The sequence below is a fragment of the Segatella oulorum F0390 genome (assembly GCF_000224615.1).
Lineage (GTDB): Bacteria > Bacteroidota > Bacteroidia > Bacteroidales > Bacteroidaceae > Prevotella > Prevotella oulorum.
Genome location: NZ_JH114217.1, coordinates 57,672 through 115,342, shown reverse-complemented (window position 1 = coordinate 115,342; position 57,671 = coordinate 57,672). Strand labels below are relative to the sequence as shown.

Below are 57,671 nucleotides of genomic sequence, written 5' to 3'. Positions count from 1 at the left end.
AAACCTTGACACGTGATTACTTTTTTGTTATCTTTGCATAGTCATTAAGACAAAGAGTTCATTTACATCATGAAACATTCTGAACTAATTCGAGCCTTGAAAAAGGCGGGGTGTCTATTGAAACGGCATGGTGCGTCGCATGACATTTGGATCAATCCCAAGACGGGAGCAAGAGCAAGTGTGTCGAGACACGGAAGTAAAGAAATCAAAGAAAAGACTGCAAAGTCAATTCTTGATGACCTTTTGAATGAGTAAAAGGGTGTCATCGCCGTTCATCGGTGGAGGCATCTCTCCAATGAATGAGAACGGATGGAATAGAGCTTTTAATGTATAAAACGATAAACGATATGGAAAAGGTAATTGCAAAAGTCGAGCGAGAGGTTGGCGAAAGAAACTTTTCGTGCTACATGAGCGTAAAAAGTGTCCGTGCAGGCGTATTGGGACAAGGTAATTCTGCAAGGGAAGCCATGGCCGATATGCTTCAAGGGTGGGAAGATACGAAAGACGATTTGAGAGCGTGTGGCATCGAAGTCCCACCCATTGACATTAAATATAAATTCGATATCGGAGCTTTGTTCAATTATTACGATTTCATCAATGTTGCAGGCGTATCCAGAGAAATAGGCATCAGCTCTGCAGTCATGCGCCAATATGCCACAGGAGCAAGAAAGCCAAGCCAAGAACGAAAGGAACAAATCGTAAAAGGAATTAAGGCGCTTGCCAAGAAAATAGAGTCGGTGAGCGTCAGTTAATGGGCGATTGAAGGCCCCTATACTTCAATGTTTGAAAAGAACTCTTTAAACCGTCTGCATGCGAATGTAGGCGGTTTTTCCGCCCTACCGAGCAAAAAGCAACCTTATTGCCCCGCAAAATAGCAGCAATCACTGGCAAAAGCAGTCCACATTACCGATAAAATGTGCCGCCTTTGCCTTCGCAATGCGATGATAGCAATATCCGAGCTGTCCTGAACAGGGACAGCACACCGTCTTCCGCACACAAAAAAAGAACAACTTAAAAAGGCCAAACCATTATCTTTTGTTGATTTTAAGCTTCATTTATTTGCACAATACGCAAAAGAGTATTACTTTTGCAATACCCATCCATAGAAGCTATGCAATACACCGAAAAAGAAGATGAGCTGATACAAGCGCTCAGGAACTACCGAAAAGCCTATCCAAATGGTGAGCGAAATCTTGAAATCTACATCATGGAGCTGGTTTATGAGCTCATGGAACACGCGTAAATAACCGTTCTCCTTGCGAGGGCACAACAAAAGAACAAGATGGAAATCATTGCAAAACAGCAGAAAACGACAACCCGCCAGGTGCTGGCCGATGTCTATGAGGAAATTAATTGGGCCTATTTGGCCAAGAACTATTTCGGCAAATCGCGTTCATGGCTCTATCACAAATTCAGCGGAACAAACAATGGTGCGGCCGATGACTTTAGCGATGTTGACCGCGAACAGCTGAAAAGTTCGCTCCAAGACATTGCAGAACGCATCAGGCAAGCAGCAGATCGGATTTGATGTGCCGTCTGATGGTTGCGCATGGAGCGCCGCTGTACACACTTTGTGCTGGGGCGTTCCTGCTGCTACACCGTTGAAAACAGCGTCTAAAACAGAAAAACAAACGTTGTGATGGCCATCCACCTTCAGGGAAACAGCAATGCTAAGCCGCGAACCCCATGCGGATAAGCCCCATACAGCAGTATGCCATTCACGCAGATAGGCCGTCCTCGGTTCGCCATCTCCCCATGGAGTGTGCCTCCTCGCCTACTCCTTTTATTTTCAAAGCAAAAGCCTTTGTTTCTCGTTTATTTTTTATACATTTGCACATGCAGAACGGAAATGCTACGAACCAAACTGTAGGCAAATAGACATTGACGATGCATGATGCTCACTTTTGACGCGTAAAAAACAAACCGCAGCGCACGTTTCAATCAGAAAGTGCACCCCGTCGACCTGCGCATCGTGCCCTGTCAGTGGAACAGCATTTGCTTCAAAGCGGTGGGGTTGCGCATGGATTACAGGCCGCTTCCAATGTTTACACACGTCGGAAGGAGGCAGAAGTATGTCCACTTACGGCGCAACAAACGCATTTCCACCATCTTAACATCAAGCAATGAAAGATTTTAAAGACCTGAAAATCGCTGTCGCCGGCACCGGATATGTGGGCCTCAGCATGGCCACCCTGCTGGCACAGCACCACGAAGTGATGGCCGTTGACGTCGTTCCCGAAAAGATTGACCTCATCAACCATCGCCAGTCGCCCATTCAAGACGATTACATCGAGCAGTATCTGCGCGAGAAACCCCTGCGACTGACGGCTACATTGGATGCCGACATGGCCTACAAAGATGCCGACTTCGTGGTGATTGCCACACCAACGAACTACGATCCGGCAAAAAACTATTTCGACACCACCCACGTAGAAGAGGTCATCGACAAGGTGCTCAGTGTCAATCCGTCGGCCACGATGGTGGTCAAATCCACCATTCCCGTGGGCTATACGCGCCAGTTGTATGTGAAATATGCACAGCAAGGCGCGGTGCAATTCAACCTGTTGTTTGCACCCGAGTTCCTCAGAGAGAGCAAAGCCCTCTACGATAACCTCTATCCTACACGCATCATCGTGGGCTATCCCAAGCTCATCCCCGGCGAAACAACGGAGAACGAGGCCATCAAAAAGGTAACAAATCCCGACAACATGCGCCGACAGGCCGAGGTTTTTGCCCGTCTGTTGCAGGAAGGTGCCCTCAAAACCGACACCCCCACCCTCTTCATGGGCATGAAAGAGGCCGAGGCTGTGAAGCTCTTTGCCAACACCTATTTGGCACTTCGCGTGTCTTATTTCAACGAATTAGACACCTATGCCGAAGTGAAAGGCCTTGACACTCAAGCCATTATCAACGGCGTTTGCTTAGACCCTCGCATCGGAAATCACTACAACAATCCCTCGTTTGGCTACGGAGGCTACTGTCTTCCCAAAGACACGAAGCAGCTGTTGGCCAACTATCAGGACGTGCCCGAGAACTTAATTCAGGCCATTGTCGAAAGCAACCGCACCCGAAAGGACTTCATTGCCGATCAAGTGCTCAAGCGCGCGGGCTACTATAACTACAGCGAAGAGACCAATTATGCGCCCCACGACGAGCGAGAAGTCATCATTGGCGTCTACCGTCTGACGATGAAAAGCCACTCAGACAACTTCCGTCAAAGTTCCATCCAGGGCATCATGAAGCGCATCAAAGCCAAAGGTGCCCGCGTAATCATCTACGAACCCACCCTCGACGATGGCACAACCTTCTTCGGAAGCCGCGTCGTCAACGACCTCTCGCAATTCAAATCCCAAGCCAACGCCATCATTGCCAACCGCTACGACAGCACGTTAGACGACGTAAAAACAAAGGTTTACACCCGCGATTTGTTCAGAAGAGATTAGAAAGAGAGGCAGAACGCCCTTCTTCACATCCCGCTTTGCCCTTTGATAACGAATGCAAATCTTTCCTTTCCAATCGCTTGTGATGCTCAAAATAAAGGATTATATTTGCACCTTATAATAATGGAGGATAGCAATATGGAAAAAACAGAACGCAAAAAAGAAGAGGCCATGGCTCGTTTCATGGCTGCTAAACATAAAAAACAGGCCTACCTTCAGGCTTTAGAAGCACGGATGAAGGCCGAATACGAGCAACGTACGGGGCAAAAAGACTGTCATTTCGAAGTGTTATGAATAGCTTGTTGATTGAAAATATCAACAAAACAGCCCCCTATACGGTCGTTCCTATGACTGATGGAATGGCTTTTGAGTTTTTCACCAAGCATGATATACACTATTCTGTTAGCTTCCTTTATGATGATGCGCTCATAGAAGATGGTGCATAACGTTATCATTCCAACCGCTACGACAGCGCGTTAGACGACGTAAGAACAAAGGTTTACACCCGCGATTTGTTCAGAAGAGATTAGAAGAAACAATAAAGACTCAAACATTTAGTTTTGATTAAAAATATCATTATTTCACATTCCATTCACCATCACGTGAATAATAAGGTCTTTTCAGCATGTCTTTAGCCATCTGCGTCATCTGTTATAATCGCATAGCACCCTTAAAACGCGTGCTGAAATCGTTGGAAGCGGCACATTATGATGCCCCCATTCCACTCATCATCAGCATTGACAAGAGCGAAACGACGGCCATTGAAGACTTCGTTGAGGCCTACCATTGGCCACATGGAACACTCAAAGCCATCAAGCATCCACACAATTTAGGGCTCCGAGCACACGTCATGGAGGTGGGAAAACTGCTGAATGATTATGACACACTCATTGTTTTAGAAGACGACATCACCGTTTCGCCCTATTATTATCAATATGCTTGCCAAACCATTGCCCAGTATCAGGATGATGAAAGAATAGCGGGTATCAGCCTATACAGCTTCCCTGTGGACTATCAGAACGGTCTTCCGTTCACCCCTTTGCAGGCAGATGCCGATGTTTATTTCATGAATTGTGCACAATCGTGGGGACAAATTTGGCTGAAAAAGCAATGGCAAACCTTCATGATCTGGTATGAAACGCATCACGATGAATTTCAACTCGATTACCTTCCACAGGCACTTAACGACTGGCCCAAGAGCTCTTGGCTGAAATACCACACGCGCTATTGCATCGAAGAAAATAAATATTTCGTCTATCCCTATCAAGCATTGTCCTCCAATAACAATGATGCAGGCACACATGTTGAACAAGAAGATGCCAATATTTTCGCCAGTTCGCTGCAGGTTTTGCCCCAAAAGGCCTACCGATTGCCTGCGTTTGATGAGGGCATAGTGAAATATGATGGTTTCTTTTCGCCCACTTTTTTAGCCCACTATCTCCAGCTTTCAGAAGACGATTTGACGGTAGATTTCTGGGGGAAGCGCAAACTTCAGCATGTCAAGCACTACCTTTTAACCATCCGGTCGCTTCCTTTTAAGGTCGTCAACAGTTTTGGTTTGCGCTATCACCCGATGGAAACAAACATCATGCTGCAAGAGAAAGGGCAAGAAATCTATCTTTACGACACGCACACCAAAGGCAAAAAACCGAAAGCGATAAAGCCCATTACGTTGCTGCAATATAGTTATCGGTTCAAGATACTATCTTTATTGAAGGCCATTGGCATCGCCAATCTCGTCATGATGGTGTGCAAACGATGGTGTAAGAAACTCATAAAATGATGCATTGCTGGATGAAACAGTTGCTCAAACGGTGGGTTCTCCGTCTGAAATGGCGCGGGAAACTTCAGTTTGAGCAGGGTTGCGACATTGCTTTACAGGCTCAATTCGAAGGCATGAACAAGATTTATAGCCACAGTTCCTTTGGCGGAATCCTCGGTTACGGCTCGTATATTGGCCATCATTCGAGCCTAACGGCCAAAATAGGCCGCTTTTGTTCCATCTCCAACCATGTGATTTGCAACGCCGGCATCCACCCTTTCCAAGTACCTTTCGCCACCACTTCGCCCTGTTTTTTCTCTCTTCGTAAGCAAAACGGAGCCACTTTCGCTACCCAACAAATGTTTACTGAATGCAAAACAATAAACAACAAAGGTCTGTTTGATTGCGAGATAGGGAATGATGTATGGATTTGCGAGGGAGTATTCATCAATGGTGGCATTCACATTGCCGACGGAGCGGTGGTGCTTGCCCACGCCGTTGTCACGAAAGATGTTCCACCCTATGCCATCGTTGGCGGTGTTCCTGCTAAAATCATCGGCTACCGCTATGACGAAGCAACGATAAAATGGCTGCTCAACGTGCAATGGTGGAACAATCCTATTGCCTGGTTTAGAGCGCATTGGTCACTGCTTTGCGACATCGATAAGCTCAAAGCCTATTACGATAAAGCATAAAAGATTACACGATTCACCGCATAACGATCATTCTTGCACACACATTCGATTTTAACTTAGTCACTTTAACTTAGTCACTCGAGTGACTAAGTTATTCGAAAGTACTGGAAGCAAAGCAGTTAGCAAAATTAACTTAGTCACTTTTCTTAGTCACTGATAGAGAAAAAGTGACAAAGATAAAGCATAAAGCCAAAAGAAATATGATAAAAGAAGCTGAATTAATAGAACTATTACATAGCACAGAGACCTATAGAATAGAGCGAACAACTTCGATAAGCGACATGGATAAGTTCCAAGAGGCCATTTGTGCATTCTCAAATGATTTGCCTGACTCACGGAAAAAGGGTTATCTTATTCTCGGTGTACACGATGATGGCCGACTATCTGGATTGAAAGTAGGCGACGAACTGATGAAGAAAATGTCTTCCATACGCTCAAACGGAAATATACTTCCTTTGCCTATCATGTCGGTTGAACGATTTAAATTCGACCAAGGTGACGTCTTGGTCGTGGAAGTTCTACCAGCTTTGATTCCCCCCGTACGCTATCGTGGACGCACTTTCATACGCATTGGTCCAAGAAGAGATATTGCTTCCGAGGCTGAAGAACGAATCTTGCAAGAAAAACGAATAGCCTATATGGCCACTTTTGATGCAATGCCCTGCTTTGGTTCTTCATTAAATGACATTGATACGCGATTTATTACAGAAGACTATTTACCGCAAATCATCGACAAAATGGAGTTACGGACTGATAAGCGCACACTGGAAGAACAACTTTCTTCTATTCATCTATACGACACATCGCATAATTGCCTCACCAATGCAGCTATTATTCTATTTGGAAAGAATCCATCATTCTTCATGCATGGATGCTATGTTCAATACGTTCAATTCGCTGGAGAGGACACAGGCACAGCTATTCTGAATGAACGACTAATAAAAGGTGGGCTCTATACAATGCTCCCCAAGTTGGAAAGCTTCGTAAAAGACGCTATCATAACAGCGCGCCCGCTTCCTGTAAGCATGTTGCGTGAGCAAATTGTTTATAACTACCCCGAACTGGCTCTACGCGAATTATTGATGAATGCCTGCATGCATCGTGACTATCAGTCAAACATGCCCATACGCATTTATCAATTCTCTGACCGCATAGAGATCCTAAATGCAGGAGGGCTATATGGTGAAGCCCGTCCAGAAAACTTTCCTCTGGTAAATGATTATCGTAATCCTATTATTGCCGAAGCAATGAAAGGATTAAAATATGTGAATATGTTTAATCGAGGAATTCAGCGCGTAAAGGTCCTTTTACAAGAGAATGGAAATCCTGAAGCCGATTTCAATGTTAATAAATTAACAGCCTTTGAGGTCGTCATCCGCCCATCTTTGTTACTTAACTTAGTCACTGACGGAGAAAAAGTGACAAAGTTAGCCGTTCGCTCTACGGCAAAAATGAGCGAAATAATAGACTTCTGTAAGCAGCCAAGAACACTCACAGAGGTCATGGAACAATTAGGATTAAAGCACCGTAACTATATAAAAACAAGATATATAAACCCACTTATTGAGAGCGGTTTCTTAGAAATGACAAGCCCAGATAAGCCCAATAGCCGCAATCAAAAGTACAAAAGCATTTTAACTTAGTCACTTTAACTTAGTCACTCAAGTGACTAAGTTATTCAAAAATACTGAAAGCAAAGCAGTTAGCAAAATTAACTTAGTCACTTTTCTTAGTCACTAACGGAGAAAAAGTGACAAAGTTGTGGGTCCAAGCAGAACATCATGCCGCAAAGGCCGCACCACAGGGTGAGATAATTCACGCATAATCATCACGCTTTATCCTATAAATTGCCTGCAAATAGAATAGCTTTTATGTATCAATTCACACGCTTTTTCCAACTGAGACGCAAGATGATGCAAATAGTGATGTTGCACATCAATCCCATCAAGTTCGCCCTTTATGGCATCAAATTGGGTAAGCAGCCACGCATCTGCAACCATGTCTATCTGCATGTGCACCCCAAAAGCAGCGTGACGATAGGCGATTCGTTCACGATGACGAGTGGGGAAAACTTCAATCCGCTATGCCGAAACATCCAAGGCACCATCTATGCGGAACGCGAAGACACGGTGATTAAGATTGGAAATCACGTGGGAATGTCGTCAACTTGCCTGTGGGCAAAGCGCGAAATCATCATCGATGACCACGTGAACATCGGTGGCGACTGCATCATTATGGATAGTGATGCCCACAATCTCGACTGGCACGTGCGCGATTCGGGCGAAATGTTCGATGCAACCACCACGATGGATGTGCACACAGCCGCTTGTAAACCCATCCACATCGGTAGCCATGTGCTCATCGGTGCACGCTGCATCATCCTCAAAGGCGTTACCATTGGACGCGGAAGTGTGATTGCCGCTGGCAGTGTAGTGACCAAAAGCATTCCCGAAAACGTCATTGCGGGCGGCAATCCATGCCGGGTGATTAAGCCGTTGGACGTATAATCTACAAAAGACACGCACAAAAAGCAGCGAAACCAACGATGTTATTACGTAAAATCAAAGCCAACTGGCTCTATATTGTGGTGTTTAGCACCTTCTGCTATAGCACTATAGAACTTGGTGTTTTGTTGCTGACGCTGCTTTATCTCATTCGCCATTCGCTGGTGAAAGCGCCCCATGTGCTGGTTTATCTGACGCTGTTCTTTGCCTATTCTGTCGTGGTGGCAACCACCATCTTGGGCTATCCCATGAGCAAGGGCTTGCAGCAATATGTGCTACTCACCCTCTACATCCTGATTTACTATAGTCTCTTGTCACAGCAAAAGGCCAACATCGAGGGGCTATTCATCGTCTATTTGAAGGTAGCCAAGGTGGTTGGGCTGCTCGGTTTCATCGAACTTTGTGCCTATGCTGCCACACATATCGACCTTTTCTCGTTCACCTTGTGGGCAAAAACCAATACCGAGGTGGCATCACACATCATTCGTGTGCATAGCACCTTAGCCGAAGGCGGTTATTATGGCACCATTCTAAGCCCATTTATCGCCTATATCATCCTCTATAAAGATAAATTCCATCTTTTCAAACGGTGGCAATTGGTGCTCATCTTCACGAGTTTAGCATGCTCTTTATCGACCATTGCATTCATTACAGCCGCCATTTGCCTGTTCAAATGGTTCTACCAACGGGTGAACAAAGGCATTTTGTTCAAGATGATTGGTGCTTGTGCTATAGGAATCGTCATCTTCTTTCTTTCAACAACAAAGCAAAGCGATTCTGAAAAAGGATTTAGTGGCATCATGCTTAGGCTTCAACAAACGGCCACAGCCTTGTCGAGTTTGAACAACATTTATGTCATAGAGAGTTTGAATAACTCGTCGTATGCCCTCTTAGCCAATACCTATGTGGCCACACATGCACCGCTGCGATGGACGGGAACAGGCTTAGGTACCCACAAACTCAACTACCATGCGGTGTATCAATCCAACAGACCACTCTATGGTCTCAACGATGAGGATGGCTATTCGCTGTTCAATCGCTTGCTATCGGAGACGGGAATTCTCGGCCTCCTCGTGTATATCGTGTTCCTATTCAAATGCAGGAGCAAGCAATCTATGATTAACACCTGCGTGCTCTTCTATCTGTTGGGCACCTTTATCCGTGGAGGGAACTACTTTGTTTATGGCATGATTTTTTACAATATGCTTTATTATTTCTCCTATAAAGAAACCAAAATAACACAACGATTACGACTAAGAAACGAAAAGAAATGAGCCCTAAGATTTCAATTATCATTGCAACTTACAACGCAGGCAAAACGCTTGTGCGCTGTTTGCAAAGCATTCGCGAACAAAAGACCAACGAGATTGAACTCCTTGTGATAGACGGTGGGTCGAAAGACAACACCCTCGATATCATCAACACCTATCAAGACACCATCAATTATAGCTGCTCCGAGCCCGACAAAGGTATTTATGATGCCTGGAACAAGGGCATTACCCATGCCAAAGGCGATTGGATGATGTTTATCGGTGCCGATGATTATCTGATGAATGGCGGGCTATCAACCTATGTAAGCCTGTTATCACAAGAGGATTATACCTCATACGACCTCATTTGCGCCAAGGAACTATTGGTAGATGCGTCGGGGAAAGTGCTCAAAACCATTGGAAAACCCTATCATTGGGACGATTTTCGCAGGCAAATGTTGATAGCCCACGGGGCATCACTTCACAACAAAAAACTCTTTCAAGAGGTGGGTTTGTTTAGCTTACACTACTCCATCTGCGCCGATTATGAATTTCTTTTACGAAAGAAGCTCAAGAGTTTGTTTGTCAATGAGACCGTCCTTTGCATGCAAGATGGCGGTGCAAGCACCACTTATCAAGCCATTTTTCAGGCCTTTCAAGTGCGCAAGCTACACCATTCCTTGTCGCTTCCGCTCAACCTTTTCTATTTTTGTAAAGGCATAGGAGCGATTACCCGCAACCGATTGATGCACTAACGCTACGCCAGCATGCAAGTAAAAAATATCATTGTCTATAATGATTATGGACATATTTATGGGGGTGCGGGCAAAATTGCATTCGATAGCGCCCTTGCGTTGGCGCAGAAAGGCTATCATGTGGTGTTCTTTTGCGCCACAGGTCCCGTTGATTCGCAGCTCGAAGCACATGGCATTGAGGTGGTTTTCCTAAACCAAGCCGATGCCCTTTCCGATAAAAATAAAATTGCTTCTGCATGTAGAAACATTTGGAACCGCAAGGCCTATCGCGAGAGTCTCAAATGTTTAGCGCAATATAGTCCACAGGACACCGTGGTGATGGTGCATGGTTATGTAAAGACTTTGTCGGCAGCTATCTTCTCAACCTTTAGAAAACGGCAGTTCAAAACCATTCTGACCCTGCACGATTACTTCACGGCTTGCCCCAATGGTGGGTTCTTTAACTACCAAAAGAATGCATGTTGCACCTGCAAAGCCATGTCCACTCGCTGCGTGTTAACCCATTGTGATTCGCGCAATTACGCCTATAAGCTCTATCGATGTGTGCGCCAAAGCGTGTTAAACCATTGCCTACGTCGTGCGAAAAAATATATCCATGCCTACGCCGTTTCGAAGTTATGCGAAGAAAAGTTGCGCCCCTATGTAACGCAGTTTGCCACGAAAAGCGGCGTGCTCTATAATCCGGTGATACGCCTTTTAGACCATCCCGTAGATATTTCTCGCAATAACGCCTTCTTATACATTGGGCGGTTGTCCGAAGAAAAGGGCATCCATGACTTTTGTAAGGTGATGACTGAACTGCAATTACAGGGTATTGTCTTGGGCGATGGCTATTTACTTAATGCCTTAAAATATCAATATTCCAACATCACCTTTGCGGGTTGGGTGAATGGAAACGACAAGATGGCCTATTTAAAACAGGCTAAATGCCTCGTCTTTCCGTCAAAAGTGAATGAGACTTTTGGGCTGAGCGTGGCCGAAATGCTGTCGATTGGGGTGCCGTGCATTGTGCCTTTAGGTTGTGGTGCAACCGAATTAATTCGGCCACATGGCAATGGATTGACCTATAAAATGGGTGATTATGATGGCTTAAAGGCAGCCGTTGAACAATTCAACCAAACCGAAATAGCCACGTGGGCCACACGAATGGCAACACAACAGCTACCCAATCTCTCGATGGCAACCTATCTTTCAAACGTAGAACGCATCTTCAGCACGCTATAAACACCTGTTCCTTATGATAACAGTATCTATCGTTACCTTCCACACCGCAATAGAAGAGCTTCAAAAATGCTTGCAATCGCTCACGTCTTCACACATTGAATGCATCTTCATTATTGACAATTCACAGGAAGATTACATTCGAACATTCTGTGCAACGCAGCCCAAAGTTGAATATATTCCGCAAGACAACATCGGTTATGGTGCCGCACATAACATCGCCATTGCAAAGTCAATTGCACGCCATGCCACCTATCATTTGGTACTCAACAGCGATGTTTATTTTGCACCCGATAGCATTAACGCCATCGAAAGCTATATGGATGAGCATCCTGATGTGGGACAATTGATTCCCAACACCATCTATCCCAATGGACAATTACAACATGTTGTGCGATTGTTACCCACACCTGCAATACAAATCTTGCGACGATTCCTGCCTAAAACATGGTTTCAAAAGCAGAACAACCAATTTCTTTTAAGAGATTGGAAGCATGACAAACCGCTCAATGTGCCGTTTCACATGGGCTGTTTCATGTTTTTTCGCAATACCATATTGCAAGAAGTGGGTGGCTTTGACGAACGCTTTTTTATGTATATGGAAGATATTGACCTCACCAGGAGGGTGCATCGAAAGGCCCAAACACTCTTTTGGCCAGCAATAACCATTGTGCACAACCACCAAAGAGCATCGTATAAGAATCGAAGACTGCTCAAAATTCATATCCAAAGTGCTATCCGTTACTTCAATAAATGGGGGTGGTTGGTGGACAAAGAACGCACAAAATGGAACCAAATGGTTATGAAAGAAATCAATAAACAATAAATCATTTTATAATAAACAGCATATTTATGACACTCAACAAAGACAGCAAAATATACATTGCGGGGCACAAAGGGCTCGTAGGTTCGGCCATTTGGCGCAATTTAGAGCAACGGGGTTATCGCAATTTGGTGGGGAGAAGTCACCGAGAGTTGGATTTAACCGACCAGATAGCGGTGCGGAACTTCTTCGATAGTGAGCGACCTGATGCCGTTGTTTTGGCCGCAGCATTCGTCGGAGGCATCATGGCTAACAGCATTTATCGCGCCGATTTCATCATGCAAAACATGAAAATGCAATGCAATGTGATCGAGAATGCCTATCTCCATGGTGTGAAAAAGCTGCTGTTCTTGGGCTCAACGTGCATCTATCCCAAAGCAGCGCCACAGCCAATGAAGGAAGATGCACTGCTCACCTCGCCGTTAGAATACACCAATGAGGAATATGCCATCGCGAAAATTGCAGGACTAAAGATGTGCGAGAGCTACAATTTGCAATACGGAACCAACTATATTGCCGTGATGCCCACCAATCTTTATGGTCCCAATGACAACTTCCATTTGGAGAATAGTCACGTGATGCCGGCCATGATGCGCAAGATTTATTTGGCCAAACTCATTCACAATGGCGATTGGGAGGCCATCAAAACCGACATGAACAAGCGCCCCATTAATCCCACAGATGCGCTGAGAAGCATCATTGGTGAGGGCAATGTGGATGGCAACAACCCGCAGGAACGCATCTTGAAAGCATTGGCTTTCTATGGCATTGAAGATAACAAAGTGACGCTTTGGGGCGATGGAAGTCCGCTCAGGGAGTTCCTTTGGAGCGAAGATATGGCCGATGCCAGCGTGCATGTGCTGCTGCATGTCGACTTCAAAGACATCATCGGCATCGAGAAATACTCATCGGTGTTCTATGGTTCAAAGGTCGATGGCGCCGTAGACCGCAACAATTCCGAAGGTCGTGGCGGCGCAATTCCCGCCTTAGGTGAGATAAGAAACTGCCACATCAACGTCGGATCGGGCAAGGAACTCACGATTAAAGACCTCGCAACGAAGGTGGCAAAGGCGGTCGATTTCACAGGAACCATCGTTTGGGATGCCACGAAACCCAACGGAACACCCCGCAAACTCATCGACGTAGAGAAGCTACATCGCTTAGGATGGCACCACAAAGTGGACATCGACGAGGGCATCTCGCGCCTCTATCAATGGTATAAACGCAGTTTGGAACAACCATTTTAACAGATGAAAAGAATTAACAAATAGCATCATATCGTATGAAACTCTATCCTTTATTATTTGAACCCAACCTCCATGAAGTGGTTTGGGGCGGAAAGAAACTAACGAAGTGGAAACAATTACCTGCCCATGAGCAGCCCGTAGGCGAGTCTTGGGAGGTGAGTTGTGTGCCCCAATCGGTGTCTGTCATTGCCAATGGCGAGGCCAAAGGCATAGATCTGGCCTCCTACATCGCGCAACAACCCGCCGCAGTGTTGGGCAAAGGCGTGGCCAAAGCCTACGACAACCAGTTGCCCTTGCTTGTGAAATTTATTGACGCCAAGCGCAACCTCAGCATCCAAGTGCATCCCAACGACGAGATGGCCGCACGCCTATTCCACAAAAAAGGCAAAAGCGAAATGTGGTATGTCATATCAGCTGAGCCGGGAGCCTATCTCTATGCGGGCTTCAAAACACCCATCAATGCGCAAGAATATCGTCGTCTCATTGCCGAAGGCGACATCACAACCGTGCTCGCTAAGCACCGTGTTCACCCCGGAGACGTGTTCTATATCCCTGCCGGACGTGTGCATGCCATCGGCGAAGGCATCGTGTTGGCCGAGATACAGCAAAGCAGCGACCTCACGTTTCGCATCTATGACTACGGCCGTTTGGGCATGGATGGCAAGCCACGCGAGCTGCATACCGACTTAGCTGCCGAGGCTTTAGACTACAATGTCTATGACAACTATCGCACCACCTACAGCCATGAGGCGCTCAAGGCCAAGGAAGTGCTCGCCACCCGCTATTTCAATGTGCGCGTAGTCGACACCGAAACGCCCTTCCATCGCAACCTTTTGAAATATGACAGCTTCATCATTTCACTCTGTATCGAAGGCGATTGTAAAATAAAAATACGCGCAACGGGCGACGAAATTACCCTTCGCGAAGGCTATTCCTGCCTCATTCCTGCCGCCATTGCCGACTATGACATCATTCCTTTGGAAGAGAAAACCAAGGTTATCGATGCCTATATCGACAGCAAACAGTTGGAGAAGTAATTAAAAATGACAAAGAACATCAAGGATTCCATTGTTTCCCGCGACATAAAACGGCACTTAGCTGACATCCTTCTTTCTGTCTCATGGATGGATTTTGCGAATAGATACTTTCATAAGTCCTCTTCATGGTTTTACAATAAGTTTCATGAAAGAGACAAGAATGGTGAGAAAGAGGCTTTTAATGATGAAGAATTAGCACTACTTAGAAGCTCTCTTTTCGATTTAAGCGACCGCATACGCCGTGCTTCCGAGCAGATTTAATCTATAACAACATGATTCATAGGATAAAGAAAAGGTAGAAAATCTATCTTTATCCTATAACTGTTGGTGTGCCAAATATAGGGACACACAACTTGAGTGTTCACTGAATATGCTATGAAAAAGCATAAACAACAGGGACACACGAGTGGTGTGTCCCTGTTTTTATTATCAAAAGACAATGTGTAACAGCCTTTTTCTTCAACCAAATACTCACGTTACGGCTATTCTTCACCCATGCTTTTCGCTACCATGCAGCACCTTTATTACAGCTGATAGGCCACACCCACTGTGCCAAAGATGGGATAAAGGGTTTGTTCGATGGTTTTAAAGCTGCGATGGTGCACGCCCGTTAAGCCCCAGTTGAGGTCGAGATAGCCACCCAAACGGTTGGAAAACCACCAGTCGGCACCGGCCATCACACCCCATTGTGTGCGCCGCATGCTGTCAGAGAAGTCGAAATCGCCACGCTGTCCGGCATCCTTTCCGATGTTAATGCGCGGACCTGTGGGCGAACCCACGCGCAAATAGCCGTCATGAGCATAGCCATCAAAATGGCGAGAGAGCACGTATGAGAAATAAGGGCCAGCCTTTAAGCGCAGTGTTTTGCCCACATGTGCCGTGGCCAGCAACGGAATAGTGAACATCCATTCGTTCACTTTCGTGCGCACATTGCCCGTGAATTGTCCCTCAAGATGCTGTCCGCCACGGTCCATCGCCATGTGATAGTTCTTCACTTGCGCATCCACATCCATACCTTTGTTCTCCAATCGCAGCCCCAACAGCACGCCCCAAAACGGTGTCATGTGCCGTTCGGCATCCAAACCCAACTGGAAACTCGGCGTCAGCCGATAGCGATTGAGTTTGCGAATGGTAGCCGGAAGCCCCACAGGCGACGTGCCTCCGACTGAAAAACCCACACGAGCGCTGTAAGACAGGCTATCCATCAGGCAGCCTTGCGCAGAACTATGCAGCACGATGAGACCCATCGCCCACAATAAGAAATATCTTTTCATCATCATTGTTGTTCTTTTTCACACACCACACGCACACGGTCAACCTTCAAGGTTGAGCCCACTGCGCCTATAAACACGTCGCCCCGCTTGCTCGATGAGAACACCAATGCCAAGCTATAACCATTATTCTCAAGCACATCGAGGTCGATTTCGCTCGTATAAGCAAACGCCACATCGAACGCAGTCCACGCCGTTTGGGGTGCCACATAGCCCATATCGGCCCGCGCAATGATGGCCGGTGAGGTCTTCACATTCGTGCCATCAATCACCACTTCATGCCCGGCTGCATCGTGGTTGCGATAGAAAATGGCATAAACGGCAGCGCTATCTTTCACGTCGGTAAGCTCATGATTTTGCTTGTCGGTCACCTTTTTAGCCGGCGTATATTGGTAATAGCCCGTGAAACGCAGTGGCTTGCGATCGAAAGGATAGCCAAACTGCGTGGCTTTCAGCGGTGCCATAGCAGCATTAGAGGTGTCGAAATGCCCGTAGAACAGATTGCCGGCGGCGATAGGACTGCCAAACATGGCTCCCAAGATGCCTGTGCTTCGCGTCGTGAGCTGCACGCCTTTGCCTTCATAACCCTCGACCGACTGTGTGGGATAAACCGATGAAGGCTGCCCGTAAGCCGTCAAAGCAAAACCGCCATTGCCACTGGCCCACAGCGTATTCAAGCTGCCATTTTGCTCTTCTTGCCACGTGTCGTAATCGGGAAAACCGCTGCCCAAGGTCTCTTTCTTCACATGTTCGAAATCGAAACGCACCGTGTCGCCCACCATCCTCGCCACGTTTTGAATGCGCAAGGTGTAGGTGCGGTGGTGCTGTCCATCCTCCGAAGTCACGGTGTACGTAACAGGTCCCTGACTGAAATCGTGCTCCGAACCGTCGGCCGGCGTGATGGTTGCGCCGGGAGTGAGCACAAAGGTGGGGGCATAATGCGTCACGGTGTTCTGCCGTCGCGTCTCCACCACAATATCGCTTTGTGCAGAAGGCACTTCAACCAGCGCGTCGAGCACGTTGTAGAACACCTGCATAGGATAATCAACCACTATGCTTACCTTTTCAATATCGGCCTCGGCATTGGGCGCTTCGTCCTTAAAACAGGAACTCAACAACGTGCACGCCACCGCCATGCAGGCCAGCTTTACCTTGCTATTCATAGATGATGCAATACTTTTAAAGATGACTTTAGGCCAACAAAGGTATAAAAAAAGTGGTGAAATGCTGCGTGTGCCTTCATTTTTTTGCACCGATGCCGGCATTGGAAAGCAGGAATGACCACGCAAAAGCATGCAGATTGCGCGGCAATGGCTACCTAATTACCGTGCAAACCCATGCACTTTGCCGACAAAAGTCGCCCACATTGCACAGCCCCACTGCCGATTTGCACCGACCATGCTGCACAACAGGCGCTGCAATCGCCAAGCACACAAGACGCGAACACACGGCAGAGCCTCCGCCTGAAAGGGCAAAGAGCCGAGAAACCGCCCAGCAAGAGAGCGGCCAACGCATGTCTTTCCTCGTCGTGTGCGATGTTTTTATAAAAGACGTTAAATATAGACGCCTGCTGTTGCAGTGCTCTTCGGAAAAACGTATCTTTGCACTATCTTCGTAAAAGCAACACGACACAAGGCTTGAAAAAGATAAAACCACATGGCGTATGGAGAACAAGACCTCCGTTTCAACAGCCATGTAACAGGCTTGAGAACGGCTGAATGCCGAACACACGGCCAAACTTTCAGGACTTGACCACGACAAAGTGGGCCACCGCATGAAGCCATTCCTGGCCGAAAGCCCCATCATCTCGTCCGCGAGATGCCACTAACGGTCAACCAATTGCATCGCTCCAAATCGCAAGAAAAGATGTTTTCGATTCATCAACATAACCGCACTTGAACCCCAATCAGCCATCAGCGCCTGCACAAACCGTGTTTAAGGGTTGCTCAGATGGGCTTTCCTACGCTCAAAGGCACAGCCAACCACGTCGAAAGAAGGTGGCAAACCTGCGGCCGACAGACAATGATAAGAGGAAAAAGAAACGGTGAGAACCGCATGAAATGATTTAACGAGCCGCCTGATGGCTGATTTGGATTAAACAAAAAGGCATGACACCGACGCCGATTTTCTCGGACAAGGTGACATGCCTTACTTCATTTTGTGCCGGCAACGGTCATCATGCGTTCCCCAAAAGGCAACTCGCTTTGCCGACATCTGCACTCATTAAAACGCAAAAGGGAGCTGTCCACCCGACGGATGAACGCTCCCACTTATATTGGAAACCAATGAAGCGCGTTTATTTGTTTACAGCATCGGCCAACTCTGCGCCAGCTTTAAACTTAGCAACCTTCTTAGCTGCAATCTTAATCTTCTGCTTTGTAGCAGGATTAATACCTTCACGAGCGGGCTTTTCGTTTACACTGAATGTGCCGAAGCCTACCAATTGAATCTTGTCACCAGCAGCAAGTGCATCTTTAATAGCTGCGGTTGTTGCGTCTAATGCTTTTTTTGCGTCTGCTTTTGTGAGGCCTGCGCCTGCTGCAATCTTGTCGATTAACTCTGTTTTGTTCATAATTTCTCGTTTAAAAAAATGAATATTATTAATGAAATTCTCTTTTTCTGCCGGCAAATATAGGCTATTCCTTTCATTCAGCAAACAAAAACACGAAAAAAATGCACTGAAAACTGAAAAATAACTTGAAAAGGCTTGTTTTGCCATGTGATAAGGGATATTTTTCGTAATTTTGCACCATTATCAAGCAATTACATAGCATTTAAACAAGAGAGCATTATGATGCGTATCACACCCGTTACGAAATTTCTTTTATTAGTCAATGTAGTGGTGTTTTTGTTCATGGCCAGTTCGCTTTCAACACTGGTTCCGTTATTTGACTTTCAGGATTTAGAAGACATGCTGGGGTTGCATTTTTTCTTAGCCCCTCATTTTCATTTCTATCAGATATTCACCTACATGTTTGTGCATGCCGGCTTCACCCACATCCTATTTAATATGTTTGGCTTGTGGATGTTTGGCCCCATTTTGGAACGAGTGTGGGGTGGCCGCCGCTTTTTGTTCTATTACCTCTCGTGCGGTTTGGGTGCCGGTTTGTTTCAAGAGGCGGCACAATTAGTGCAATTCTATGCCATCATGTCGAGCCAAGTGCCCCATTTTGCGTTGTCAAACCTGCTGTTCTATGCCCAGGAAGCGGGCGCAGCGCTCAACACTTGGACCACCGTTGGCGCCTCGGGCAGCATCTTTGGTGTGCTTTTAGGTTTCGGAATGCTCTTTCCCAACGAGCGCATGTTCATCATTCCCTTTCCCTTTCCCATCAAAGCCAAATATCTTGTGGGTGGCTATGCCGCGGTAGAACTGTTGCAAGCCCTGTTTATGACGGGCGACAACGTGGCTCATTTGGCCCACATTGGCGGCATGGTGATAGGCTTTTTCATGATTCGCTATTGGCAGAAACATCCCACTCAAGGCCATCAAAGCTATGGCAACGGCCATTCGTTGTTTGGGCAATGGAAACAGAAAATGGAAAACAACGGCGGCACAAACCGATGGGGATGGCCGACCCATTCGTCGCAAAACAGCGCCATGGGCGACCGAAAAGCCGACTGGGATGACAACGAACGCCAGCGAAAGGCGCAGGAAGAGATTGACCGGATTTTAGATAAAATCAGGAAAAGCGGCTACAACAGCTTGTCGGCTGACGAGAAACGCCGTCTGTTTGAACAAAGTAACCGATCATAAACGCCCACACGATGCTCGTAAAGCTCAAGCGCATCACCGTGCAACTCCTCATGGGAGCCAACCTCAGCACCATTCTGCTGATGCTGTTTATCGGCTATTCCGACCGCTTTGACCCCACGAAACATCAGCTGTTGGCCAATGCCGGCCTGGTGTTTCCGGTGGTGTTGCTGGCGAATTTCGTGTTCTTGGTGTTTTGGCTTTGCACCAAAAAGCGGATGGCTTGGCTGCCATTTGCGGGCTATGTGGTGTGCTACGGCCCCATCAGAGCTTATTGCCCGGTGAACATTCCGCAAGATGTTCCGCCCCAAAGTGTCAAGGTGATGTCGTACAATGTGTGGAGCTTTGCGGGCTGGGAGCGCCATGCCAACGGCAAATTTCCCATCTTGGAGTATATCAAAGCGCAGCATCCCGACCTGCTTTGTCTGCAAGAAGCCATGACATACGAGATAGGACAGGCGCGTGTTGACTCGGTGTTGGACAAGCTTTTTGCCTATAAAGACACGCTGAAGTTTTCGGCACAGAGCGATGTGATTGCGGTTTATAGCAAGTATCCCATCCTCTCCCACGAGCGCATCGCCTATCCTTCGCGCGGCAATCTCAGTGGGGCTTTCTATATAAAAATGGGGCGCGACACGGTGTTGGTCATCAATAACCATTTGGAAACCACGGGACTTTCGAGCGAAGACAAGCGCGAATTTCGCTCGATGATGAAGGGAAAGTTGAACGGCGACGCTGCCAAACGCACGTCTTACAGGCTCATTGACAAGCTCGGCGAGGCCTCATCGAAGCGCGCTGTGCAAGCCAATGCCGTTGCAAACTATGTGAGTGGGCATTTAAACCACAGCATCATCCTCTGCGGTGACTTCAATGATACACCCATTTCCTATGCCCATCACACCATCGGACGGCATCTTACCGACTGCTATATCGCTGCCGGTAACGGGCCGGGAGTGAGCTATCACAAGGCCGGCATGTATGTACGCATCGACCATATCATGGTGACGCCCGACTGGAAACCCTATCGTTGCGTGGTGGACAATCGCATTAAAACCTCCGACCACTACCCCATCATTTGCTGGATGAAACGGGTAACGAAACCATAAAAATCGCAATTTCACAACAATAAATTTTATGGAGTGCGGTTTTTTTACTATTTTTGCACGGCTATATTATAAAAGATGTGGCCTACGGATGCGCGGAAAAACAATGAATAAATAATAAACAAGAAAATGCAAAACAAAGGAATTGTAATTTGTACAGCCGTCTTGCTGACGCTTGCAAGCATTTTTTATCTCTCGTTCTCGTTTGCAACGGCCTATTATGACCGTCAGGCAGCGAAGATAAAAGACCCTATTGCCCAACAGGATTATAAAGATTCGGTGAAATACCTGGGCATTTACTCGTATCAAAAGTGCTTGGAAACGCAGATAGGACTTGGACTTGACCTCAAAGGAGGTATGAATGTGATTCTCGAAGTCTCGGTGCCTGATGTGTTAGAGACGTTGGCCGATCACAAAACCGACGCCGCTTTCACGAAATCAATGGCTGAAGCTCGTGCGGAAGAAGAGAAGAGTCAGAGCGATTTCATCTCGCTTTTCGTGAAGTATTACCATCAGAATGCGCCCGGACATCGCTTGGCCGAGCTCTTCGCTACGCAGCAACTGCAAGGCAAAGTGAACCCGCAAAGCTCGGATTCTGAAGTGGAACGCGTGCTGAGAGCGGAAGTTCAGACCGCCATCGACAACGCATTCACCGTGGTTCGCACACGTATCGACAAGTTTGGTGTGGTACAACCCAACATACAAAAGCTCGAAGGACAGACCGGTCGCATCATGGTTGAGATGCCGGGTATCAAAGAACCCGAGCGCATGCGTAAGCTGTTGCAGGGCAGTGCCAACTTAGAGTTTTGGGAAACCTACAATGCTGAAGAGGCCATCCCCTATCTCCAACAGTTAGATACTCGCTTAGCGGCTGGCGAATCGGCCGACACTACGGCACAAACAAAAGCTGAAAAGCCGCAGCAAGCCGCAGCGAAAAAGCCTGCAAAGCTACAATTAGGCAAGGCAACCGATAAAGGTTCGGCTACACAAGACAAAGCTTTGTTGGAACAAGCCCACAAGGAACATCCCCTGTTGTCGCGCTTACAAACCACCGGAGCCAACGCTTTGGCCCTCGTAGGTTATGCAAGTGTACGCGACACCGCCGCCATTAACAAGTGCATTTATGGCACAGAAGCCAAGCAAGTGCTGCCGGCCGACATGAAATTGTTGTGGAGTGCGACCCCCGAAGACGGCGTAACAGCCAAGAATATCTATGGTCTTTATGCTATCAAAGTGAACACTCCTAATGGTCAAGCGCCTTTAGAAGGCGACGTAGTGACCGATGCTAAGGACGGTTTTAACCATGTTTCGGGTCAGCCCGAGGTATCGATGACGATGAATAGTGATGGTGCTCGTCGCTGGGCTGCCCTCACAAAGGCCAACGTTGGCCGCGCCATTGCCATCGTTTTGGATGGTGTTGTCTACTCCGCTCCACGTGTAAACGGCGAGATTGACGGCGGTTCGAGTGCCATAACCGGTAACTTTACCGTTGAAACCACCAAGGATTTGGCCAACACTTTGAAGTCGGGTCGCATGCCGGCTCCTGCAAGAATTGTGCAAGAAGAGGTGGTAGGTCCTACGCTTGGTGCCGCATCTATCCAGCAAGGTATTGAGTCGTTTGCCATCGCTTTCGTGTTGTTGATTGTCTACATGGTGCTGATGTACAACTTCGTTCCTGGCATGATTGCCAACCTTGCATTGGTGGTTAACGTGTTCTTCACGCTGGGTATCCTCACATCTTTCCAAGCAGCGCTCACCATGTCGGGCATTGCGGGTATGGTATTGTCATTGGGTACGGCCGTAGATGCCAACGTATTGATTTACGAACGCATTAAAGAAGAGTTGCGATTGGGCAAGGGAATGAAGCAAGCTGTAGCCGAAGGATATGGCAATGCCTTCTCGGCTATCTTCGACTCCAACCTCACTTCGTTGATAACCGGTGTCATTTTGTATATCTTTGGCACAGGACCTATCCAGGGTTTTGCCACCACTTGGATCATCGGTATCGTTTGTTCGTTCTTCACTTCAGTGTTCTTAACCCGCTTGGTTTACGAGAATCAACTCAACAAAGGACGCTGGGAGCACCTCAAATATTGGACACCTTTCAGCAAGAACCTCATGCAAGACAAGCACTATAAGTTCATGACCATGAGCAAAAGCACCTTTGGCGTGACCATCATCTTGGCGCTTGTCTTCATCGGGAGCTTCTTTGTTCGCGGCTTAGCACAAAGCATTGACTTCACAGGTGGTCGTAACTATGTGGTGCAATTTGAGAAACCTACCGAGCCCGAACAGGTGAGAGAGGTGCTCAATCACATCTTCCCCGGCTGCACATCGAATGCACTTTCGTTGGGAACGGACAACAAAACGATTCGTATTTCAACCAACTATAAGATTGAATCCAACAGTCCTACCATCGACGATCAGGCTGAAACGCTGCTCTATAACGGTTTGAAGAAAGCCGGAATGGTGAGCCAAAAGAGTGTAGAAGCGTTCAAAAATCCTGACGTTCGCGCAGGAGGTTCCATCATTAGCAGCTCAAAAGTGGGTCCATCGGTAGCCAAAGATGTCACCTATGGCGCCATCATCAGCGTGCTTATTGCGCTGATTGCCATCTTCCTTTATATCTTAGTGCGCTTCCGCAACGTAGCGTTCTCGGTGGGATCTACCGTGGCTTTGGCCTTCGATGCCTTGTTCGTCATCGGCTTGTTCTCCCTGCTTCAAGGCGTGTTGCCGTTCTCTTTGGAGGTCGACCAAACCTTCATCGGTGCCGTGTTGACCGTCATTGGTTACTCTATCAACGATAAAGTGGTGGTGTTTGACCGCATTCGTGAGAACCTGAAGCTGCATCCTAAGCGCGACATTCAGACGCAATTCAACGACTCTATCAACCAAACGCTGGCACGAACCATCAACACTTCGTTCTCAACGTTGATTGTGTTACTCGTGATTTTGTTCCTCGGTGGCAAGAGCATCCAGCCATTTGCATTCGCCATGACGTCGGGTGTTGTCTTCGGAACGCTCTCTTCTATCTTCATTGCCAGCCCGATTGCTTACTTAGTGATGGGCAGAAAAATCCAGTATTTGGATGGAAATGTAGAGATAGCCGATGCAAAAGCGTAAATAAGAAAAATTACTAAGGTTTTAATTTCTATCATATACGGCTGCTGATGTGTGAACATCAGCAGCCGTTTTTGTCATCCATAGCCCACGCAACCCATAAAAAAAACTTCACCATTTACTTGCTTGGCACACATTTTTTTGCTATTATTGCAACCGAAAAGAGATCAACGTTTTTCAGACTTAAACATTTATCACACAATAGCAATGGAGATTCAACAGCTCAGTTACAGCTATCCTTGGCAGTCAACGCCTGTGTTTAGCGACTTCAATCTCACGCTTTCGCCCGGCAAAATCTATGGTTTGTTGGGGCCAAATGGCGCGGGAAAATCCACCTTATTATATATAATGGCCGGTTTGTTGGCGCCCCAAACCGGGCAAGCCACGCTCAATGGGGTGAATGTGCGGCGCAGAAAGCCCTCCACGATGTGCGAGATTTTCCTCGTTCCCGATGAGTTTGAACTGCCCAACGTGTCGCTTTTAGACTATGTCAAGACCAACAGTGTGTTCTATCCACGCTTTTCTTTAGACGACATGAATGCCTATTTGCAAACCTTTGGCATGACAAACGACGTGCGACTCTCGGCCTTATCGCTCGGTCAACGCAAAAAGATTTTCATGGCCTTTGCCATGGCTACGCACGCCAAAGTGTTGTTGATGGACGAGCCAACCAACGGTCTTGACATCACGAGCAAGCAGCAATTTCGCGACTTTATCCGCCAAGGCAGCCACGAAAGTCAGCTCATCGTCATCTCCACCCATCAGGTGAAAGACGTGGAAAGCATCCTCAATCACGTGTTGTTGATGGACAGAAGCGAAATTATCCGCAACGAAGCCATCGACGGAACCACCGATTTAGAAACTTATTTCATTGAAGCAACCAAAGGAAGGGAGGCCCATCATGACTAACAATTTCTTCGCTTGGCACCGTTTTTGGTGCTATTTCAAAAAGCTGTGGATGGAACATCGCAGCCAATTCTATATCGCTACGGGCATCACTTTCGGTGTGTTGCTCATGGTGATGCTCGCTACCTTCTTCCTCACTTGCAGCTATAACGACGGCGAAGCGCTCGCCAACTATCAGGTAATCAGCATGGCTGAAACCATCAGTGGTTGGGCATCGTTCATCTATACGATTGTGATGATTGTGGCTGCCTCACAATTTTTCAGCGACGGCAAGCTCAAATCGGGTCGCATCCACGTGCTCACCACCCCCGTAAGCATGTTCGAAAACTGGCTGGCACGCGTCTGTTTGTTTGTCGTGGCCTACATCATCATGTTCCATGTCGTGTTCAATGTCGTCGAATTGCTGCGCGCCTTGCTCATGACCACCGTCCACTATGAGGGCCCAATGCTGTGGGGTGGCATCGCCAATATCAGCTTTTATACCGACCATTATTGGGAGATATGGTTCTATTTCACTGCCTTCTACGCTTTCCTCATCACCACTTACATGCTCGGCAGCGTGGTGTTTTTGCGCCGATCGCTGCTGCTCACCACCATCACCCTGCTCATTTTGCTGTTCATTGGCGGCATTTTCACGCTGTTTATTGGCGTCGGACGCATCGAAAACGGCCTTCACTTCTTCTATTGGTTAGCCTTCCTTTCGGTGGCCAACCTATGGCTATCCTACCGTCGATTGTGTGAAATGGAAATTAAAAACCGAAGATAACAGGAGGAAACGCAAATGAAAACAACCACAAAAATCATCCTTACCCTCATCGTTTTGAGCTACGTGGTGTGGGGATTGTGCATAGGATACAACATCAAAGCTGAGACAATCACATTCTATACAGCTGTCCGTCAGACGCTCAACCTTCATGATTTGAAGGGCATCCAGTTTGTTGCACCCCCCAATGAAAGCCTCGACGACTACTCGTTGGATAGCGTTTTGCTCATTGTTGACGACAAACGAACGGATATTCTCGTCGACTATCCGCGCGAACTCCTCCAAACAAAAATGCAAAACGGACAGCTCATCCTTTCGCCTTCGCCACGCTTTGCCGCAGCACATGCGAAAGGAAACTACGAGCTTACCGATGCCAAATGGACCGAGAATGATGCCCGTTTCGACACCATTGATACCGCATCCGATGGGCAATACATCGTCGTTCGGCTCTATATGCCCACAGCTCAAGCGCTCAAACTGCTGCAATCGCCCAACGCACTAAGCCAACTGGGCGCGGTAGGCGTGCAACATCTGGTGACCAAGAGCCTCACCCTGCAACAAAACTTCTCTGTCACCCTCACGCAATGCCGCATCGGCGACGCCAAAATCAATGTGGGAGTCAACAAGTTTGAATTGCAAGGCACCCGAATAAACAACATGGTTATCAAGATGTTGAATGATACAGAGAATGATAATCAAACGCTTTATGCTGACGATGACCACTCGTTTGTCGACAACTTGCTCATTCAAGGGAGCTGCAATAGCTCATTCACTTATTCGCACTATGGCCACATCATGATTGAAGGTACCGGCAATGCGCCTTCCTCTGTGACCTTAGATGGCCTGAAAGGGCGCGTCAAACTGAAATAAATGGTGGACGAAACGCAGCAGAGAATCGACGAGGCATTCATGCAAAAAGCGATCTTCGAAGCCCAAAAGGCTGCCGAAGCCGGCGAAGTTCCTATCGGGGCAGTGGTGGTTTGTCGCGGAAAAATCATCAGCCGTGCACACAATCTCACCGAGACTTTGCACGATGTTACCGCCCATGCCGAGATGCAAGCCATCACTGCTGCAGCCGATTCGTTGGGCGGAAAATACCTCCCCGATTGCACACTCTACGTCACCGTGGAACCCTGTTCGATGTGTGCGGCGGCCTTAGGCTGGGCACAAATGGGGCGCATTGTTTATGGAACGCCCGACGAGAAGCGCGGCTATCGCCGCTATGCCCCCCGCGTTTTGCACCCCAAAGCCACTGTCACGCAGGGCGTTTTGGCCGAAGAATGCCGTCAACTCATGCAGCAATTCTTTCAACAACGGCGCTGATGCCGCGCGAAAAATCCACATGCAAACCCAAAAAGAAAAATAAAAACAACATAACAACAGTTGAACATGACAAAAATTCCAGCTCAGAAACTCCCTTGGGAGGAGCGCCCTCAAGGCAGCAAAGACGTGATGTGGCGCTACAGCCACAACCCCATCATCGGCCGATATAACATCCCTACGTCCAACAGCATCTTCAATAGTGCCATCGTTCCGTTTGAAAACGGCTTCGCAGGTGTGTTCCGTTGCGACAACAAAGCCGTGCAAATGAATATCTTTGCAGGCTTCAGCAACGACGGTATCCATTGGAAAATCAACGAAGAACCCATCGTTTTCGAGGCGGGCAACACGCAGATGATTGCCTCGGAATACAAATACGACCCACGGGTGACATGGCTTGAAGACCGCTATTGGATTACTTGGTGCAACGGTTACCACGGTCCTACGATTGGTCTTGGCTACACTTTCGACTTCAAAACGTTCTATCAGTGCGAGAATGCCTTCCTGCCATTCAACCGCAATGGCGTGCTCTTCCCCGAAAAAATCAATGGCAAGTATGCCCTTCTGAGCCGTCCCAGTGACAATGGCCACACACCTTTCGGCGACATCTACCTCAGTTTCAGTCCCGATATGAAGTATTGGGGCGAGCATCGTTGCGTCATGTCGCCCACTCCTTTCCCACAAAGTGCCTGGCAATGCACGAAGATTGGCGCCGGACCCGTGCCCTTCTTGGTCGACGAAGGCTGGCTCTTGTTCTATCATGGTGTCATCACTACGTGCAATGGTTATCGCTATTCCATGGGCGCTGCCATCTTGGATAAGGAGCATCCCGAGCGCGTTCTCTATCGCACACAGCCCTATCTGCTCGCACCCAACGCCCCCTATGAGCTGCAAGGCGACGTGGCCAACGTCATTTTCCCCTGCGCAGCGCTCCACGATGGCGAGCGTGTGGCCGTCTATTATGGTGCTGCCGACACCGTTGTGGGCATGGCTTTTGGCTACATTCGCGAGATTGTAGACTTCATCAAAGCCAACAACTGTGCCGAGTAGGCCGCAGCCTTGCGGGGTAAAAGCATAGACTTTGCCCCGCAATTTGCATGCCTTTGCACTGCAATCTATTGCAGATTATGGGGCAAAGTGCATGCTTTTCTCGCATAATATTCGTATATTTGCAACCAACCTGCAAGGGTCATCACCCTACTAACCCTTTTAAAAATGAAAAAGAACCTCATGATTGCCTTGTGCATGGCGTGCCATTTCGGTGCGTTGCAAGCGACGTATGCACCCAAAACAGAGCCGGTCGACTTGGTCAACCCGTTCATTGGCACGTCGAATTTGGGCACTACCAACCCCGGAGCCATCTGTCCTAACGGGCTGATGTCCGTGGTTCCGTTCAATGTTATGGGTTCCGATGAGAACAAATGCGATAAAGATTCGCGCTGGTGGTCAACGCCTTACGAGTTCCACAACGTGTTTTTCACAGGCTTTTCCCATGTCAACCTCAGCGGCGTTGGCTGCCCCGATGTGGGCTCTTTGCTGCTAATGCCCACCACAGGCAAGCTCAATGTCGATTATAAAGAATATGGCAGTCACTACAAAGACGAGGTGGCTCGTCCGGGCTATTACAGCAATTTCTTGGTGAAACACGGCGTGAAGACCGAGGTAACCGCTACCCTTCGCACCGCCTGCGAGCGCTTTACGTTCCCCAAAGGCGAAAGCCATTTGCTGCTCAACCTTGGTGAAGGTCTCACGAAAGAGTCGGGAGCGATGGTGAAACAGGTGAGCCCCACCGAGTATGAGGGCATGAAACTGCAAGGCGCTTTTTGCTATTATGCCCAAGCCGTGTTCCCTATTTACTTCGTGATGCGTGTGAACAAGGTGCCCCAAAGCGCCGGTTACTGGAAAAAGCAGCGCGAACGGACGGGCAAACAGGCTGAATGGTTCCCCGACAGAGGACAATATAAGCTCTACACGGCCTATCAAAAAGAGATGGCCGGCGACGATATTGGCGTCTATATGAACTTCAACACCACCGACGACGAGGTGATTGAGGTGCAAATGGGCGTGTCGTTTGTCAGCATAGCCAACGCACGTGAGAACCTCAACGCCGAGCAAAAGGGCAAAGATTTCAACACCATTGCGCAAGAAACGCACCAGAAATGGAACGCCGACCTGTCGAAAATAGAAATCGAAGGCGGCACCAAAGACCAGCAAACCATTTTCTATACGGCACTCTATCACACGCTCATCCATCCCAACATCCTCCAAGATGTCAACGGACAATATCCGGCTATGGAGAGCAACCGCGTGCTTACGCAGCACGAAGGCAACCGCTACACGGTGTTCTCGCTGTGGGACACCTACCGCAACCTGCATCAATTCATGACGCTTGTCTATCCCAATCGCCAGCGCGACATGATTAAATCGATGATTAGTATGTATGATGAGAGCGGCTGGTTGCCCAAATGGGAGCTCTTTGGACGCGAGACTTACACGATGGAAGGCGACCCTTCGATTCCCGTTATCGTGGACTGTTGGCTGAAAGGGCTGCGCGGTTACGACATCAACAAGGCCTACACGGCCATGAAAAAGGGTGCCACGACCGACGAAAAGAGCAATCCGCTGCGCCCCGACAACAACGAATATGTGGAAAAAGGCTATATTTCGCTGCGCGATTCGTTCGACAATTCGGTGTCGCACGCGTTGGAATATTACATTGCCGACAATGCTTTGTCGCGCTTGGCCGCCGCTTTGGGCCACAAAGCCGATGCAAAGCTGTTCTATAACCGCTCGATGGGCTACCGACATTACTTCAGTAAGGAGTTCAATATGTTGCGTCCTATCCTGCCCAATGGAAAGTTTTATAGCCCATTCAACCCGCTGCAAGGTGCCAACTGGGAACCTTCTCCGGGCTTTCATGAGGGCAATGCGTGGAACTACACGTTCTATGTGCCCCACGATATCTATGGGTTGGCCAAGCTCATGGGCGGCAAAAAGCGCTTCATCGAGCAGCTTCAGTCGGTGTTTGACCGCGGAAACTACGACCCAACCAACGAGCCTAACATCGCTTATCCATTCCTTTTCTCCTATTTTAAAGGGGAGGAATGGCGCACACAAGTACTCACTCATCAGCTGTTGCAAACCTATTTCAAGAACAGTCCCGAGGGACTTCCCGGCAATGATGACACGGGAACGATGTCGGCTTGGGCGCTTTTCAGCATGATGGGCTTCTATCCTGACTGCCCGGGTGAGCCGGCTTACACCCTCACCTCGCCCGTTTTCGACAAGATTACGCTGCACCTTGATGCCCAACAATGGGGCAAAGACAAGCTCGTTATTGAGACCCGGCGCAGCAATCCGCAAGCCGTGCGCATCGAAAAGATGGAGGTTGGCGGCCAACCTTGGACAGCCTACCGCATCCGTCACAGCGACTTGGTGAAGGCAGGCACATTGAAATTCATCTTAAAATAATTATCTTTGCCGTGGCATCGAGTCCAAAAGGTGCCACGCTCACCTATTCTTAATGAAATGAAGACCTTGATAAAATTTGGTTTTAGCCTCTTGATGAGCGCCTGTTTCCTCACCGAATCACGCGCACACAACATCATTCCCAAGCCCCAAAGCATCGTGATGGGGCAAGGATCGATTGCAGTCAGTCAGCTCAACGCTGCGCAAACCAACCTCAAAGGCGAAGATTTTGCCCAGTTGCAAAGCTATCTTTTGCAGACGATGGGCATTCAGTTGCGCCGCGGTAACAACAGCATCGTGCGCAAAACCCATCTCTATCCGCTGCGATTATTCTGCACCGGCACGCCCGAACAGGCACGTATGGCGGCCGACAGTGTGCGCCTTCAGGGCTATAAGCTCACCATTTCGCACCGCGGAGTGTTCATCAAAGCCCCCACACCGATGGGCCTTTTCTATGGTTTGCAGACACTTCAGCAACTCAAAGAGAACGGAAGACTGCCCCATGTGCACATCACCGACTATCCAAAATATCCCTATCGCGGCATCATGATCGACTGTTCGCGCCACTTCTTCCCCATCGATGTGCTCAAAAAGCAGCTTGATGCGATGGCCTATTACAAGCTCGATCGCTTCCATTGGCATTTGGTTGATGGCGGCGGATGGCGCATAGAAATCAAGAAATACCCCGGTTTAACCGAGGAAGCTGCCTACCGAACGCAGGAAGATTGGACGAAATGGTGGCGCGGTGGCGACCGAACTTTCTGCCGAAAAGATGCTCCCGGCGCATACGGAGGTTATTATACGCAAGATGAAGTGCGCGACCTTGTGGCCTATGCTGCCGCTCGTCACATCACCGTTATACCCGAAATTGAGATGCCCGGACATAGTAATGAGGTGCTATGGGCCTATCCTTCGCTCGCCTGTGAGGGCAAAGTGCATGGCCAATCCGACTTCTGTGTGGGCAAAGACAGCACCTATCAGTTCTTAAAGGATGTGCTCAACGAGGTCATGGACCTGTTCCCTTCGTCCTATATCCATATTGGTGGCGACGAAGCGGGGCGCAAAACGTGGGAGACTTGCCCCGATTGTCAGCGCGAAATGCAAGCCAATGGGCTGAAAACGACGGCCGAATTGCAAGGTCATTTCACGGAGAAAATAGAACAATTCCTCAACGCCCATGGCCGAAAACTCATGGGATGGGACGAGATTATGGAAGGAAAGCTGGCACCTAATGCCGCCGTTATGTCGTGGAGAGGCTTTGAAGCAGGACTCGAAGCCGCGCGAAAAGGCCACGCAGTGGTGATGACTCCCGGGAAATATTGCTATCTTGACCATTATCAAGACGCCCCCATCACGCAGCCTAATGCGCAAGGTGGCTATGTAACCTTAGAGAAAGCGTACAGCTATGAGCCCCTTCCTGACAGCTGCCGGACGCCACAAACCGAGGCTTGTGTTGAGGGATTGCAAGGCAATCTGTGGACCGAATACGTGCCAACGCCGCAACATTTGGAATATATGCTCTATCCACGGGCGCTGGCTTTGGCCGAAGTGGGCTGGACAAGTGGACACAGAAACTATGCCAAGTTTCGCAAACGCGCGCTCTATGCCGTTGACTTTCTGCAACAAAAAGGCTATCATACGTTCGATTTAGCCCATGAAGTGGGTGATCGAAAGGAGTTCCGTTATGGCATGAAGCACGAGGCATTGCACAAGAAAGTGACCTATTTAAGTTCGTATGCTCCGAAATATCGTGCCGAAGGGGATAGCACTTTGACCAACGGACGCGGCGGAAACTGGGGCTTTTTCGACGGCAGATGGCAAGGTTTTATCGACCCCAAAGGCATCGATGTCATCATTGATATGGAGAAAATCACCGACATTAAAGACGTTGAAATCAACTTCTTGCAACAGGCTTCTGCCAGCATCTATACGCCCGCTTCGGTGCAGATTGAGGTGTCGAACGATGGAAAAAACTTCGTAGAAATCGATAAAACCACCTGCGATGTCGAGCCTTCTGCGCGCTATCGCATTTATCCTTACCAATGGAAAGGAACGGCAAAAGGCCGCTATGTGCATGTCAAAGCCGCATTATATGAGCCTGATAGCTGGCTCTTTATCGACGAAATTATGATTAATCGAAAATAAATTGCAAATGAAAAAAATGATTCTTGCGCTGCTCTTGCTCAGCACTTTTCACGCAAAAGCAGCCGACACCTTATTTATAAAGCAGCCCCAAGTACCCATTTTGATTGAGCGTCACGACAATGTGTTGCTGCTCATGCGGCTCAAAGCCACTGAAACGAAGGCTTTAGACCAAGTGGAACTCGACCTCGACCCATCGCTTCCACTCAACCAAGTGAAAGCCCTTCGCCTCTATTATGGCGGCACCGAGGCGCGACAATTCGATCAAAAACTGCGTTTTGCACCCGTAGATTACGTCTCGGGCTTCACACCTGGCAAGACCTTGCGCGCCAATCCGTCGTATGTAGTGTTGCGAAGTGAGCTGCAACCCACCACCCATCACCTCACCCTTGCGGCCAAACAATCGCTCTTTCCGGGCGTGAATTACTTTTGGGTGAGCATCGAAATGCAACCCAATGTGCCCGTAAAAGCAACCTTGAAAGCCGCGCTATCCAAGGCCATTGCCGACGGAAAAGCACTGCCACTCGTCAACACTTCGAAGCCCGATATGGAGCGAAGAATGGGCATAGGTGTGCGACATGCCGGCGACGATGGCGTGACAGCCTATCGCATTCCGGGCTTGGTGACGACAAACAACGGCACGCTTTTGGGCGTCTATGATGTGCGTTACAACAGCAGTACCGACCTACAAGAGCACATTGACGTGGGACTTAGCCGCAGCATCGACGGTGGAAAGACATGGGAACCCATGCGCTTGCCCTTAGCTTTTGGTGAGAATGGCGGCCTTCCGGCGGCGCAAAATGGTGTCGGCGACCCCGCTATTCTCGTGGACAAAACCAACAACACGTGTTGGGTTGTGGCCGCTTGGACCCACGGAATGGGCAACCAACGCGCATGGGTTAGCTCTAAACCCGGCATGGATAAAGACCACACGGCACAGCTGGTGATGGCAAAAAGCACCGACGACGGGCGCACATGGTCGGCTCCTATCAACCTCACACCGCTGTTAAAGCAACCCGAATGGTACTTTTTCTTCCAGGGACCGGGGCGCGGAATCACCTGCAAAGACGGCACATTGGTGTTTGCCATGCAGTTTATTGACAAAGATCGCGTGCCCCATGCCGGCATCTTATATAGCAAAGACCACGGCGAAACGTGGGCCATCTCTTCACCGGCATGCTATAATACCACCGAAGCACAGGTGGCAGAGCTGCCTTCGGGCGAACTGATGCTCAACATGCGCAACCAAAGTGGCGGCGGAAGAGCCGTTTACACCACGCGCGATTGGGGCAAAACCTGGCAGGAACACTCCTCGAATATCAAGGCCTTGCAAGAGCCCATCTGCATGGCAAGCCTCATCAGTGTGCCCGCAAAAGACAATGTTCTGGGCAAAAACATCTTGCTGTTCTCCAATCCCAACGACCCCAAAGACCGCCGAAACATCACCATTAAACTGAGCTTCGACGACGGAAAAACATGGGAAGCCTCGCATCAGGTGCTGCTTGACGACGACTATGGATGGGGCTATTCGTGCCTGACGATGATTGATCGCGAGACGGTGGGCATCCTTTACGAGAGCAGTGTGGCCCACATGACTTTCCAAGCCATCCCGCTCAAAGACTTTGTGGGCGGCAAAACGATTATCAAGGCCCAACGAATCATGCGGAAGCGAGGCCCCGTCTGTCTGACGGAATGAGGCAAGTGGGGCAACAGCCCATAAGCTTTGGCCAACCGCACCCACGCCAACGGTTGAACAAAATGGTGCAGATTGCACCACAATGTCGCACAGATTGTGCCGCAATAACGCACAGTTTGCCCCGCAATATAGTCCACTTTGTTCAAGCCGCACAACAAGAAGGAAAAAATAATGCAGAGAAATCAATGATTAAACCCGATTGACAATGAAACAAATGTTTTTGGGACTCATGCTCCCACTCATAGCCGTTGTGGGCACATGGGCTTGTCCTGAGCCCGTCGCACGAGACTATACGCAATACGTAAACCCCTTTATTGGCACGGGAGGACACGGACATGTGTTCCTCGGAGCCAACGTTCCGTTTGGCCATATCCAAGCAGGTCCCACGCAAAAGAAGCAGGGTTGGGACTGGTGTTCGGGCTATCACTACAGCGACTCCATCATCATCGGCTTCGGACAGCTGCACCTTAGCGGAACAGGCATCGGCGATTTGGGCGACATTGCCCTGCTGCCCGTGACGAAAAGCGATGTGCGTGAGGTGAAATTCTCCCACAAAGCCGAATATGCTACGCCGGGCTATTATGCCGTAACTTTAGCCAATGGCGTGCGCGTTGAACTCACTGCTACACAACGAACCGCCTTTCATCGTTACACGTTTCCGGCCGATGCACGACAAGAACAAGTGGTGGTTGACTTGGCACAAGGCGTGGGTTGGGACAAGATGACGGCCTGCACCCTACAGCAAGAAGGGCAGAACACCATCGTAGGTTCGCGCTTTTCAACGGGATGGGCAAAGGATCAGCGCGTGTTTTTCGTGGCCGAATTCTCGCAACCCATCACCCATCGCACCAAAGAAGGCGACTCGTTGAGCGTGCTTTCCTTTGAACCCACAGGGCAACCCCTCATGGTGAAGGTGGGCATTTCGAGTGTGAGCATCGACAATGCGCGCCTGAATTTGCAGCAAGAATCACCCGGTTGGAACTTCAAAACCATGGTGATCGAGGCAAAATCTGCCTGGAACAAAGAGCTAGAAAAGGTGGCCATTAGGACCGCTAACGCCACCGACAAACGCATTTTCTACACCAGTTTGTACCACACGATGACTGCTCCTTCGGTGTTTAACGATGTCAATGGCGAGTACAGAGGTGCCGATGGCAAGACCCATCGCGGCGACTTTACGCCCTATACCACCTTCTCACTGTGGGACACTTATCGTGCAGCGCACCCCTTGATGACGCTCATTCATCCCGAAAAGCAGCGCGACATTGCCGAAACCATGTTGCACATTGCGCAGCAGCAGGGGCGCCTTCCGGTGTGGTTCCTGGAGGGAAACGAGACCGATTGCATGGTGGGCAACCCCGGAGTTCCGGTGATTGTAGATATTGCTTTGAAAGGGTTTGCTGTGGATAAGCGTGCCGTTTTGGAGGCAGCCAAGAAGACCCAGCTCAACGGCGACCGCGGTTTAGACCTGCTAAAGAAATATGGTTATCTGCCATTCGACCTCGACCCCACCAACGAAACCGTGGCCAAAGGTTTGGAATATGCCTTGGCTGACGGCAGCATTGCGAAGTTAGCCAAAGCATTAAAGGACGAGAAAGACTACCAATATTTCCACAAGCGCAGCCAATCCTATCGCGATTTCTACTTCGACAAGAAGACAAAGTTCATGCGGGGCGTTGATTCTAAAGGCCATTTCCGCGAACCTTTCGACCCCTTTAAGGTCATTCACCGCGCCGATGACTACACCGAAGGCACGGCATGGCAATATATTTGGCTCGTTCCCCACGATGTTCGGGGGCTTATTTCGGCCTTTGGTGGCGACAAACCCTTTGTCAACAAGCTCGATTCGCTGTTCATTGTGAAAGGCGATATGGGCAAGGATGCCTCGCCAGACATCACCGGTTTGATTGGACAATATGCGCATGGCAACGAGCCCAGCCACCACATCATCTACCTTTATGACTACGCCGGCCAGCCTTGGAAGACGGCTTCGCGTGTGCGTGAGGTGCTGAAAACGATGTATCATGACAACATCGACGGCCTAAGTGGCAACGAAGACGTGGGCCAAATGTCGGCTTGGTATGTGCTTTCTGCTTTGGGTCTTTATCAAGTTGAGCCTGCAGGCGGCCGCTATGTGTTTGGTTCGCCGCTCTTTCATGAAGCCACTTTGCAGGTGGGCGAGGGCAAAACGTTCCAGATTGTAGCCCACAACAACAGCGCAGAAAACATGTATATTCAGCGTGCTACGCTCAATGGCAAACCCTATTCACGCGCCTATATCGACTTTAAAGATATTGTTCGTGGCGGAAAGTTAGAATTTTTCATGGGCAACAAGCCCTCAAACTTCGGCGTGAAGCCCAGCGATCGCCCATAAAACAGAACCATTCATCATCTTAAGCATCATAGTTATGACAGACGAAAAAGAAATTTTCGACATCCTTTCGGTGTTTCAATTGCAGGGCACCATTAAGAAAGTAGCTCCCATTGGCAACGGGCTCATCAACGAAACCCTCAAAGTAACAACGGCCGAAGCGGTGCAACCCGATTACATTTTGCAACGCATCAACCATCATGTGTTTCAAGATGTCGACCTGTTGCAGCACAACATCGAGGCCGTCACGGCACACATCCGCAAGAAATTGCTGGCACAAGGCGAGACCGATGTGGATAGAAAATGCCTGCGTTTCATTGCAACAACCGACGGAAAGACCTATCATCGCGACGCCAAAGGACAATATTGGCGCGTAAGTGTGTTCATTCCCGATGCCTATACCCACGAAGAAGTGAACGCAGAAAGCTCTCTCTCGTGCGGAAAAGCTTTCGGAGACTTCGAAAAAATGTTGGTCGATTTGGCCGAACCCCTTGGCGAAACCATCCCCAACTTCCACAACATGGAGCTGCGTTTGCAGCAGTTTAAGGAAGCTATTGCGGCAGACAAGGCAAAAAGAGTGCACCAAGTGAACGACATCATCACCACTTTGCTGCGCGATGGCGACGAGATGTGCCAGGCAGAGCGCCTGTATCGCGAAGGAAAATTGCCTAAACGCCTGTGCCATTGCGACACAAAGGTGAACAATATGATGTTTGATGCCGAAGGAAATGTGCTGTGTGTCATCGATTTAGACACCGTTATGCCGAGCTTTGTCTTCTCCGATTACGGCGATTTTCTGCGCACCGGCGCCAACTTTGTGGCCGAAGACAGCGATGATTTCAAGGCTGTGGGCTTCAACGACGTTATCTTTAAAGCCTTCACCGAGGGCTATTTAAGCAGCGCTTTGCCTTTCCTAACCCCCGTAGAGATCAGCCATTTGCCCTTTGCAGCGGCGCTTTTCCCCTACATGCAATGCGTACGTTTCTTGACAGACTACCTCAATGGTGATACCTATTATAAGATAAAATACGACGAACACAACTATGTGCGCACCAAAAATCAGCTGTTGCTCTTCCAAGATGCGCGCCGCAAGGAACACATGATGACCGAATTTATCCACCAAACCATCCGACAATGAAAGAACTTCAAGTGCCCGAAATAGCCTGTTTCAAGACCGAAGCCGAGGCTATTCCCGCGTTGTTCAAAAGCGAACACGTTCCCTATCAGCTCATTGCCACCGCTAATTGGCACGCAACCTATCCCTATCAGCCCGAAGTGCGCTTTGCGATAGCCCACAACAATCACGCCATTTTCTTGCATTTCTGTGTGCAAGAAGACCACGTGCGTGCGGTGGTTGATGCCAATGGTGGCCACGTTTGGGAAGATTCGTGTTGCGAATTTTTCGTGAGCCCCGATGAAAAAGCGGGCTATTACAACTTAGAAACCAACTGCATTGGCCGCGCTTTGCTCTGTCACGGCACAGGAAGGGAAGGACGAAAGCCTGCCCCTAACAACGTGATGCAGGCCATTCAGCGGTGGACTTCGTTGGGAACTGCGCCCTTTTCTGCACGAGAAGGCAGCACAGCTTGGCAACTTGCGCTCGTCATTCCCACGACATCGTTCTTCGATGACAACATAACGGAGCTGTCAGGACGCACAATGCGGGCCAATTTCTATAAGTGTGGTGACAAGACTTTGCAGCCCCATTTCCTGTCATGGAGCCCTATTCACTCCGAAAAACCCGATTTCCATCGTCCCGAAGACTTTGGAATCATTAACTTTTTATAGTCTCAAAGTGTGGGGAGACGCACCGCTTAGGGTGTGTTTCCCCTTTTTTCGATCCATTTTTACCGTTCGGATTATCCCCCAAAATTGCAACATCACATGCACCTTCTGCACAGTTATCCGCTATTCTTGGGACTGCTTTCATGCGGCATAGCCTCCCTTTTGTTGGGTTGTTCACATCCCAAGCAGCCGCAAAGGACCATTCAAAACGCGCCCATCACACGGATAAACGTCCCCAACGACAGCGCCATCGTCGCTCAACGCGTTACCGAAATCTATGGTTTTCTTTGCAAAAGTATGAACGATTCCAACGTAGAAGCTCCGGACAGAGCTGCTTTTGAACAACGTTTTTGTTCGCGAGCATGGAACGAAGAAGGCAAAAAGGTGGCCCAAATCGATGCGCGTCATCCCGGAGATATAGGCCTTTGGGAATATGATTACTGGATACAAGCGCAAGATTATGTCCGCCTTTCCTTCCGCAATGTGCGCGTCGTTTCTATCGAAAATCATCAAACGGCACGCGTGAAGCTCATTCTTCACAACGGCGAAGACGTGCCCCTTGAACTGAAAATGGTGAAAGAACAGGGGCAATGGCGCATTGACGACCTGACAGACGCATCCAATCCGCACGGTATTCGTGCCACACAAGCACAGTATATCCGCGAAAATCCTTAACCCCTTTGCGCCCTGTTCCGCTTCAAAATCCCACCCTAACGGCAGCCGTTTTCAACAAAAAAATCGCAAGAATGTAGCTTTTCACCCCAAAAACAGAACCCAACAGCACCCCAACACCACCTCTTTTTTGTGGCTTTGTAGTGCCTTTCGCCACCATCTTTGGCAACAAAGACACAGCATGATTTCACTAAACAACCCAAGAAAATGAAAAGAACCATCGTAGGAAAAGACTTTATCAAATGGCATCCCCACATGAAAGACGATTCAACCAACCTCTCGTATGCGCGGTTTGCCAACCAACTTATAAAGATTATTGAGGGACATATCGCCGACAAATCGCCTGAAAAAATCGTTGAAATAGCCTGCACCATTGCCCTGTATATGGAAGATATTGTGGGTGAATTGGGCATTTGGCAAAGTTTTATCACCCTGCATAAGCAGCTTTATGGTCGCTATCTGCCCTTTTTCGAGGTCAATGAAGAGACCTATTTCATCAATGAGCCCAACATAGAAGACATTCAATTCTTGGTTTGGAAAACGCTCTCAGCCGACCCTACGCACATTGTTCACCCCGTAAACCCCTATATTTACGAGCTTTCGAAAGACCTTTTCGATTATTGTGATGAGCGTTTCGAGCTGCTTCCCATCAATGAAGCGCTGCAAAACTACCTGCAACAGGGAGATTTTATGGACGACTTCACCTCCATGCGCTTCACCCTTCAGTGGCTCACACTGCGCTGTTACCTCACCAATTCACTCCACACGAAGGAGCAATTTGAAGCGTTACAAGACCAATATGCAAAGACATTTTATAGCGATGATGCCAAGTTAGGCAAGTATATGGCCGAATGTACGTTGGCGTTTTCGCAAAAGGTTGGCCCCTTAGCGCTAACTCCTCGCGAGTGGTTGACAAAGATTTTACAACTGCATGGCTTAGAAGAAAAGATTCAACTCCTAAACGAAATCAAGTTTAGAGATATTCAATGCTATAAAATTATCGCAGAAGAAGCACAGGGCATCCACTTCCTTTCCTATCAAAAGGAGGAACTTTTTGTGGGCTATCAAGAGCTCAACCTCCTGCCAGGAGCGCTCTATGGAGCAGGAACTGTTCTCATGTCGTTGGTTTATTATCAAGGAAAATGGGAGCTTAATGGCATCATGAGCCAGATGCCTAACGAGGAATTGTTTAACAGTTTCGGAGAGCTGATGCAAAAGACAGCCCCGCAAAAGTCGAAAACCTTAGGCATCCCTCACTATAAAGAGCTTATGAAACTATCGGGAGGAAGCCCACTTCTCTATTTCAAAAACGCCCAAGTCTATTATGATCTCTTAAAAAATGACCTTAAGTTAAAGCTCATTGACGACCACGACAAGCCCTTTACGACGCTGAGAGGCCCCCTGCTGGCCTTCGCATCCCATGAAGATGGCGAACTAATAGCCTTGCCCGATGCTGCAAAATTCATTTGCGATGTGCGAAATCCTTATTATAATGACAAGGCACAGTTAACGCATCTTTGGACCTTCTTCATCTTTGAAGCGCCACAACCCCTGTTGCGTTATCTCTTCGAACACAACATGTTGCCCAACATCTGTTTCCCTTATTTAGAAGGAGATGCTACCCTTGCTCATCAATTAGTGGCCGAAAACTGGGACTTTTTAGCCCGCTTCTTGAAAGGAAATGACTATGAAGCATAGGCCATCGCCAAAGGATTATTGTGCAACCGTAGCCCTAACGCGTGATAAAAGCTATCATTTTGGCTTGCAAAAGCATAGAGATGATGACTTAATTTGCACCAAATTGCAACGCAATCTCCACGCTTTTTCTTTTCCGTCACAAAAAGATACCAAAGGAATAGCCATCAAATGATATGCACACCCACTATTTTGTGCAACTTTGTAAGCACAAAATGCAGAAACACTTAAAAAGCGCTTCCACCATGTTCGCTTTCGATACATTCTATGTTTGGTGGTAGGCCCGTGCTAAACATAAGACCACCGCTCGTGCTGTTAGGGCGATAAATCAGAACGCTTCATTTCTTAAAAGAACTTAAAAACAAGCTTTTTCTTGTCCTTTCTTTAGCGGATTTCGCCCTTATGTGCGTATTACATGCAGACAATGACGCACACTAACGAACAGATCATCGCCTATTTGCAAGGGAAACTCACGCCACAAGAGCGGGCAACCTTGCTGGAAGAAGCACAGCACGACGAGGCTTTGCGCACGGCAATCATGGCACAAATGGAAGCCAACGCCTTGCTGTTGCTCCACGAATCGCAAACCAACATGGAGGAAGGTGAGCGGCAACTTCGCACCTTTAAAACGAGGTTGCGGCGCAAAAGATGGCTCCATGCCGCCAAACAAAGCTGGCGTTATGCCGCCGTTTTGCTCATTGGCATGCTCACCATGTGGTTCTTCCTGCCGAAACCAGCCCCCACTAAGCCCACGCTCAGCATGCAAACGCTGCATGTTCCCTATGGGCAACACTGCCAAATGACGCTCCCCGACGGCAGTAAAGTGTGGTTAAACGCCAACACAACCCTGCGTTTCGCCACACCTTTTGTGAGCGAACGCCGCCTATTTTTGCAGGGAGAGGCACTTTTTGAAGTCGCAAAAAACAAGCAATTACCCTTTGTGGTGGCGGCAAATGGTGTGAATGTCGAGGCATTGGGCACGCGTTTTCATGTAAAAAACTATGCCGGAACGCCACTCTGTGTGTCGCTTTTGCGGGGCAGTGTGCAGGTCTATCGCCCCGAAGCGCCCCAAAAGGGTGTCATCCTACTGCCTCATCAAAGCGTTGTTGCCACCAACACGGGTTTTGAACGCATCGCTTTCAACGACCAAATCAGCACATGGCAAAGCGGAATCTTGTCGTTCCAATCGGCTTCTTTGGCAGCTATTGTTCAAGAATTGCAACAGTATTATGGTGTAAAAATCAGCATCAAAAATCGCAACATCTTGCAAACCCGCTACTCAGGACGCTTCAGAACAAGCGACGGGGCGGCCGAAATACTGCGCGTATTGAGCTGCATGCAGGGCTTTAAGATGAGCGAAAACAAGAGAAACAATGAAATTATCATCCGGTAATCGAACAGAAAGGAGGCACGAACGGCACATAGAACCTAAACAATCCCGTGGTTAACAGCATGTAAGGACATGCCAACCCAAACGTCTGTATATAAAAAATAACAACCAAACTATATCTCATTTACAACTGATACATGGACAAATTATCCTACAATCGTAAGCAAGCCACAGGTAGCCGCAAGTCATTTGCGCTACGATGGCAACTCATTTGTTGCACTTTCTTGGGCCTATTCCTGCTTTCTCAGCCCGCCTTTGCACAGCAACAAAATGTGAAATTATCCAACAAAACATTAGCGGTTGCACAATTCTTTCACGAGATTGAGCAACAAAGTGGCTACCTCTTTGTCTACAAAGACAGCGATATCGACCCCAAAAGCAGTGTCTCGTTTGGACAAACTACCGGTACCATCGCCTATTTTCTCGACCATTTTGCGCAAACACATGCCCTGCGTTACGACATCACCAACCGCAAATACATTGTGTTTTCGCGAAAAACAGCTACGCCAACTGCCACGAAACAGGTGTCGGGAACGGTGAAAGATGCGAGCGGAGAGCCCTTAGTGGGTGCGACAATCCAACAAAAAGGCACCGCCAACAAGACCATTACCGATGCCGATGGACGCTTCACGCTCAACGCATCGCCAGGCACTTCGCTCGTCATCTCCTACATAGGGCTGCAAGATCAAGAGCTCAAAGCCTCGCCAAACATGACCATCACGCTCAGCGACGACGTGAAAGCATTAGACGAAGTGGTGGTGGTGGGCTATGGAACCGTGAAGAAAGCCGACTTAGCCGGTTCGGTTTCGGTGCTCGATAACAAAGCTTTTAAAGACCAACCCATCACGCGTGTTGACGATGCTTTGCAGGGAAGAATTGCCGGAGTGCACGTTGTGAACAGCGGAATTCCAGGCGGTGAGATGAAAATTCGCATTCGAGGCGCTGGCTCTATCAACCGAAGTAACGACCCTCTTTACGTAGTTGATGGTATTGTTCGCGAGAGTGGACTCACCGGTTTGGACCCAGAAGATATCCAATCCATTCAGGTTTTGAAGGATGCTTCAGCCACAGCTATCTATGGTTCGCGCGGTTCTAACGGCGTGGTTTTAGTGACAACGAAGTCGGGAAAAGCCAATATGAAGCAAGTATCCTTTGATGCTCAGTTTGGTTTCAGCAACATTGCCAAGCGTTATCCATTGCTGAATGCCTACGAATTTGCCACTGCTTATAACGAAGCCCATCCCGGAACGTTCGGTCAAGCCGACTTAACTGCTTTTCAAAATGGCGAAAAAGGCACCGATTGGCAGCGGGCAATCTCGCAAACGGGCTTCACACAAAATTATAAAGTGACGCTCACCAATGGGAATCGTGACACACAATATTACCTATCGGGTAATTATTTGAGCCAAACAGGAACGGTGCTTAGCACGAAGAACGAACGCTATCAGGCGAAACTCAATCTCACATCGAACATCACTCCATGGCTCACTATCACCGCAGATGTGAATGCTTCGCACAATGTTAGGAACATGGTGAACTTCAGTGCAGCCAAAACCAACATCCTATGGCTCGCATTAAACTACTCACCTGTGACGAATGTGATGGACAATGCGGGCAACTATAGCCACGATTTCTATAACGCCATCACGGCAGATAACCCCGTTGGGAGCCTGAAACTCAATAGTGGTCAGAGCCGACAAGACATCTTTAACGGCAGAATTGATTTGCGATTCAACCTTCTTCCGGGCCTAACTTTCACCACAACCAACGGCGTAGACTACAACGATACCAAATACTATTGGTTCCATTCGAAGCGGGTTGCCGAACAAAGCAGTATGACCAACCACGACGGACAACGCATGATGCTGCAATCAACCAATAACCTTACCTATGCAGGGCAATGGGGATTGCATGGTCTTACGGCTACGGGTGTATTCGAAACTACGCAATCTAAATATCGCATGATGCACATTTCGGGCGATAATCTGCTGACCGAAAGCGTTGGATGGTGGAACATTGGCTTGGCTAAAAGCAAGACATCAGACAATGGTTACGAAGCTTGGGCGTTGCTTTCCGGTGTGGGTCGATTGATGTATAATTACGATAACCGCTATTTACTCACGACAACTTTCCGTGCAGATGGGTCGTCAAAGTTCTTCAAAAACAAATGGGGTTTCTTCCCATCTGTGGCCTTAGCGTGGTCGTTGGGCAACGAAAAATTCATGCAGCAGCAAGACATCATCCAAGATTCCAAGCTCAGAGTGAGCTATGGATTAGTGGGAAGTCAAGCCATTTCGCCTTATGAGACCTTGGGATTGATGAAACAAGTGGGCTATGCTTATGGCGGATCGACCAAGTATACGGGCTTCTGGGCGGGCACAAGTCGCGCTACCCCCGACCTCACTTGGGAGAAAACACACCAATTCAACGTTGGTATCGACTTCGCAACACTTGCCCATCGTTTGCGCTTCTCTATCGATTACTTCAACAAAACCACCAAAGACGGTCTGCTGAAGAAGACGCTTCCGCAATATGATGGCGGCGGAACCTATTGGGTTAACGCCTGCGAAGTGGTGAACCGAGGCGTTGATTTCACCATCGATGCTCACATCTTAAATCAGAAAGACTTGAATTGGAGTTCGTCTTTCACGGGCAGTTACCTCAAGAACAAAGTTACCTCATTGGATAACATCCCCTTCGTTCAGGGCTATTCGCCTGCGGTTGGCCTGATGGGCGATGTGACACGCATCGTCGTTGGCCAACCCATTGGCGCATTTTATCTGTATCAATGGACGGGATTAGATGCTACAGGTCACGACACTTACGCCGACCTTGACGGCAGTGGCACGCTATCTGAGGGCGACAGAACGTTCTGTGGAAAGGCCAATCCCACCTTCACCTTGGGCTGGAACAACCAGCTTTCTTGGCGAAACTGGGATGTAAACCTCTTCTTTACGGGTGCTTTTGGTGCCAAACGCCTCAATCTCATGCGCTATTTCGCGGCTTCAATGAATGGCGCTTCAAAATTCATTACCCTGAAAGAAGCCTACTATCAGTCGTTTGGAAAGACCGATAACCCCATATATCCCGCTGTAAACGTCACCAATAACAACTATCAAGGCGCCTCAACCAAGTGGTTGGAGAAGGCCGATTACTTCCGTTTGGACAACATCACCCTGTCGTATAACCTCACCAAACAGCAGACTCGCTTTGCCGATGTGAAGCTATCTTTGAGCTGTCAGAATGTGTTTACGCTCACGGGATATAAAGGATTAGACCCTTCGGGCACCTCATTCATGGACACATCGCTCGGCAATGTTGACATCAACGACGGCATTGATATGGGTGCTTATCCGCTCTCTCGCACCTTTACTTTCGGCGTAAAAATCAATTTCTAACTTCAAAAGACAACATGATGAAAACTCAAATCATACTCCTATCCTCCTTTTTGCTGGCGGTAACGACTACCGCTTGCAGCGATTTTCTCACCGAAAATCCGAAAGGACGCCTCACACCTGAGAACTATTTCACGTCGCAAGAGGAATTGGACATGGCCGTAAATGCCCTGTATAGTAAGGTGTGTGACACACAAACCAACACCAATCCCATGATGATTGCATGGCAAGGCGACGACATTACCACCAATCCTGGCAGCAATAAGCAGCATGTGGCCGAGGTAGATGCTTTCCATCCCAGCGACGGAAACAATGGCGCTTCATGGGCTTGGCGCACCTCTTTTGTGGCAATCAAGGCGGCAAACGACATCATTAACAGTGCCGAGAAGACGCCAACCAGCACAGAAGAGAAGAACATCGCCATCGGACAAGCCCGCTTTTGGCGTGCCGTGAACTACTTTTTCTTGGTAAGACGCTTCGGACCTGTGCCCATGAATCTGGCCGGAGACGTGGACTATAGCCGACCTTTGGCGTCGGTTGAAGAGGTGTATCAGCAGATTGTGGCCGACCTTCAGGCCTGCATCGCCACGCTTCCCACACGCTATTCCACCGCACCACGCGCTATAAATGGTGCCAACATCTACATCACCAAGCAGGCAGCGCAAGCCACTTTGGCCGCAGTTAATATGGCGATGGCGGGCTGGCCGTTGCAAAAAACCGAGCGATATGCCGAAGCTGCCGCGCTGACCAAGGCCGTTATCGACGGCGTTAACGCAGGAACTTATGAGTATATCTTAGAACCCCACTTCAAACACGTGTATGCACCGAGCCACAACTACACCAATGAAACGGTTGTTGGCATCAACTTCTCGGGCACATTCATGTGGGATGAAGACTCCGAAATGTCTAAAAGCAATCTCTTTGAGTCGTTAGGTGGCTGGGGAGACGGCTGGGGTGAAATCAAGTTTTGGAACGATTTTCCCGCCGGGCCACGCAAAGATGCCATCTACAATCCCAAGATTTTGAAGAACAACGGGCGTCAAGGCGAGACCGATCTCTTAGACTGGTGGCAGGTAGAAGAAAAACATCCCATGTTTTCTATCTTCACTGTGGGTCCCGACAACGTGGATTATGACTACACCAAGCCTGCCGGTTACATCTCATCCAACAGCCATCGCCACCGTTTAATCCGCTATTCTGAGGTGCTGTTGTGGTATGCCGAGGCCCAATGTCGTGCCGATGGAAGCCCCAATGCCATGGCCTATCAGTGCATCAACCGCGTGCGTCAGCGGGCAGGATTAGCTGCTTTGCCAGCCGGAATGAGCGGCAACGACTTCGTAGAAGCCTGCATTCGCGAGCATGGTTGGGAGGTTGCGGGCTATTGGCCGGCATTGGTTACGCGCCGAGACGACCTCATGCGGCTCAACAGGTTAGAGCAAGTGTTCAACCAACGCAAACTCAATGCGCCCATCACCGTAGCATCTGGCGTCACATTGCAAGAGACAGTGCTCATCCCCAACGGCCTCACTTGGCAAGGAGAAAAGAGCATTTATCTGCCTTATCCGGCTTTAGACGCGCAGCTCAACCCACACCTTCGCCGTTAAAAGGCGTTGGCTCGTGAAGTAATTACTATCATTTTGTCTCGCAATTTGGTGCATATCCGACTGCAATATGCATCATTTTGTGGGACAATTTGCACCATTTTTCACAACACATCCCACTCGCTTTGCTAAGCAGGGCCAAACAAATGTGAAATGTTCTCAGTGCAACTCAGGCACATACGAAGGCTGATAACCGTCGTTTTGACGCGTCAGAAAGGCTCATGCACCACGCAACAGCCGTTCGGAGGGGTCGAAAAGGCTCCTGCATCATGCAGCAAACGTTTCAGAGGGTCCGAATGGTTGTTTCACTCTTGCAACAGCCTTTTCAGAGGGTCTGAATGGGCTTTTCCTGCTTGCGGCAACCCTTTCGGAGGGTCTGAACGGTCGTTTTATTCGTGCGGCGACCCTTTCGGAGGGTCAGAATGGGACTTTTCACCACCAAACACAACCCAACAATGACAAAACAACGCATCACAACGCTGGCCATATTGCTGATAATGGCGCTCCATCTCGCTGCCCACAGCCTATTGGTTGAGGCCGAAAGGTTTCAAAACAAAGGCGGTTGGGTGGTCGATGCACAGTTTATTGAGCAGATGGGCTCGCCCTATTTGCTGGCACATGGCATGGGAACGCCCGTGAAGATGGCCGAAACGCCGGTCAATGTGCCTGCCGCGGCCACCTATTTCGTTTATGTTCGCACGTACAACTGGACGTCACCGTGGCACAAAGGACGTGGTCCCGGCCGGTTTTTCGTAGGCGTGAATGGTCGAAAGTTGGGGCAAATGGTGGGCGATGCAGGCGACTGTTGGCAGTGGCAATATGCCGGAAAAGCGCAATTAAAGCAGGGCATCAACCGCCTTTCGTTGTACGATGCTACGGGCTTTGACGGCCGTTGCGATGCCATCTACCTTTCCACCACGCCCAATCCCCCACCCCACGCACCACAAACACTGGCCACTTGGCGCGAAAAGCAACATCCATCGCCCATCCAAGAAGCCTCAACAACGCCCTTCGATCTTGTGGTTGTGGGTGGTGGAGTGGCCGGAATGAGTGCGGCTTTGGCGGCAACTCGCTTGGGTTTGCGCGTGGCTTTGGTGCAAAACCGTCCCGTTTTGGGTGGCAACAACAGCTCGGAAGTGCGCGTACACCTTGGCGGTCGCATCAACATGGAGCCTTATCCGCGGCTCGGCGACCTGCAAAAAGAGTTTGCACCCACGCAAGAAGGCAACGCCATGCCGGCCGAAAACTATGCCGATGCGTGCAAGCTGGCCGTGGTGAAAGCCGAGAAAAACATCAGCCTCTACCTGAATTTCCATGTCGACAGAGTGGAGATGGCGCCTGCTTCTCCTACCAACAACGAGGGGAATTGCATCAAAGCGGTCGTGGCACAGCAGGTAGAAACAGGGCAAAGGCTGCGCTTCTCGGCACCTCTTTTTGCCGATTGTACGGGCGATGGCACGGTGGGTTTCCTCGCAGGTGCACACTATTGCATGGGCAGAGAGGCGCAATCGGCCTTCCATGAGGACTTGGCGCCACAGCAAGCCGATAGCATGACCTTAGGCGTTTCCATGCAATGGCGCGCCGAAAAGCGTAACAAAGCCGTGTCGTTTCCCCGTTTTGACTACGGTATTCCCATCAATCGCCACACATGTGAGCCTGTTTTCAAAGGCGAATGGACGTGGGAAACAGGGCTTTGGCACCATAAAATCAACGAAATCGAGGCCATTCGCGACTATGGCTTGGCCGTGATTTATGCTAATTGGAGCTTTCTCAAGCATGCTTATCAAGGGCGAAAGAGCTACGAAAAATGGCGTTTGGCATGGGTAGGCTATGTGGCTGGCAAGCGCGAGTCGCGTCGGTTGTTAGGCGATTATGTGCTGAGCGAGCAAGACATCATGCGCAACATGCCCCACGAAGATGCCACTTTCACCACTACTTGGAGCCTCGATCTGCACTATCCCGACAGCCTTCAGCAGCAAATCTTCCCGTTTTCGGCCTTCAAAGCCGTCTCCCATCAGCGCGTCATCTATCCTTATGCCGTGCCCTTTCGCTGCCTTTACTCACGCAATGTCAACAACCTTTTCATGGCAGGGCGCAACATTAGCGTCACACATGTGGCACTTGGCTCGACAAGGGTGATGCGAACCACGGGCATGATGGGCGAAGTGGTGGGCATGGCTGCCGCTGTTTGCAAGGCTAACCATGCGTTGCCGCGACAGGTCTACCAGCTGTTTTTCGGCCAACTGCGCCAGTTGATGCTGCAAGGTGTAGGCCATTCGGCGCTTCCCAATAATCAACATTACAACGAAGGATGGGTGTTGTCCGAGCCACCTGCGCTCAACAGTCGCCCCATCGATCAGAAACAACATCAATAACATAAACTTTTTTACAGATGAAGAAAATCATTTTAGCTCTGCTGCTCCATTGCTTTGCCTTGGGAACAATGGCACAATCGCCACAGAAAATCACGGTTTTGCAATGGAATATCTGGCAAGAAGGCACACTTATTCCGGGTGGTTTCGAGGCCATCGTCGACGAATTGGCTCGCCTTCACCCCGACTTCGTGACGTTTAGCGAGGTGAGAAACTACCACAACACCAACTTTTTGCTGCGCCTTGTGTCGGCGTTGCGCCAACGAGGTCTTACGTATTACACGTTTAAATCGAAGGACTCGGGGCTATTGAGCGCCCATCCCATCAGCGATTCGGTGTATGTTTTCCCCGAAAATCGCGACCATGGCAGCATTTATAAACTGGTAACGAAGGTGAAAGGGCGCGAGTTTGCCGTCTATACCGGCCACCTTGACTATTTAGATTGCAGCTATTATGAGCTGAGAGGCTATGATGGCAACACGTTTAAGCCCTGCAATCGTTCCGCCAACGTTGATGAATTGCTGCAGAAAAACGACCTTTCATGGCGCGATAACGCGGCGCAAATCTTCATTAATGAAGCAAAACACGACCTAAAAGCAGGGCGATGTGTCATCTTTGGCGGCGATTTCAACGAGCCATCGCATTTAGATTGGACGGCCGCCACCGCGCAACTTTTCGACCATCACGGCATGATTGTGCCCTGGACCGTATCAACTATGCTCGCCAAAGCGGGCTATCGGGATGCCTATCGCGTGCTGTTTCCCAACCCACTCACGCATCCCGGCTTCACTTATCCATGCTATAATCCCCTCGCCGACATTCATAAACTCACGTGGGCACCGCTATCTGACGAGCGCGAACGCATCGATTTAATCTACTATCAAGGTCGAAACATGCGCGCAACAGACGCTAAAATCTTCGGACCTGATACGTGTGTGGCACGTTGTAAGCCCGAAAAAGACACATGGAACGACCCCTATCTCCCACCAAAAGGCATTTGGCCTACCGACCATCGCGGCCTGTTCGTGACGTTTGAAGTGGGAAAATGAGTGTTGAAATGATATTAGCCAAGGCCTGATATATGGCTAAAGAGCAGGTTTTATAGCTCCTCTTAAAATTCTTTTTACCCTCGTATCCCTCTCAACCTCCTGCAAAAAAGGTGGCAAGTTGAGAGGGATACGAGGCTTTTTTCATCTGCTTTTTGTCGTCTTCCCACCGCCTATTCATAGCGAACGGGGGCGCGTTTCGTCCAATCATCCATCACATAACTGTCGGGATAGGTGGAGAAGTCGCAGCGATTGCCATCCCATTCGCGGATATAAGTGGTGAAACGGCGCTTCCCTTCCTCTAAGATAATGACACGAGCACCGGGCTTTAAGTGATTATACACGGTGTTTCCGCCCGTATATCGCCCATAGGCTAAGAGCAAATCTTTCCACATCACGGCATAATCATTGTCGTGATCGTGCCCCGCAAAGATAGCCATTACGTCGCCTTCTTCAACCATTGCGGTGAACATGCCTGAGTTAAAATCGGGCGAACACACCGCTTCTCGGCGCGTACCAATGAGCGTTGCCGTCTCAGTTGTGGCTGCTTGCTTGTATTCGGGCAACGGAATATGGAAGAAAGCCAGCGCGGGAAGCACCTTGTTTCGATACGTTTGCTTTGCCATTTGCGCCTGTTTTCGATACCAATCCACCTGCTCAAAGGTGAGCCAAGCATAGATACCTTTGCTCTTATCCTTTGGAAATCCCTTGGGATAGGCGTGCGAATCGAAGCAATAAAGACGGGCTGCGGGCTGCTGATCGTGCGACGATTGGATGGTTAAAACATAGTCTAATTCCTGTCCATCTTTGATTTCCGGGCAGATGTTATCATCCACTTGGCGCGCAAGTTCGTAGAGCTTTCGGTTGGAAAGTCCCTGCTCAAAGTCATGATTTCCAAATTCATAGACAAACGGAATGTGATGTTTGGCGATGCGATTGAGCACCGATAGGAGATTTTCTTTAGCCGGAGGCCCCCAGATAATGTCGCCCGTAAGCACGATTAAATCAGGCTTTTCGGCCGTTAAGAGGCGGTCAATCACCGGCAAAGCAGCCACCGAAGCCGCACTGCCATTATAGTGTACGTCGGTGATTTGCATGATTTTAAAACGTCCTTCGCTGTTAAATTTCAGCGTTTGCGCCATGGTTAAGGTTGCACTGCCTACGAGAAGCAGTGCAACCATCATTTTTTTCATCATTTGTTGTTTCGTGTTTTAAGTTGTTTTCGGAAATCTTATTTCTTCTTTAATTGTTCAAATCCTTGTTTCAAGTCGTCCCAATAGTTATACGTTCTGACATGATAAATGTCGAAAACAAAATAACCATCGGCAGCATTGGCGCAGGCATCGACACTGTTTTTCACTGCCTCGTGCTGATTGCCCTGTTCAAATCCCGTGGGATTTCCTACGTCGGGGCCGCCCGCAAACTTCACTTTTTTACCCAATAGTTTGCGTGCTTGCTGGGCAAAGCCCTGCATTGTCCATTCGCCTGTTCCATAGACTTTGTCGGCAGCTGCATAACATCCCAAGAGCATTTGGTCGAGCAAGTCGGCATAACCATACTGATGGTAGTCGCTGTTGGCCCACGAAGGATAGTCAATGGCGGGGTCATAGCTCGTGCTTGCCCAGTTAACTCCCATCTGATAATAGGTGGAATACCACGCACCCACGTAGGTTCCGACCTTGATTTTGGGATTAACGCCATGGATAGTCGCTACGGCTCGCTGCACAAAGTCGTGGATGGTTTTCGCCCGAAAGGCCAGCCATTGCTTGAAATATTTTGCCTTTCGCGTGGCTTTGTTGTCGGGCATGCCCGCCGTTCCCACATCATCGGGGAACCGAACTTGCTCATCTCCAACAAACGTTTTGAATTGCTTTTGACTCTCTTCCGAGAAGTCTGCCCGCAAATCATCATATCGGCAACGGTCTAAGAAGATGCCATCGACCTTGTATTGACTCAAATCGCGCAGCAAATGGAGCAGAAACTCCTGCACATCGGGGTTGGAAGGATTGAGGAATTTCGTGCCATAGAAGTCGGCATCGGTAGGATTGGTGCTCGTGAGGTCCATCTCGTTGACCAAGCCTTGCTCAAGACTTAGTGTCGTTACCCACGCACGTTTCGTGGCATCGCGGAACACAATTCCCTGTTCTCCAAGCCCATAAGGGTAGAGATTGCCGCCCACAAAGGTGTTGATGGCTGCGTTAACCTTCAGTCCTAACTGATGACCTGCATCGATAAAGGCCTGCAGATAGTCCCAAGTGGCCGTGCGTTCGTAAAACGTATAGGTGCTGCCTTCCCAGGTATCGAGCTTCTTCACCTGATCCACAGCATCGGTTTTGTAGAGCACATCGCCCATCGATGGGCGCACATCCACCACAATATCGGTAAATCCGGCTGCTTTAACCTTTTCCAAATCGGCCTGGATGTTCTCCTTGCTGTTGGCATAACGGGGGAAGTTGGCCGCTGCATCAATCCAGATGAAGCGCGGCTTTTCGCTGTCAGGGCTTGGTGTTGGGTCTTTTTTCTTCTCCCAATTCCATTGGTTTAGAATGTCTTCATGCTGCTCAGGGCTACACGAAACGTGAGCCATGAGCATGAACATGAAAAACAACACATTGTATTTTGGAAAGTAATATCGCATAGTTTGGTGTGTAAAGTGTGCTATATTGTTCATCAAAATGCACTATATTGTTGTGCAAACTGCATCACTTTTGAATGCAATCGATTTGGATGCCGCCAAACGAGAGGTGGGTATTCGACACATAGAAGATGTGGGCAAAGTAGCCATCATCAGCAGGTGTGATGAGAACATCGCCAAATCCGTAGTCACCCGGTGATGCCATGTTGCCCTCACAATAGTCTTTTATTCCTAAAGCATAGCGCAATGTTGCCGAAGACTTGTCCTCTCCCGTGACACTATTGAGATTGGCTGCATCGAAAAGATAGACGGTTCCGGGCAAACCCCATGTGGGCCAATAGCCTATTTTGAAGTTCACCAAATAGCGATTGTGGTTAAAGGTGCACATATCGAGGGCCGCACTGGTGTGTCCCCACGACTCTCCTTTGACCAAATTTGTGGGCGTTTGCCAATCGGCTAAATAATACATTTGGTTGGCACCATCAGCATAATAATCGGCCACGCAGCCTGCATTGCCTTGCGCATCGGCTGCCACAACCTTGGCATTGCCACCCATTCCGCCCCAAGGATTGATGCCAAGCTCCAGCACTTCGGGTGCACCCACGGTGCCATTGGTAATCTTCCAGCGCACCACTTTCTTGGTATTCAGCGGCGTTGCCACGAGAACGGCATCGTGATTGAGGTCGCCCTGCACGCTTAAACGGGCGCCAAGGGTAACTCCTAAGCTGTTATGATAGGTGATAAACGGTGTGGGAGCGCCAGTCACACTGCCCGTCTTATAGATCTTTAATGTTTGTCCATCGTCGGCAAGGTTACAGATCAGCATGTGGTTTGCATGGTCGCTTGTGATGGCACCCGTAGCACTTGCGCTGCCTAAATTGATTGTACCCACCTTGCTTCCGGTTGCTTTCAGGAAATAGATTGGCGCGCTACCGTCGCCCACATTGAGGACAACATGTTTGCCAATCACTGCTAAAGTGGGGTGCATATTCTCTTGTGTTTGCGTGATACCCAACAGTCTTAGGTCGTGAGAGAACAGCTCTTTCTCGCTCCCCACGGTATAACCTACGCTGATTTTTGTAGGAATGCGCTTCACAACCTGGTAGACAGCCTTGTCGACTCCGTTATCGGCTGTCACCGTAAACGGCACGGGGGTGTTGAAGTTGTGCACGTCTTTGGGGTCGGGAGAGATGGTGGCATGGGCATCAAGCACCGCTTCTGCCGTGGCATGTGAGAGGTCATCGAGGGTGATAACCGACACACTTTTATTCGTTTCGTCAATCACCGCCGGGATACTTCCGTTGACCATGAAGCTCTTGATGGCACATTTGTTGGAGCGTGTCTGTTGCCCCGAGATGGTGATGTGACGCTCGTTGCCATAGGGGTCGGTATAGGTGAAAGCGTTTTTCTTCGTTAAGTCGAGCAGCGTTAAGCCCGGATTGATCGAGCAATTATTCTCCAACTTCGCCGTCACCTTCATGGCTTTCAAAGCATCGGCCGTTGAATTGTCGCTCTCTTCGGGATAATAATAGGGGATGGGGATAACATAGTCTGTTTTTTCCTCGTTGCTATTGATGATCCATTCCTTGGCCACTTTGTCTTTATATTCACCCGAAGTGAAGTAAGCTGTAAGGCTTGTGATGCCCGCCCGATGGGCTGTTGGCGCCACATGTTCTTCTTCTGCGCAATTCGTTAAGAGCGATAGCGAGGCGAATGCCGCACAGCAACATATTAAGTTTATCTTTGTTTTCATAATCAATGCTTCTAATTATTTCCATTCTGAGAACTGTTTCATCTCTTTGTTCGTATTGAGTTCGGCAAGAGGAACAGGGAAACGGTTCATCTTCTGCCGGTAATTCAGGTCTTCATTGTCGACCTCAACATACAGATAACGATAGTCATTGCCACTCTTTACAATCTTCAAACCGTGGCGACGGATGCCTGAAAGTTGCGTGGTTGCTAATCCCCAGCGGCGCATATCCCAATAATAGAGTCCTTCGAAAGCCAGTTCTATCTTGCGTTCATGGCGCAAAGCGTTGAACGTTTTCTCGACGGTTGTGAGGTTTTGCAATTCAGGAAGGTTGACACCCGGGCGCTTTCTCACCTTATTAATATAGGTGGCTGCTTCGGTAAGGTCGTTGGTTCGCAGGCAAGCCTCGGCGTAATTGAGATAAACTTCGGCCAAACGGAAGGCAATCCAAGGCTGTGTACTCTTGCTGTTTGCCTTGTAATCGCGCTTCTCATCCAAGAACTTTCGCAGATAATAGCCCGTGGTTGTACGCCCTTCTGTGATGGCATCGGTCATCCATGTGGCCCATCCGTCTTTTCCACCAACAAAGGGTTCGATGGTTCTGTCGCGCCATTTGGCTCCGTTATAGAGGATGGTAGCTGCAAAACGAGGATCCAACTGGTCATAAGGTGGTGCCTGAAGGGTTCCGTAAGAGGCATGCCATGTCGTCCAATCGGCTTTTCCTCCGGTCTTCAACTCATATTCTTCAACCAAGTCTTGCGTAGGCGTTCCAAACCCACCATGCGTAGGCATGCCCAACGAATGGTCGCCTCCCGGAGCATAATAGCTATCGAATGAATGGCCTGTATTGGCTGCATTCCCATAGACATAGGTGTAGATGGCCTCGGTATTTCCGTCACCTTTAAAAGCATCGGCATACTGATCGGTCAGCTTATAGCCCATGGCGAAGATTTTCTTTGCAGCTTTTTTCACCGCATCCCAGTTGTTACAATAGAGCATGGCACGCGAGATGAGGGCATAAGCCGCGCCACTTGTCAGTCGACCTGTAGCCGATTGCTGCACCGGAAGATGCTCAGCGGCATAGTTTAAATCACTCAACACGTAGTTCCAACCGGCTTCTTCGCTGTCGAATGCCTTATCGGTTGCAATCTTAGAGAGGTCTTCATCGTAGAGAATTGCTTGGTGATAGCGTTTCAACAATTCAAAATAATACATCGCTCTAAAGAAGCGAAGCTCGCCTTCTAAGCGCTGCTTTTCGGCCTCATCAAAACCACTTGCATAGAGTTTTCCCAAGGTTTCGTTCACTCTTCGTATCTGTTCGTAGGTGGTTCCCCACACACCTAAGTAGCTATCTACATAGGAAGCAGTGAGCACTGTGCCGCCATAAGACACCTCATTGGGAATGAAACAGAAGGCATTATAGTTCATATTGCCGTATTTAAACTCGTCGGTCAAGCCCTCAGTCAGGCCGATGCTGCACTGATAGTCGCTGAAACTGCCTAAATTAGGAATATCTCCATAGAAATAGTTAATGGCCAATTCAGCCGTAGCAACGTCTGCCCAGACCAATTTTTCGGTCACTTTATCTGTGGGATCGATATTGAGAAACTCATTACAAGAGCTTGCAACAAGGGCCGTTGCGATGAAACTTATCGCTAAATATCTCTTTTTCATTTTCGTGAACGTTAAGGTTAGAATGTGATGTTAATACCACCTAAGAAGGTTCTTTGCTGCGGATAGTATCCGTTATTCACCGCAGGCGACTCGGGATCAATGCCCTTTGGCAGACAATCGAGGGTGAAAAGGTTGGAGCCTTCAACATAGATGCGGATACGTTCAATGCCTATCTTCTGCATAATTGCTTTCGGTAACGAATAGCCTATCTGTGCCGTTTTCAAACGAACATAATTCCCTTTGCGCATCCAGAAGGTGGAAGCCAATCCGTTATCGCCACCATGTGAGGTGGTAGAGAGGGTTAAACGCGGATAAGTGCCGTTGGGATTGTCAATGCTATAGGCATCTTTCACCAACCATAAAGGTGAATTAGCGCCCTCTTTGAATGTCTGACTCCAAATGGTATTGTCGTCATATCCATTATAATAGGTGCCCAACATGGATACATCAAACTTGAAACCGCCGGTGAATTGCGCGTTAAAGTCGAAACCATTCCATGTGCCACCGAGATTGAAACCCATCATGATTTGGGGACGATTGCTGCGACCTATGCGCGCACGATCTTGCTCATCAATCTTCCCATCGCCATTCAAATCTTTGTATTTAATATCACCTAAGTTGGGTCTACTGCCGTACCAAGCCGAACGATCAATCTCTTCTTCAGAGCGGAAGAGCCCCTCTGCAACCCAAACGTAGGCTGCATCAACACTCGTTCCCACATGCTTGCGCCACTCTTGTGCGTTGGGTTCATCGAGATAGCGCAACCATTTGTTCTTCGCATAGGTCATGTTAAGGCTGGCATTGTAGCGGAAAGGCTTGCCCAACAGATTGACTTTGTTCTGATGGGACAGCGTCCATTCCACACCATAGTTGGCATATCGGTCGTGATTGGCAACGGTATAGTAGTAGCCTCCCATAGAAGGTGCCTTGTTACCACTCATCTCTGCTAAGATGTCATAGTTGAGATTATAGAACCAATCGGCCTCCATCGACAACATTCCGCCCCACAAT

At 48.8% G+C, this 57,671-nt stretch carries 47 protein-coding genes (1 of these 47 only partly in view); 39 read left to right on the top strand and 8 right to left on the bottom strand.

Annotated elements, in window-relative coordinates; genetic code table 11:
• Nucleotides 1-69 precede the first annotated feature (69 nt).
• The 18 genes from HMPREF9431_RS09625 to HMPREF9431_RS09550 all read left to right on the top strand — a co-directional run bounded on the left by HMPREF9431_RS09625 (nucleotide 70) and on the right by HMPREF9431_RS09550 (nucleotide 14,995).
• The gene (locus HMPREF9431_RS09625) at nucleotides 70-255 is read left to right on the top strand and encodes a type II toxin-antitoxin system HicA family toxin (RefSeq protein WP_040561530.1); all 186 of its coding nucleotides are present in this window, start codon (nucleotides 70-72) and stop codon (nucleotides 253-255) included.
• Nucleotides 256-347: 92 nt separating this feature from the next.
• Nucleotides 348-752, top strand: coding sequence for a hypothetical protein (locus HMPREF9431_RS09620; protein ID WP_004381076.1), 405 nt, complete (start codon nucleotides 348-350; stop codon nucleotides 750-752).
• Between the two features lie 359 nt (nucleotides 753-1,111).
• Nucleotides 1,112-1,243: a hypothetical protein gene (locus HMPREF9431_RS13645; RefSeq protein WP_262502405.1), complete on the top strand. Its 132-nt coding sequence runs from the start codon at nucleotides 1,112-1,114 to the stop codon at nucleotides 1,241-1,243.
• 39 nt (nucleotides 1,244-1,282) lie between these two features.
• Nucleotides 1,283-1,528: a DUF5053 domain-containing protein gene (locus tag HMPREF9431_RS09610; protein ID WP_004381075.1), complete on the top strand. Its 246-nt coding sequence runs from the start codon at nucleotides 1,283-1,285 to the stop codon at nucleotides 1,526-1,528.
• A gap of 595 nt (nucleotides 1,529-2,123) precedes the next feature.
• Complete coding sequence (locus tag HMPREF9431_RS09605) at nucleotides 2,124-3,443, top strand: nucleotide sugar dehydrogenase (protein WP_004381073.1); 1,320 nt, start codon at nucleotides 2,124-2,126, stop codon at nucleotides 3,441-3,443.
• Nucleotides 3,444-3,578: 135 nt separating this feature from the next.
• On the top strand, nucleotides 3,579-3,734 hold the full coding sequence (locus tag HMPREF9431_RS13005) for a hypothetical protein (protein WP_004381072.1): 156 nt from the start codon (nucleotides 3,579-3,581) through the stop codon (nucleotides 3,732-3,734).
• Nucleotides 3,731-3,886, top strand: coding sequence for a hypothetical protein (locus HMPREF9431_RS13000; protein ID WP_004381071.1), 156 nt, complete (start codon nucleotides 3,731-3,733; stop codon nucleotides 3,884-3,886). The genes HMPREF9431_RS13005 and HMPREF9431_RS13000 overlap by 4 nt, the downstream gene beginning before the upstream one ends.
• 179 nt (nucleotides 3,887-4,065) lie before the next feature.
• Nucleotides 4,066-5,223 carry a glycosyltransferase family protein gene (locus HMPREF9431_RS09600; protein WP_004381070.1) on the top strand — a complete coding sequence of 386 codons (1,158 nt, stop codon included), beginning with the start codon at nucleotides 4,066-4,068 and terminating at the stop codon, nucleotides 5,221-5,223.
• Nucleotides 5,220-5,897: a CatB-related O-acetyltransferase gene (locus HMPREF9431_RS09595; protein WP_231287811.1), complete on the top strand. Its 678-nt coding sequence runs from the start codon at nucleotides 5,220-5,222 to the stop codon at nucleotides 5,895-5,897. Before HMPREF9431_RS09600 ends, HMPREF9431_RS09595 begins: the two co-directional genes overlap by 4 nt.
• Before the next feature lie 200 nt (nucleotides 5,898-6,097).
• Nucleotides 6,098-7,540 (top strand): Fic family protein, encoded by a 1,443-nt coding sequence (locus tag HMPREF9431_RS09590; protein WP_004381068.1) that lies wholly within the window; start codon nucleotides 6,098-6,100, stop codon nucleotides 7,538-7,540.
• A gap of 228 nt (nucleotides 7,541-7,768) precedes the next feature.
• Nucleotides 7,769-8,404, top strand: a complete 636-nt coding sequence (locus tag HMPREF9431_RS09585) for an acyltransferase (RefSeq protein ID WP_004381067.1) — start codon at nucleotides 7,769-7,771, stop codon at nucleotides 8,402-8,404.
• Between the two features lie 38 nt (nucleotides 8,405-8,442).
• Nucleotides 8,443-9,675 carry a hypothetical protein gene (locus HMPREF9431_RS09580; protein ID WP_004381066.1) on the top strand — a complete coding sequence of 411 codons (1,233 nt, stop codon included), beginning with the start codon at nucleotides 8,443-8,445 and terminating at the stop codon, nucleotides 9,673-9,675.
• Nucleotides 9,672-10,406 (top strand): glycosyltransferase family 2 protein, encoded by a 735-nt coding sequence (locus HMPREF9431_RS09575; protein WP_004381065.1) that lies wholly within the window; start codon nucleotides 9,672-9,674, stop codon nucleotides 10,404-10,406. The genes HMPREF9431_RS09580 and HMPREF9431_RS09575 overlap by 4 nt, the downstream gene beginning before the upstream one ends.
• Before the next feature lie 12 nt (nucleotides 10,407-10,418).
• Nucleotides 10,419-11,630 (top strand): glycosyltransferase, encoded by a 1,212-nt coding sequence (locus HMPREF9431_RS09570; RefSeq protein ID WP_004381064.1) that lies wholly within the window; start codon nucleotides 10,419-10,421, stop codon nucleotides 11,628-11,630.
• A 13-nt stretch (nucleotides 11,631-11,643) separates the two neighbouring features.
• On the top strand, nucleotides 11,644-12,453 hold the full coding sequence (locus HMPREF9431_RS09565; protein WP_004381063.1) for a glycosyltransferase: 810 nt from the start codon (nucleotides 11,644-11,646) through the stop codon (nucleotides 12,451-12,453).
• A 26-nt stretch (nucleotides 12,454-12,479) separates the two neighbouring features.
• Entirely contained in the window at nucleotides 12,480-13,697 is a 1,218-nt protein-coding gene (locus HMPREF9431_RS09560; RefSeq protein ID WP_004381062.1) for a GDP-L-fucose synthase family protein, read from the top strand.
• A gap of 35 nt (nucleotides 13,698-13,732) precedes the next feature.
• The gene (locus HMPREF9431_RS09555; RefSeq protein WP_004381061.1) at nucleotides 13,733-14,734 is read left to right on the top strand and encodes a type I phosphomannose isomerase catalytic subunit; all 1,002 of its coding nucleotides are present in this window, start codon (nucleotides 13,733-13,735) and stop codon (nucleotides 14,732-14,734) included.
• Nucleotides 14,735-14,740: 6 nt separating this feature from the next.
• Nucleotides 14,741-14,995, top strand: a complete 255-nt coding sequence (locus HMPREF9431_RS09550) for a DUF5053 domain-containing protein (protein WP_004381060.1) — start codon at nucleotides 14,741-14,743, stop codon at nucleotides 14,993-14,995.
• A 263-nt stretch (nucleotides 14,996-15,258) separates the two neighbouring features.
• Here HMPREF9431_RS09550 and HMPREF9431_RS09545 read toward each other — a convergent pair whose 3' ends face one another.
• The 3 genes from HMPREF9431_RS09545 to HMPREF9431_RS09530 all read right to left on the bottom strand — a co-directional run bounded on the left by HMPREF9431_RS09545 (nucleotide 15,259) and on the right by HMPREF9431_RS09530 (nucleotide 18,724).
• On the bottom strand, nucleotides 15,259-16,008 hold the full coding sequence (locus tag HMPREF9431_RS09545; protein ID WP_025069989.1) for a porin family protein: 750 nt from the start codon (nucleotides 16,006-16,008) through the stop codon (nucleotides 15,259-15,261).
• Between the two features lie 2 nt (nucleotides 16,009-16,010).
• Entirely contained in the window at nucleotides 16,011-17,168 is a 1,158-nt protein-coding gene (locus HMPREF9431_RS09540) for a PCMD domain-containing protein (protein WP_004381058.1), read from the bottom strand.
• A gap of 1,133 nt (nucleotides 17,169-18,301) precedes the next feature.
• Nucleotides 18,302-18,724: an HU family DNA-binding protein gene (locus tag HMPREF9431_RS09530; RefSeq protein WP_004381057.1), complete on the bottom strand. Its 423-nt coding sequence runs from the start codon at nucleotides 18,722-18,724 to the stop codon at nucleotides 18,302-18,304.
• A 72-nt stretch (nucleotides 18,725-18,796) separates the two neighbouring features.
• On the opposite strand from HMPREF9431_RS09530, the gene HMPREF9431_RS09525 reads away from it, so the two are divergent.
• From HMPREF9431_RS09525 to HMPREF9431_RS09415, 21 genes are all read left to right on the top strand, one after another.
• Nucleotides 18,797-19,759: a rhomboid family intramembrane serine protease gene (locus HMPREF9431_RS09525; protein WP_004381056.1), complete on the top strand. Its 963-nt coding sequence runs from the start codon at nucleotides 18,797-18,799 to the stop codon at nucleotides 19,757-19,759.
• An 11-nt stretch (nucleotides 19,760-19,770) separates the two neighbouring features.
• A complete protein-coding gene (locus HMPREF9431_RS09520; protein WP_004381055.1) occupies nucleotides 19,771-20,862 on the top strand; it encodes an endonuclease/exonuclease/phosphatase family protein in 1,092 nt (363 codons plus the stop codon).
• A gap of 126 nt (nucleotides 20,863-20,988) precedes the next feature.
• Nucleotides 20,989-23,982, top strand: coding sequence for a protein translocase subunit SecDF (gene secDF, locus HMPREF9431_RS09515; RefSeq protein ID WP_004381054.1), 2,994 nt, complete (start codon nucleotides 20,989-20,991; stop codon nucleotides 23,980-23,982).
• 204 nt (nucleotides 23,983-24,186) lie between these two features.
• Entirely contained in the window at nucleotides 24,187-24,888 is a 702-nt protein-coding gene (locus tag HMPREF9431_RS09510; RefSeq protein WP_004381053.1) for an ABC transporter ATP-binding protein, read from the top strand.
• Between the two features lie 49 nt (nucleotides 24,889-24,937).
• A complete protein-coding gene (locus HMPREF9431_RS09505) occupies nucleotides 24,938-25,651 on the top strand; it encodes a hypothetical protein (RefSeq protein ID WP_004381052.1) in 714 nt (237 codons plus the stop codon).
• Nucleotides 25,652-25,666: 15 nt separating this feature from the next.
• Complete coding sequence (locus tag HMPREF9431_RS09500; RefSeq protein ID WP_004381051.1) at nucleotides 25,667-26,518, top strand: hypothetical protein; 852 nt, start codon at nucleotides 25,667-25,669, stop codon at nucleotides 26,516-26,518.
• Nucleotides 26,519-26,971, top strand: coding sequence for a nucleoside deaminase (locus tag HMPREF9431_RS09495; RefSeq protein WP_004381050.1), 453 nt, complete (start codon nucleotides 26,519-26,521; stop codon nucleotides 26,969-26,971).
• Between the two features lie 66 nt (nucleotides 26,972-27,037).
• On the top strand, nucleotides 27,038-28,018 hold the full coding sequence (locus HMPREF9431_RS09490; RefSeq protein WP_004381049.1) for a glycoside hydrolase family 130 protein: 981 nt from the start codon (nucleotides 27,038-27,040) through the stop codon (nucleotides 28,016-28,018).
• 165 nt (nucleotides 28,019-28,183) lie between these two features.
• Nucleotides 28,184-30,439, top strand: coding sequence for a GH92 family glycosyl hydrolase (locus HMPREF9431_RS09485; protein WP_040561522.1), 2,256 nt, complete (start codon nucleotides 28,184-28,186; stop codon nucleotides 30,437-30,439).
• Nucleotides 30,440-30,496: 57 nt separating this feature from the next.
• Nucleotides 30,497-32,581: a glycoside hydrolase family 20 protein gene (locus HMPREF9431_RS09480; RefSeq protein WP_004381046.1), complete on the top strand. Its 2,085-nt coding sequence runs from the start codon at nucleotides 30,497-30,499 to the stop codon at nucleotides 32,579-32,581.
• 7 nt (nucleotides 32,582-32,588) lie between these two features.
• A complete protein-coding gene (locus HMPREF9431_RS09475; RefSeq protein ID WP_004381044.1) occupies nucleotides 32,589-34,274 on the top strand; it encodes a sialidase family protein in 1,686 nt (561 codons plus the stop codon).
• A 205-nt stretch (nucleotides 34,275-34,479) separates the two neighbouring features.
• Entirely contained in the window at nucleotides 34,480-36,648 is a 2,169-nt protein-coding gene (locus tag HMPREF9431_RS09465; protein ID WP_004381040.1) for a GH92 family glycosyl hydrolase, read from the top strand.
• Between the two features lie 34 nt (nucleotides 36,649-36,682).
• Nucleotides 36,683-37,783 carry a phosphotransferase enzyme family protein gene (locus HMPREF9431_RS09460; RefSeq protein ID WP_004381038.1) on the top strand — a complete coding sequence of 367 codons (1,101 nt, stop codon included), beginning with the start codon at nucleotides 36,683-36,685 and terminating at the stop codon, nucleotides 37,781-37,783.
• The gene (locus HMPREF9431_RS09455) at nucleotides 37,780-38,433 is read left to right on the top strand and encodes a carbohydrate-binding family 9-like protein (RefSeq protein ID WP_004381036.1); all 654 of its coding nucleotides are present in this window, start codon (nucleotides 37,780-37,782) and stop codon (nucleotides 38,431-38,433) included. The genes HMPREF9431_RS09460 and HMPREF9431_RS09455 overlap by 4 nt, the downstream gene beginning before the upstream one ends.
• A 96-nt stretch (nucleotides 38,434-38,529) precedes the next feature.
• Nucleotides 38,530-39,105 (top strand): DUF3828 domain-containing protein, encoded by a 576-nt coding sequence (locus tag HMPREF9431_RS09450; protein ID WP_004381034.1) that lies wholly within the window; start codon nucleotides 38,530-38,532, stop codon nucleotides 39,103-39,105.
• 204 nt (nucleotides 39,106-39,309) lie between these two features.
• On the top strand, nucleotides 39,310-40,800 hold the full coding sequence (locus HMPREF9431_RS09445) for a DUF3843 family protein (protein ID WP_004381033.1): 1,491 nt from the start codon (nucleotides 39,310-39,312) through the stop codon (nucleotides 40,798-40,800).
• 421 nt (nucleotides 40,801-41,221) lie between these two features.
• Entirely contained in the window at nucleotides 41,222-42,190 is a 969-nt protein-coding gene (locus HMPREF9431_RS09435) for a FecR domain-containing protein (RefSeq protein ID WP_040561516.1), read from the top strand.
• A gap of 134 nt (nucleotides 42,191-42,324) precedes the next feature.
• Nucleotides 42,325-45,585 (top strand): SusC/RagA family TonB-linked outer membrane protein, encoded by a 3,261-nt coding sequence (locus HMPREF9431_RS09430; protein ID WP_004381031.1) that lies wholly within the window; start codon nucleotides 42,325-42,327, stop codon nucleotides 45,583-45,585.
• 17 nt (nucleotides 45,586-45,602) lie between these two features.
• Nucleotides 45,603-47,186 carry a RagB/SusD family nutrient uptake outer membrane protein gene (locus tag HMPREF9431_RS09425; protein ID WP_040561661.1) on the top strand — a complete coding sequence of 528 codons (1,584 nt, stop codon included), beginning with the start codon at nucleotides 45,603-45,605 and terminating at the stop codon, nucleotides 47,184-47,186.
• Nucleotides 47,187-47,638: 452 nt separating this feature from the next.
• Nucleotides 47,639-49,558, top strand: coding sequence for an FAD-dependent oxidoreductase (locus HMPREF9431_RS09420; RefSeq protein ID WP_004381029.1), 1,920 nt, complete (start codon nucleotides 47,639-47,641; stop codon nucleotides 49,556-49,558).
• A 17-nt stretch (nucleotides 49,559-49,575) separates the two neighbouring features.
• The gene (locus tag HMPREF9431_RS09415; RefSeq protein ID WP_004381028.1) at nucleotides 49,576-50,604 is read left to right on the top strand and encodes an endonuclease/exonuclease/phosphatase family protein; all 1,029 of its coding nucleotides are present in this window, start codon (nucleotides 49,576-49,578) and stop codon (nucleotides 50,602-50,604) included.
• A 170-nt stretch (nucleotides 50,605-50,774) separates the two neighbouring features.
• Here HMPREF9431_RS09415 and HMPREF9431_RS09410 read toward each other — a convergent pair whose 3' ends face one another.
• The 5 genes from HMPREF9431_RS09410 to HMPREF9431_RS09390 form a co-directional block, all read right to left on the bottom strand.
• Nucleotides 50,775-51,794, bottom strand: a complete 1,020-nt coding sequence (locus HMPREF9431_RS09410) for a metallophosphoesterase family protein (RefSeq protein ID WP_040561660.1) — start codon at nucleotides 51,792-51,794, stop codon at nucleotides 50,775-50,777.
• A gap of 38 nt (nucleotides 51,795-51,832) precedes the next feature.
• On the bottom strand, nucleotides 51,833-53,239 hold the full coding sequence (locus HMPREF9431_RS09405; protein WP_040561658.1) for an alpha amylase family protein: 1,407 nt from the start codon (nucleotides 53,237-53,239) through the stop codon (nucleotides 51,833-51,835).
• A gap of 64 nt (nucleotides 53,240-53,303) precedes the next feature.
• Complete coding sequence (locus HMPREF9431_RS09400; protein WP_004381025.1) at nucleotides 53,304-54,989, bottom strand: DUF5018 domain-containing protein; 1,686 nt, start codon at nucleotides 54,987-54,989, stop codon at nucleotides 53,304-53,306.
• A gap of 15 nt (nucleotides 54,990-55,004) precedes the next feature.
• On the bottom strand, nucleotides 55,005-56,660 hold the full coding sequence (locus HMPREF9431_RS09395) for a RagB/SusD family nutrient uptake outer membrane protein (protein ID WP_004381024.1): 1,656 nt from the start codon (nucleotides 56,658-56,660) through the stop codon (nucleotides 55,005-55,007).
• 17 nt (nucleotides 56,661-56,677) lie between these two features.
• Nucleotides 56,678-57,671 carry the 3' portion of a SusC/RagA family TonB-linked outer membrane protein gene (locus HMPREF9431_RS09390; RefSeq protein WP_004381023.1) on the bottom strand. Its footprint extends 2,210 nt past the window's final position, so the window shows 994 of its 3,204 coding nt (coding positions 2,211-3,204); the start codon falls outside the window, past its right edge; its stop codon occupies nucleotides 56,678-56,680.

What these genes read in the sequence shown, in the direction of transcription:
- HMPREF9431_RS09625 (WP_040561530.1), top strand. Translation starts at nt 70, where the DNA reads ATGAAACATTCTGAACTAATTCGAGCCTTGAAAAAGGCGGGGTGTCTA.
- HMPREF9431_RS09620 (WP_004381076.1), top strand. Translation starts at nt 348, where the DNA reads ATGGAAAAGGTAATTGCAAAAGTCGAGCGAGAGGTTGGCGAAAGAAAC.
- HMPREF9431_RS13645 (WP_262502405.1), top strand. Translation starts at nt 1,112, where the DNA reads ATGCAATACACCGAAAAAGAAGATGAGCTGATACAAGCGCTCAGGAAC.
- HMPREF9431_RS09610 (WP_004381075.1), top strand. Translation starts at nt 1,283, where the DNA reads ATGGAAATCATTGCAAAACAGCAGAAAACGACAACCCGCCAGGTGCTG.
- HMPREF9431_RS09605 (WP_004381073.1), top strand. Translation starts at nt 2,124, where the DNA reads ATGAAAGATTTTAAAGACCTGAAAATCGCTGTCGCCGGCACCGGATAT.
- HMPREF9431_RS13005 (WP_004381072.1), top strand. Translation starts at nt 3,579, where the DNA reads ATGGAAAAAACAGAACGCAAAAAAGAAGAGGCCATGGCTCGTTTCATG.
- HMPREF9431_RS13000 (WP_004381071.1), top strand. Translation starts at nt 3,731, where the DNA reads ATGAATAGCTTGTTGATTGAAAATATCAACAAAACAGCCCCCTATACG.
- HMPREF9431_RS09600 (WP_004381070.1), top strand. Translation starts at nt 4,066, where the DNA reads ATGTCTTTAGCCATCTGCGTCATCTGTTATAATCGCATAGCACCCTTA.
- HMPREF9431_RS09595 (WP_231287811.1), top strand. Translation starts at nt 5,220, where the DNA reads ATGATGCATTGCTGGATGAAACAGTTGCTCAAACGGTGGGTTCTCCGT.
- HMPREF9431_RS09590 (WP_004381068.1), top strand. Translation starts at nt 6,098, where the DNA reads ATGATAAAAGAAGCTGAATTAATAGAACTATTACATAGCACAGAGACC.
- HMPREF9431_RS09585 (WP_004381067.1), top strand. Translation starts at nt 7,769, where the DNA reads ATGTATCAATTCACACGCTTTTTCCAACTGAGACGCAAGATGATGCAA.
- HMPREF9431_RS09580 (WP_004381066.1), top strand. Translation starts at nt 8,443, where the DNA reads ATGTTATTACGTAAAATCAAAGCCAACTGGCTCTATATTGTGGTGTTT.
- HMPREF9431_RS09575 (WP_004381065.1), top strand. Translation starts at nt 9,672, where the DNA reads ATGAGCCCTAAGATTTCAATTATCATTGCAACTTACAACGCAGGCAAA.
- HMPREF9431_RS09570 (WP_004381064.1), top strand. Translation starts at nt 10,419, where the DNA reads ATGCAAGTAAAAAATATCATTGTCTATAATGATTATGGACATATTTAT.
- HMPREF9431_RS09565 (WP_004381063.1), top strand. Translation starts at nt 11,644, where the DNA reads ATGATAACAGTATCTATCGTTACCTTCCACACCGCAATAGAAGAGCTT.
- HMPREF9431_RS09560 (WP_004381062.1), top strand. Translation starts at nt 12,480, where the DNA reads ATGACACTCAACAAAGACAGCAAAATATACATTGCGGGGCACAAAGGG.
- HMPREF9431_RS09555 (WP_004381061.1), top strand. Translation starts at nt 13,733, where the DNA reads ATGAAACTCTATCCTTTATTATTTGAACCCAACCTCCATGAAGTGGTT.
- HMPREF9431_RS09550 (WP_004381060.1), top strand. Translation starts at nt 14,741, where the DNA reads ATGACAAAGAACATCAAGGATTCCATTGTTTCCCGCGACATAAAACGG.
- HMPREF9431_RS09545 (WP_025069989.1), bottom strand. Translation starts at nt 16,008, where the DNA reads ATGAAAAGATATTTCTTATTGTGGGCGATGGGTCTCATCGTGCTGCAT.
- HMPREF9431_RS09540 (WP_004381058.1), bottom strand. Translation starts at nt 17,168, where the DNA reads ATGAATAGCAAGGTAAAGCTGGCCTGCATGGCGGTGGCGTGCACGTTG.
- HMPREF9431_RS09530 (WP_004381057.1), bottom strand. Translation starts at nt 18,724, where the DNA reads ATGGCAAAACAAGCCTTTTCAAGTTATTTTTCAGTTTTCAGTGCATTT.
- HMPREF9431_RS09525 (WP_004381056.1), top strand. Translation starts at nt 18,797, where the DNA reads ATGATGCGTATCACACCCGTTACGAAATTTCTTTTATTAGTCAATGTA.
- HMPREF9431_RS09520 (WP_004381055.1), top strand. Translation starts at nt 19,771, where the DNA reads ATGCTCGTAAAGCTCAAGCGCATCACCGTGCAACTCCTCATGGGAGCC.
- secDF (WP_004381054.1), top strand. Translation starts at nt 20,989, where the DNA reads ATGCAAAACAAAGGAATTGTAATTTGTACAGCCGTCTTGCTGACGCTT.
- HMPREF9431_RS09510 (WP_004381053.1), top strand. Translation starts at nt 24,187, where the DNA reads ATGGAGATTCAACAGCTCAGTTACAGCTATCCTTGGCAGTCAACGCCT.
- HMPREF9431_RS09505 (WP_004381052.1), top strand. Translation starts at nt 24,938, where the DNA reads ATGGAACATCGCAGCCAATTCTATATCGCTACGGGCATCACTTTCGGT.
- HMPREF9431_RS09500 (WP_004381051.1), top strand. Translation starts at nt 25,667, where the DNA reads ATGAAAACAACCACAAAAATCATCCTTACCCTCATCGTTTTGAGCTAC.
- HMPREF9431_RS09495 (WP_004381050.1), top strand. Translation starts at nt 26,519, where the DNA reads ATGGTGGACGAAACGCAGCAGAGAATCGACGAGGCATTCATGCAAAAA.
- HMPREF9431_RS09490 (WP_004381049.1), top strand. Translation starts at nt 27,038, where the DNA reads ATGACAAAAATTCCAGCTCAGAAACTCCCTTGGGAGGAGCGCCCTCAA.
- HMPREF9431_RS09485 (WP_040561522.1), top strand. Translation starts at nt 28,184, where the DNA reads ATGAAAAAGAACCTCATGATTGCCTTGTGCATGGCGTGCCATTTCGGT.
- HMPREF9431_RS09480 (WP_004381046.1), top strand. Translation starts at nt 30,497, where the DNA reads ATGAAGACCTTGATAAAATTTGGTTTTAGCCTCTTGATGAGCGCCTGT.
- HMPREF9431_RS09475 (WP_004381044.1), top strand. Translation starts at nt 32,589, where the DNA reads ATGAAAAAAATGATTCTTGCGCTGCTCTTGCTCAGCACTTTTCACGCA.
- HMPREF9431_RS09465 (WP_004381040.1), top strand. Translation starts at nt 34,480, where the DNA reads ATGAAACAAATGTTTTTGGGACTCATGCTCCCACTCATAGCCGTTGTG.
- HMPREF9431_RS09460 (WP_004381038.1), top strand. Translation starts at nt 36,683, where the DNA reads ATGACAGACGAAAAAGAAATTTTCGACATCCTTTCGGTGTTTCAATTG.
- HMPREF9431_RS09455 (WP_004381036.1), top strand. Translation starts at nt 37,780, where the DNA reads ATGAAAGAACTTCAAGTGCCCGAAATAGCCTGTTTCAAGACCGAAGCC.
- HMPREF9431_RS09450 (WP_004381034.1), top strand. Translation starts at nt 38,530, where the DNA reads ATGCACCTTCTGCACAGTTATCCGCTATTCTTGGGACTGCTTTCATGC.
- HMPREF9431_RS09445 (WP_004381033.1), top strand. Translation starts at nt 39,310, where the DNA reads ATGAAAAGAACCATCGTAGGAAAAGACTTTATCAAATGGCATCCCCAC.
- HMPREF9431_RS09435 (WP_040561516.1), top strand. Translation starts at nt 41,222, where the DNA reads ATGACGCACACTAACGAACAGATCATCGCCTATTTGCAAGGGAAACTC.
- HMPREF9431_RS09430 (WP_004381031.1), top strand. Translation starts at nt 42,325, where the DNA reads ATGGACAAATTATCCTACAATCGTAAGCAAGCCACAGGTAGCCGCAAG.
- HMPREF9431_RS09425 (WP_040561661.1), top strand. Translation starts at nt 45,603, where the DNA reads ATGAAAACTCAAATCATACTCCTATCCTCCTTTTTGCTGGCGGTAACG.
- HMPREF9431_RS09420 (WP_004381029.1), top strand. Translation starts at nt 47,639, where the DNA reads ATGACAAAACAACGCATCACAACGCTGGCCATATTGCTGATAATGGCG.
- HMPREF9431_RS09415 (WP_004381028.1), top strand. Translation starts at nt 49,576, where the DNA reads ATGAAGAAAATCATTTTAGCTCTGCTGCTCCATTGCTTTGCCTTGGGA.
- HMPREF9431_RS09410 (WP_040561660.1), bottom strand. Translation starts at nt 51,794, where the DNA reads ATGAAAAAAATGATGGTTGCACTGCTTCTCGTAGGCAGTGCAACCTTA.
- HMPREF9431_RS09405 (WP_040561658.1), bottom strand. Translation starts at nt 53,239, where the DNA reads ATGCGATATTACTTTCCAAAATACAATGTGTTGTTTTTCATGTTCATG.
- HMPREF9431_RS09400 (WP_004381025.1), bottom strand. Translation starts at nt 54,989, where the DNA reads ATGAAAACAAAGATAAACTTAATATGTTGCTGTGCGGCATTCGCCTCG.
- HMPREF9431_RS09395 (WP_004381024.1), bottom strand. Translation starts at nt 56,660, where the DNA reads ATGAAAAAGAGATATTTAGCGATAAGTTTCATCGCAACGGCCCTTGTT.